The organism is Pseudomonas sp. MWU12-2319, from assembly GCF_023242525.1.
GTDB lineage: Bacteria > Pseudomonadota > Gammaproteobacteria > Pseudomonadales > Pseudomonadaceae > Aquipseudomonas > Aquipseudomonas gingeri_D.
Genome location: NZ_JALJES010000030.1, coordinates 1 through 57671, shown reverse-complemented (window position 1 = coordinate 57671; position 57671 = coordinate 1). Strand labels below are relative to the sequence as shown.

At 62.5% G+C, this 57671-nt stretch carries 53 protein-coding genes and 1 other RNA gene (1 of these 54 running past the window's edge); 20 read left to right on the top strand and 34 right to left on the bottom strand.

Features of this window, described 5'->3' with window-relative positions:
- The 5 genes from norR to M5C01_RS31375 form a co-directional block, all read left to right on the top strand.
- Nucleotides 1-406 carry the final stretch of a nitric oxide reductase transcriptional regulator NorR gene (gene norR, locus M5C01_RS31395; protein ID WP_152741156.1) on the top strand. 1145 nt of this gene lie to the left of the window's left edge, so only the last 406 of its 1551 coding nucleotides appear in the window; the start codon falls outside the window, past its left edge; its stop codon occupies nt 404-406.
- 120 nt (nt 407-526) lie between these two features.
- Nucleotides 527-1429 (top strand): chemotaxis protein, encoded by a 903-nt coding sequence (locus M5C01_RS31390; protein WP_103494552.1) that lies wholly within the window; start codon nt 527-529, stop codon nt 1427-1429.
- 1 nt (nt 1430) lies between these two features.
- The gene (locus tag M5C01_RS31385; RefSeq protein WP_152741157.1) at nt 1431-1922 is read left to right on the top strand and encodes a GNAT family N-acetyltransferase; all 492 of its coding nucleotides are present in this window, start codon (nt 1431-1433) and stop codon (nt 1920-1922) included.
- 37 nt (nt 1923-1959) lie between these two features.
- Nucleotides 1960-2283 carry a hypothetical protein gene (locus M5C01_RS31380; protein ID WP_152741158.1) on the top strand — a complete coding sequence of 108 codons (324 nt, stop codon included), beginning with the start codon at nt 1960-1962 and terminating at the stop codon, nt 2281-2283.
- A gap of 97 nt (nt 2284-2380) precedes the next feature.
- Nucleotides 2381-3133, top strand: coding sequence for a YkgJ family cysteine cluster protein (locus tag M5C01_RS31375; RefSeq protein ID WP_152741159.1), 753 nt, complete (start codon nt 2381-2383; stop codon nt 3131-3133).
- A 155-nt stretch (nt 3134-3288) separates the two neighbouring features.
- Here the strand turns inward: M5C01_RS31375 and M5C01_RS31370 are convergent, their stop codons facing one another.
- The 8 genes from M5C01_RS31370 to M5C01_RS31335 form a co-directional block, all read right to left on the bottom strand.
- Complete coding sequence (locus M5C01_RS31370) at nt 3289-4872, bottom strand: PAS domain-containing methyl-accepting chemotaxis protein (RefSeq protein WP_152741161.1); 1584 nt, start codon at nt 4870-4872, stop codon at nt 3289-3291.
- Nucleotides 4873-5059: 187 nt separating this feature from the next.
- Nucleotides 5060-5302: a hypothetical protein gene (locus M5C01_RS31365; protein ID WP_152741162.1), complete on the bottom strand. Its 243-nt coding sequence runs from the start codon at nt 5300-5302 to the stop codon at nt 5060-5062.
- Nucleotides 5303-5389: 87 nt separating this feature from the next.
- Nucleotides 5390-6370: a fimbrial protein gene (locus M5C01_RS31360; protein WP_152741163.1), complete on the bottom strand. Its 981-nt coding sequence runs from the start codon at nt 6368-6370 to the stop codon at nt 5390-5392.
- Complete coding sequence (locus tag M5C01_RS31355) at nt 6363-7145, bottom strand: molecular chaperone (RefSeq protein WP_177099491.1); 783 nt, start codon at nt 7143-7145, stop codon at nt 6363-6365. Before M5C01_RS31355 ends, M5C01_RS31360 begins: the two co-directional genes overlap by 8 nt.
- Complete coding sequence (locus M5C01_RS31350; protein ID WP_248764453.1) at nt 7142-9589, bottom strand: fimbria/pilus outer membrane usher protein; 2448 nt, start codon at nt 9587-9589, stop codon at nt 7142-7144. Before M5C01_RS31350 ends, M5C01_RS31355 begins: the two co-directional genes overlap by 4 nt.
- Nucleotides 9590-9843: 254 nt before the next feature.
- The gene (locus M5C01_RS31345) at nt 9844-10578 is read right to left on the bottom strand and encodes a molecular chaperone (RefSeq protein WP_152741165.1); all 735 of its coding nucleotides are present in this window, start codon (nt 10576-10578) and stop codon (nt 9844-9846) included.
- Nucleotides 10579-10642: 64 nt separating this feature from the next.
- Nucleotides 10643-11200: a fimbrial protein gene (locus M5C01_RS31340; RefSeq protein ID WP_152741166.1), complete on the bottom strand. Its 558-nt coding sequence runs from the start codon at nt 11198-11200 to the stop codon at nt 10643-10645.
- 415 nt (nt 11201-11615) lie between these two features.
- Entirely contained in the window at nt 11616-11942 is a 327-nt protein-coding gene (locus tag M5C01_RS31335; RefSeq protein WP_152741167.1) for a hypothetical protein, read from the bottom strand.
- A gap of 300 nt (nt 11943-12242) precedes the next feature.
- Here M5C01_RS31335 and M5C01_RS31330 point away from each other — a divergent pair, with 300 nt between their 5' ends.
- The 5 genes from M5C01_RS31330 to M5C01_RS31310 all read left to right on the top strand — a co-directional run bounded on the left by M5C01_RS31330 (nt 12243) and on the right by M5C01_RS31310 (nt 20139).
- Entirely contained in the window at nt 12243-13406 is a 1164-nt protein-coding gene (locus M5C01_RS31330; protein WP_152741168.1) for an efflux RND transporter periplasmic adaptor subunit, read from the top strand.
- Nucleotides 13403-16498 (top strand): multidrug efflux RND transporter permease subunit, encoded by a 3096-nt coding sequence (locus M5C01_RS31325; protein ID WP_152741169.1) that lies wholly within the window; start codon nt 13403-13405, stop codon nt 16496-16498. The genes M5C01_RS31330 and M5C01_RS31325 overlap by 4 nt, the downstream gene beginning before the upstream one ends.
- A 9-nt stretch (nt 16499-16507) precedes the next feature.
- The gene (locus tag M5C01_RS31320; RefSeq protein WP_103494538.1) at nt 16508-17188 is read left to right on the top strand and encodes a heavy metal response regulator transcription factor; all 681 of its coding nucleotides are present in this window, start codon (nt 16508-16510) and stop codon (nt 17186-17188) included.
- On the top strand, nt 17178-18542 hold the full coding sequence (locus M5C01_RS31315) for a heavy metal sensor histidine kinase (RefSeq protein ID WP_178129960.1): 1365 nt from the start codon (nt 17178-17180) through the stop codon (nt 18540-18542). The genes M5C01_RS31320 and M5C01_RS31315 overlap by 11 nt, the downstream gene beginning before the upstream one ends.
- A gap of 151 nt (nt 18543-18693) precedes the next feature.
- A complete protein-coding gene (locus M5C01_RS31310; RefSeq protein ID WP_152741170.1) occupies nt 18694-20139 on the top strand; it encodes a sensor domain-containing diguanylate cyclase in 1446 nt (481 codons plus the stop codon).
- Nucleotides 20140-20325: 186 nt separating this feature from the next.
- Here M5C01_RS31310 and lpxC read toward each other — a convergent pair whose 3' ends face one another.
- The 18 genes from lpxC to rsmI all read right to left on the bottom strand — a co-directional run bounded on the left by lpxC (nt 20326) and on the right by rsmI (nt 39772).
- Complete coding sequence (gene lpxC / locus M5C01_RS31305; protein ID WP_100941309.1) at nt 20326-21237, bottom strand: UDP-3-O-acyl-N-acetylglucosamine deacetylase; 912 nt, start codon at nt 21235-21237, stop codon at nt 20326-20328.
- A gap of 112 nt (nt 21238-21349) precedes the next feature.
- Entirely contained in the window at nt 21350-22543 is a 1194-nt protein-coding gene (ftsZ, locus tag M5C01_RS31300; protein ID WP_103494534.1) for a cell division protein FtsZ, read from the bottom strand.
- A 55-nt stretch (nt 22544-22598) separates the two neighbouring features.
- The gene (ftsA, locus tag M5C01_RS31295; protein WP_100941307.1) at nt 22599-23864 is read right to left on the bottom strand and encodes a cell division protein FtsA; all 1266 of its coding nucleotides are present in this window, start codon (nt 23862-23864) and stop codon (nt 22599-22601) included.
- A gap of 14 nt (nt 23865-23878) precedes the next feature.
- Nucleotides 23879-24748, bottom strand: a complete 870-nt coding sequence (locus M5C01_RS31290) for a cell division protein FtsQ/DivIB (RefSeq protein WP_152741171.1) — start codon at nt 24746-24748, stop codon at nt 23879-23881.
- 4 nt (nt 24749-24752) lie between these two features.
- The gene (locus M5C01_RS31285) at nt 24753-25709 is read right to left on the bottom strand and encodes a D-alanine--D-alanine ligase (RefSeq protein ID WP_103494532.1); all 957 of its coding nucleotides are present in this window, start codon (nt 25707-25709) and stop codon (nt 24753-24755) included.
- The gene (gene murC, locus M5C01_RS31280; RefSeq protein ID WP_103494531.1) at nt 25706-27160 is read right to left on the bottom strand and encodes a UDP-N-acetylmuramate--L-alanine ligase; all 1455 of its coding nucleotides are present in this window, start codon (nt 27158-27160) and stop codon (nt 25706-25708) included. Before murC ends, M5C01_RS31285 begins: the two co-directional genes overlap by 4 nt.
- Complete coding sequence (murG, locus tag M5C01_RS31275) at nt 27153-28223, bottom strand: undecaprenyldiphospho-muramoylpentapeptide beta-N-acetylglucosaminyltransferase (protein ID WP_100941303.1); 1071 nt, start codon at nt 28221-28223, stop codon at nt 27153-27155. Before murG ends, murC begins: the two co-directional genes overlap by 8 nt.
- Nucleotides 28213-29427 (bottom strand): putative lipid II flippase FtsW, encoded by a 1215-nt coding sequence (gene ftsW, locus M5C01_RS31270; protein WP_152741172.1) that lies wholly within the window; start codon nt 29425-29427, stop codon nt 28213-28215. Before ftsW ends, murG begins: the two co-directional genes overlap by 11 nt.
- Nucleotides 29424-30770 (bottom strand): UDP-N-acetylmuramoyl-L-alanine--D-glutamate ligase, encoded by a 1347-nt coding sequence (gene murD / locus M5C01_RS31265; protein WP_177099476.1) that lies wholly within the window; start codon nt 30768-30770, stop codon nt 29424-29426. Before murD ends, ftsW begins: the two co-directional genes overlap by 4 nt.
- Nucleotides 30771-30775: 5 nt before the next feature.
- Nucleotides 30776-31858: a phospho-N-acetylmuramoyl-pentapeptide-transferase gene (gene mraY, locus M5C01_RS31260; RefSeq protein ID WP_152741173.1), complete on the bottom strand. Its 1083-nt coding sequence runs from the start codon at nt 31856-31858 to the stop codon at nt 30776-30778.
- Nucleotides 31858-33240 carry a UDP-N-acetylmuramoyl-tripeptide--D-alanyl-D-alanine ligase gene (gene murF, locus M5C01_RS31255; RefSeq protein WP_152741174.1) on the bottom strand — a complete coding sequence of 461 codons (1383 nt, stop codon included), beginning with the start codon at nt 33238-33240 and terminating at the stop codon, nt 31858-31860. The genes mraY and murF overlap by 1 nt, the downstream gene beginning before the upstream one ends.
- A complete protein-coding gene (locus M5C01_RS31250; RefSeq protein ID WP_152741175.1) occupies nt 33233-34696 on the bottom strand; it encodes a UDP-N-acetylmuramoyl-L-alanyl-D-glutamate--2,6-diaminopimelate ligase in 1464 nt (487 codons plus the stop codon). Before M5C01_RS31250 ends, murF begins: the two co-directional genes overlap by 8 nt.
- Nucleotides 34696-36432, bottom strand: a complete 1737-nt coding sequence (locus M5C01_RS31245; protein WP_177099622.1) for a penicillin-binding protein 2 — start codon at nt 36430-36432, stop codon at nt 34696-34698. The genes M5C01_RS31250 and M5C01_RS31245 overlap by 1 nt, the downstream gene beginning before the upstream one ends.
- On the bottom strand, nt 36432-36725 hold the full coding sequence (gene ftsL / locus M5C01_RS31240; RefSeq protein ID WP_100941296.1) for a cell division protein FtsL: 294 nt from the start codon (nt 36723-36725) through the stop codon (nt 36432-36434). Before ftsL ends, M5C01_RS31245 begins: the two co-directional genes overlap by 1 nt.
- Nucleotides 36722-37663, bottom strand: a complete 942-nt coding sequence (rsmH, locus tag M5C01_RS31235) for a 16S rRNA (cytosine(1402)-N(4))-methyltransferase RsmH (RefSeq protein WP_103494606.1) — start codon at nt 37661-37663, stop codon at nt 36722-36724. Before rsmH ends, ftsL begins: the two co-directional genes overlap by 4 nt.
- Nucleotides 37664-37665: 2 nt before the next feature.
- Nucleotides 37666-38121 (bottom strand): division/cell wall cluster transcriptional repressor MraZ, encoded by a 456-nt coding sequence (gene mraZ / locus M5C01_RS31230; RefSeq protein ID WP_100941295.1) that lies wholly within the window; start codon nt 38119-38121, stop codon nt 37666-37668.
- Between the two features lie 310 nt (nt 38122-38431).
- Nucleotides 38432-38785, bottom strand: an RNA gene (gene rnpB, locus M5C01_RS31225) — RNase P RNA component class A.
- A 132-nt stretch (nt 38786-38917) separates the two neighbouring features.
- Nucleotides 38918-39772, bottom strand: a complete 855-nt coding sequence (rsmI, locus tag M5C01_RS31220; protein WP_177099470.1) for a 16S rRNA (cytidine(1402)-2'-O)-methyltransferase — start codon at nt 39770-39772, stop codon at nt 38918-38920.
- 236 nt (nt 39773-40008) lie between these two features.
- Here rsmI and M5C01_RS31215 point away from each other — a divergent pair, with 236 nt between their 5' ends.
- The 4 genes from M5C01_RS31215 (at nt 40009) to M5C01_RS31200 (ending at nt 43497) form a co-directional block, all read left to right on the top strand.
- Nucleotides 40009-41820: a penicillin-binding protein activator gene (locus M5C01_RS31215; RefSeq protein ID WP_152741177.1), complete on the top strand. Its 1812-nt coding sequence runs from the start codon at nt 40009-40011 to the stop codon at nt 41818-41820.
- A complete protein-coding gene (locus M5C01_RS31210; protein ID WP_152741178.1) occupies nt 41820-42191 on the top strand; it encodes a YraN family protein in 372 nt (123 codons plus the stop codon). Before M5C01_RS31215 ends, M5C01_RS31210 begins: the two co-directional genes overlap by 1 nt.
- 137 nt (nt 42192-42328) lie before the next feature.
- Nucleotides 42329-42922, top strand: a complete 594-nt coding sequence (locus M5C01_RS31205) for a phosphoheptose isomerase (RefSeq protein WP_103494521.1) — start codon at nt 42329-42331, stop codon at nt 42920-42922.
- Entirely contained in the window at nt 42919-43497 is a 579-nt protein-coding gene (locus M5C01_RS31200; protein WP_152741179.1) for a BON domain-containing protein, read from the top strand. Before M5C01_RS31205 ends, M5C01_RS31200 begins: the two co-directional genes overlap by 4 nt.
- A gap of 55 nt (nt 43498-43552) precedes the next feature.
- Here M5C01_RS31200 and M5C01_RS31195 read toward each other — a convergent pair whose 3' ends face one another.
- The 7 genes from M5C01_RS31195 to rplM all read right to left on the bottom strand — a co-directional run bounded on the left by M5C01_RS31195 (nt 43553) and on the right by rplM (nt 48478).
- Nucleotides 43553-43966, bottom strand: coding sequence for a ClpXP protease specificity-enhancing factor (locus M5C01_RS31195; RefSeq protein ID WP_103494519.1), 414 nt, complete (start codon nt 43964-43966; stop codon nt 43553-43555).
- Between the two features lie 11 nt (nt 43967-43977).
- The gene (locus M5C01_RS31190; RefSeq protein ID WP_103494518.1) at nt 43978-44595 is read right to left on the bottom strand and encodes a glutathione S-transferase N-terminal domain-containing protein; all 618 of its coding nucleotides are present in this window, start codon (nt 44593-44595) and stop codon (nt 43978-43980) included.
- 185 nt (nt 44596-44780) lie between these two features.
- Nucleotides 44781-45560, bottom strand: coding sequence for a cytochrome c1 (locus tag M5C01_RS31185; protein WP_152741180.1), 780 nt, complete (start codon nt 45558-45560; stop codon nt 44781-44783).
- A complete protein-coding gene (locus M5C01_RS31180) occupies nt 45560-46771 on the bottom strand; it encodes a cytochrome bc complex cytochrome b subunit (RefSeq protein ID WP_100941287.1) in 1212 nt (403 codons plus the stop codon). Before M5C01_RS31180 ends, M5C01_RS31185 begins: the two co-directional genes overlap by 1 nt.
- Nucleotides 46771-47367, bottom strand: coding sequence for a ubiquinol-cytochrome c reductase iron-sulfur subunit (petA, locus tag M5C01_RS31175; RefSeq protein ID WP_152741181.1), 597 nt, complete (start codon nt 47365-47367; stop codon nt 46771-46773). Before petA ends, M5C01_RS31180 begins: the two co-directional genes overlap by 1 nt.
- A 275-nt stretch (nt 47368-47642) precedes the next feature.
- Complete coding sequence (gene rpsI / locus M5C01_RS31170) at nt 47643-48035, bottom strand: 30S ribosomal protein S9 (protein WP_103494515.1); 393 nt, start codon at nt 48033-48035, stop codon at nt 47643-47645.
- Nucleotides 48036-48049: 14 nt separating this feature from the next.
- Nucleotides 48050-48478: a 50S ribosomal protein L13 gene (gene rplM, locus M5C01_RS31165; RefSeq protein WP_060783310.1), complete on the bottom strand. Its 429-nt coding sequence runs from the start codon at nt 48476-48478 to the stop codon at nt 48050-48052.
- A 245-nt stretch (nt 48479-48723) separates the two neighbouring features.
- Between rplM and M5C01_RS31160 the strand changes: the two genes are divergently transcribed.
- Complete coding sequence (locus tag M5C01_RS31160; protein ID WP_152741182.1) at nt 48724-49764, top strand: NADP(H)-dependent aldo-keto reductase; 1041 nt, start codon at nt 48724-48726, stop codon at nt 49762-49764.
- Between the two features lie 129 nt (nt 49765-49893).
- Here M5C01_RS31160 and M5C01_RS31155 read toward each other — a convergent pair whose 3' ends face one another.
- The gene (locus M5C01_RS31155) at nt 49894-51039 is read right to left on the bottom strand and encodes an acyl-CoA dehydrogenase family protein (RefSeq protein WP_177099620.1); all 1146 of its coding nucleotides are present in this window, start codon (nt 51037-51039) and stop codon (nt 49894-49896) included.
- Nucleotides 51040-51292: 253 nt separating this feature from the next.
- Here M5C01_RS31155 and M5C01_RS31150 point away from each other — a divergent pair, with 253 nt between their 5' ends.
- The 5 genes from M5C01_RS31150 to M5C01_RS31130 all read left to right on the top strand — a co-directional run bounded on the left by M5C01_RS31150 (nt 51293) and on the right by M5C01_RS31130 (nt 57541).
- Nucleotides 51293-52189 carry a GlxA family transcriptional regulator gene (locus M5C01_RS31150; RefSeq protein WP_177099618.1) on the top strand — a complete coding sequence of 299 codons (897 nt, stop codon included), beginning with the start codon at nt 51293-51295 and terminating at the stop codon, nt 52187-52189.
- Nucleotides 52190-52326: 137 nt separating this feature from the next.
- A complete protein-coding gene (locus M5C01_RS31145; RefSeq protein WP_103494511.1) occupies nt 52327-54306 on the top strand; it encodes an NAD(P)/FAD-dependent oxidoreductase in 1980 nt (659 codons plus the stop codon).
- 112 nt (nt 54307-54418) lie between these two features.
- Entirely contained in the window at nt 54419-55315 is an 897-nt protein-coding gene (locus M5C01_RS31140; protein ID WP_103494510.1) for a nitrilase family protein, read from the top strand.
- Nucleotides 55316-55326: 11 nt separating this feature from the next.
- A complete protein-coding gene (locus M5C01_RS31135; RefSeq protein ID WP_152741184.1) occupies nt 55327-56472 on the top strand; it encodes a hypothetical protein in 1146 nt (381 codons plus the stop codon).
- Nucleotides 56473-56557: 85 nt separating this feature from the next.
- Complete coding sequence (locus M5C01_RS31130) at nt 56558-57541, top strand: asparaginase (protein WP_152741185.1); 984 nt, start codon at nt 56558-56560, stop codon at nt 57539-57541.
- The last annotated feature ends 130 nt before the right edge of the window (nt 57542-57671 follow it).

The window sequence follows — 57671 nt, the reverse complement described above, 5'->3', positions numbered from 1 at the left end:
GAACCGCTCGCGCCTGGGGCTGGGCAGCTTGCGCCTGGGTGCGGATGCGCAGGCGGCGCTGCTGGCGTACAACTGGCCGGGCAACGTCCGCGAGCTGGAACACCTGATCGGACGCAGCGCCCTGAAAGCCTTGGGCAATTGCCGGGAGCGGCCAAGAATCCTAAGCCTGAGCGCCACCGATCTGGATTTGCCGACGACTGCCCCCCAGGCCCCACAGGAGCAAACCCTTGCCCCGCCGGAGCTCGAAAGCGGCGTTGATCTGCGCCAGGCCACGGAAAACTACCAGCGACAGCTGATCGGCGCCTGCCTGGAGCGACACCAGCACAATTGGGCCAGCGCCGCCCGCGAACTGGGACTGGACCGGGCCAACCTCGGGCGGATGGCCAAACGCCTCGGCTTGAAGTAAACACTTAACAGCGAGTTGTGTATTACACCTAAAGCCGGCCTCCATCGGGTCGATAACCCATCATCGATAGCCGTTCAGGGTTAATCTGTCCTGGACCACCTTTTTCCACAGAAGGTTTTTATGTCTTCCAACAAAGCCCGCGCAGACTCGCTATCCCTTCTGCTCTTTACTTTGCGCAGCGGCAAGCTGATGGCAATCAACCTGCTGAAAGTCAGTGAAATCATTCCCTGCCCGCCACTGACCAAGCTGCCGGAGTCCCATCCCCACGTCAAAGGCATCGCCACCCTGCGCGGCGCCTCGCTGTCGGTGATCGACCTGAGCCGCGCCATCGGCGAACGCCCCCTGGTGGACCCGGACGGCGGCTGCCTGATCGTCACCGATGTCAGCCGCTCCAAACAGGGCCTGCACGTCCAGGCCGTGAGCAAGATCGTTCATTGCCTGACCACCGATATCCGTCCGCCGCCCTACGGTTCCGGCGGGCCCAAGGCCTTTATCACCGGGGTGACCCAGGTCGACGGCACGCTGGTCCAGGTGCTGGATATCGAAAAGGTCATCCACGGTATCTCGCCGACGCAAATCGAAGTCACGCCCAGCGAACTGACCATGGAAGAAGCGGAAATCCTCGGCCATGCACGGATCCTGGTGGTCGACGACAGTCAGGTGGCCTTGCAGCAATCGGTGCTCACCTTGCGCACCCTCGGCCTGACCTGCCACACGGCCCGCAGTGCCAAGGACGCCATCGGTTGCCTGCTGGACCTGCAAGGCACCGCCGAACAGATCAACGTAGTGGTTTCGGACATCGAAATGTCAGAGATGGACGGCTACGCCTTCACCCGTACAGTGCGCGAAACCCCGGACTTCCAGGATCTCTACATCCTCCTGCACACCTCGCTGGACAGTGCCATGAACAGCGAGAAAGCACGACTGGCCGGGGCCAATGCGGTGCTGACCAAGTTTTCCTCGCCGGAACTGACCCGCTGCCTGATCCAGGCGGCCCGGACCGTCGCGGAACAAGGTATCTGAGATGTCCGACCGCCACTGCCAGTTGCTGCGCAAGGACCTCGACGACCTGCTGGACATTCCCCAATGGCCGGCCGGCATCCGTATCGGCGTATTGCGCGCACAGCTGATGGAGCCGGTGCATGCCTTGCTCAAGCACGGTTACCAGGATGGCGGCGGCCAGGTCGAAGACTTCGCCCAATGGAGCCAGCACTTCACCAGCGATGCCGAGTTCGATCCCGCGCTGTGCCTGGTCGCCCTCGACGAACAGGGCGTGGCCGGTGTCGCGCTGTGCTGGACCAGCGCCTATATCAAGGACCTGGTGGTGCACCCCCGTCGCCGCGCCGAAGGCCTGGGCCTGGCCTTGCTGCGCCAGGCGTTCAAGGTGTTCGCCGCCCGCGGCGAAGCCTTCGTCGACCTCAAGGTCATGGAAAACAACCTCGGCGCCCGGCGCCTGTACGAGCGGGTCGGCATGCGCTTTATCGAACGCTATGAAGTCAGCCCGGCTCAGGCATAATCCCCCTTTTGCCCGCCGCCCTTGAAGGAGACCTGTCATGAAAACCTTCACTCTGCTCTTCATCAGCCTCGTCACCCTGGCCAGCCAGGCCCAGGCCGCCAGCCCCGACGCCTGGGCGAATGTTCACAAAACCGTGGTTGCCAGTTGCACCAAGGCCAGCAAGCTGAAAAACGTCAAACCCGTGGGCAACCCCGCGCAATTCGACGACAGGGTCGGTTACACCGCTCTGTTGCTGCACGGCCGCTATCCGCAGGCGCACATGAAGAACCAGCCGGGTACCGAGTTGTGCCTGTACAACAAGAAGAGCAAGACCGCCGTCGTCACCGAATGGGACTCGGTCATGCCCGCCCGCAGCAACTGAGTGGCTGGCGCATAACTTGCTTTGACCGAAGCCCATACGGTGAAACAAAACGGAATTACGTCACCGTCCCAGTCCTTGCCCTTCGGTCGGTTCACTTATGAGCACCCACTTTTCCTGCGTCGGTTGCGGCAAATGCTGCACCGATCACCATGTCCCCCTGACACTGGTCGAGGCCCGGCAATGGGCGGCGGACGGCGGCCAGGTGATCGTCCTGGTCGAGGCCTTCCTGGCCGATGGCCTCGGCCAGCCGGAACAGCAACGCGATCACGTGCTGCGCCGCTCCTGGGGCGTACCCAGCGGTCACGCCGAAGCCCGCGTCGCCATCACCTTTGCCGCCTACAACGTGGGGCCCTGCCGGAATCTTGACGAAGACCTGCTCTGCCGGATCTATCAACGGCGGCCACTGGTGTGCCGGATCTACCCGATGGAAATCAACCCGCATATCCCGCTGCGTCCCGAGGCCAAGGACTGTCCACCGGAGGCCTGGCAGGACACGCAGCCGTTGCTGATCGTCGGCGGGCAGTTGCAGGACCCGGAACTGGTGCGGCTGATCGAAACCTCGCGTCAGGCCGATCGTGACGATATCCAGGCCAAGGAAGTGATTTGCGCACGGCTGGGGATTCGCACCACGGCACTCAAGGGCGACGGTTTCACCGCCTACCTGCCGCTGATGCCGGCGTTCGCGGAGGCGATTGACCAGGTGCAACAGCTGACGCATTGGCCGGCGGCGAGCGAGTGGAGCTTCCATGTCTCCGGACCGGCCATCGCCGAGCAGTTGCAGGCAGAAGGGGCCCGGGTAGTGAGCGAAGCGGCGACCACCTACGCCTTTATCCCCTTGCAGGCGGCCTGACCTCGGATAAAGATCCGCCTGGAGAAACACGGACCTGTAGGAGCCGGCTTGCCGGCGATGGCGGCCGATCGGGCGATGCAAGGCTCACGGGCCTCATCGCCAGCAAGCCGGCGCCCACAAGGGATCGCGTTGACCCTGTCTGCCAGCATGGAGGTTCAGCAGCGCTTGCGCCAGAACTCCTGGGCCAATGAACGCAGGTCATCCGCCAGCCCCGCCACATCCCCCGAGCTGAGATGACTCTGCTGGCCGACATTGACCAGTGCCTCGCAGGCATTGCGGATGCTGACGATATTGCGGCTGATGTCCTCGCTGACGGTGCTTTGCTCTTCCACCGCCGAAGCGATCTGCTGGCTCATGGCGGTAATCCGGCTGACCCGCTGGCTGATCCCGGCCAGGGCATCGGCCGCCTGCTGGACCTGTTGCACACTGTCCTCGGCCTGCTGGCTGCTGTGCTGCATCACTTGCACCGCGTTGCACGCGCCTTCCTGCAGATTGCTGATCATGCGCTGGATCTCGTTGGTCGATTGCTGCGTTCGCTGGGCCAACCCCCGTACCTCGTCGGCCACCACCGCGAACCCGCGACCCTGCTCTCCGGCACGGGCGGCTTCGATGGCGGCATTGAGCGCCAGCAAGTTGGTCTGGTCGGCAATCCCGCGGATCACTTCCAATACCGTGGAGATCTCGGTGCTGTGGCTTTCCAGATGCAGGATCACCTCGGTAGCCCGCGCCAGCTCGTTGGCCAGTCGCAGCACCGCGCTGCGACTGTCTCCCACCAGTTGATGACCTTCGTGGGTTTCCCTACCGACCTGGTCGGCCACCTCGGAGGCCTGCTGGGCATTGCTCGCGACCTGGGCCACGCTGGCGCTCATCTGCTGAATCGCCGCCGCGACCTGGTCGGTTTCAGCCTGTTGATCCAGGGTGCTGGCATGACTGCTTTGAATATGCCGGGCCAGCGCCTGAGCATGCCCGGACAGGCGCAGCGAGGCATCGCCGATACGTCCCACCACCGCGCCGACCTGGGCCTCGAGCATGTTCAGGGCAAAGCCGATCTGACCGAACTCGTCGCTACGACCGGTGTAGATCGCCTGGCTCAAGGGGTTGTCGGCGATCTCCCGGGCTCGCGCCGTCAGTTCGGCAAACGGGCGCAGCGCCCAGTGGGTCAGCGCGCCGACCAGCACGCTGCCCAGGGCCCAGAGCCCCAGATCAACCTCCAGCGGCTGCCCGGAAAACCCTTGCCCCAGTGCCAGGACAACGGCAAATACCGCGCTGGCCTGCGCCCAGAGCCGGGTCTGCACACGCAGGCTGGGCAAACGCTGACGCCAGGGCAAACGTCCGCTGCGCAACCAGGCGTACCAACGCTCGGCGGCCTCGACCTGGGCAGCCTCGGGCCGGGTCCGCACCGACTGGTACTCCACCGTCTGACCGTCGCGGGTCACCGGCGTGGCGTAGGCACTGACCCAGTAGTGATCGCCATTCTTGCAGCGATTCTTGACCAGCCCCATCCACGAGCGTCCGCCCTTGAGGGTTTGCCACATATGGGCGAAAGCCTCGGCGGGCATGTCCGGATGACGCAAGAGGTTATGCGGCGAACCCAGCAGCTCCTCACGGCTATAGCCGCTGATCCTGATGAAGTCAGGATTGGCGTAGGTAATCGTGCTGTCCAGATCGGTGGTCGAAAGGATGTTGGCATCAAAGGCGACATCTACATTTCGCCCGGTAATCGGGAGATTGATCTTCATGGAACGCGCGCTCAGAAAGTGAGAGGAGTCGGCAGGGCGTCGACTCTAAGCGCACGGAAAAGCAAAACACTGATCTAGCTCAGGGTCTTGGCATTTAGCCATCTTCATGACAATTCAAAGACGATCCCTGTTTTTGGCGCCAAGTCGCTGGCGATGGCGACCCTATGGGCGAAGCCGGACTCAAGGCTCAGCGCTTGCCCATCGACCGACGCGTGCCATTCGGCGCGCGGCCCGGTCTCTCGTGATGCCCGTCCTTGCCACCTTTCTGGTACCAGGTCTGGCCGGCCTTTTTCGCCGCGGCGAATTCAGCGGGGTTGAACGGAAAACTGAAGGCCGGGACGGCCGGCTTTTCGCTGACCGCGAGTTCAGCCTCGACCACAGGCTCTTCACCCGGGTTGGCGGAAACGGACGGTTGTTCAGGGGAAGTCATGGAAGCTCCGAAAAGGCGGGACGGATCAGGTCGAACCGAAAGACCGCAGTATACCTGCCAGCACCCTGCCCGCGCCGCCACCAACGGTCATTTATAGAACAAATCGACCACCACCCCGGCCGAGAACGGCCCGGCCTTGGGCCGATCACTGTTCCACACCAGCTCGGCATCGAAGCGCGCCATGGCCGCCCGGGTTTCGCCCAACAGGTCGGCCAGGTGAAAGGAGCGGTTATAAGGAATCCCCAGGCCGCCCTCCGCCCGGACGATCCGGATGCCCACGCCATCATTGCCCTGGGGAATCAGCAGATCCCCGGAGACACGGCCCGATACCGGCTTCAAGCGCGCGTCCAGGCTGAACGCGGTGTCGCAGGTCCGACTGGTGTGCAAGGCGAAAGGACGACGCGCGGCGACCTGGCCCATGACCACCCGCTCGATGGCGACCCGACCGAAATCGACGGTCTCGGGAATCACCTGCAACTGCGCATCACAGGCCACGAAGCGCAGGCCGGACAGGTTGTTGATCACGTAATTGAGCGAACGTCCGCCCGCGCTCGGCCCAGCGCTGCCGTCCAGCTGGAACAGACGATAGTCCTGCAGATTGCTCGCCACCCCCGAAGGCGGCGTCGGCCCGAATTTCTCGATAAACACCGAGAAGGCCAGATTGAAACTCAACGGCGGGCAGTTCCCCTCAAGGCAACCCGGCACCCGCCGCCCGGTCGCGATGCGTCCGCTGCTCTGGCGATGATCGACGCCGTCATGGGTCAAACCGGCGCGGATGCCCTGGCCGATCACCTGGCCGGCCGGATTGAGGTAGATAAACACGTCCTCGTCGCCGCCCTGGGGATTGTCCCTGGCGCAATCGATCGCCAGGTTGAGCGGTTCCGAGCGCCAGATCACGCTGCCATTGGGCGACGAGGCCGGGATCGCGACGGTGCTGCCGAGGTCGGCGTTGACCAGGGTGGCGCCACTGCCCTGCAAGGTGCAGGTCAAGGCAAATGCGCTGGCCGGGCTCAAGAGTCCAAGACACAACAACGGACGCAGCCAGGCACGACAATCAAACTTAGTCATGGGATGAAACCTTCTGTTCGGAATGGGCGGTGTCGCCACTCAGTGACGCGTTGAACGGCGTACCGAAGGCCAACCGGGCGCGATAGGCGCGTTGACCGCCGTAGTCGGTCAGCGCCTTGAACTGCAAGTGCTGCGCAGGGGAACGGGCGAGGATCAGTTCCCGCCGCTCGCCCGGCGGGACCAGCAAATCGTCCCCCTGACGCTGGGGGGCGCCCTGGCGTGGCTCCTCGATCTGAATATTCAGCAGGGCGGCATGGAACACCGTCGGGTTCTCCACCCGCAGTCGATGGACACCACTGTCGTCGCGCACCAGTGTCCAGTTCAGGCGTTGCGGGGTGGCCGCCGGATCCCCCGGCAGCCCGGGCGGACGAAAAAACACATTGATCCGCTGGCGGATCGCGATATTCAGCAGCCCGTCGCCCGGGCGGGTGCGGGGAATTTCCAGCACATACAGGTGCAGCAGCGACTCACGCCCCGCCGGCATGCCCAACCCTTCATACATCAGGCGCAAGACCTGACGCCCCTCCGGCGCCAGCCGCGACAGCGGCGGCGTCAGCACAAAGGGCAAATTCGCCGACGGCTCCGCCCCCTCGCTCACGTCGCTCAACCAGGCCTGCAACAGGACCTCCTCCGCCCCACGGTTGCGCGCTTCGATACTCACCTCGCGAAAGCGTCCGTCGAACACCAGCCGCGTGCCGCTGAGGGACACCGCGGCCTGCAACGGGCCGCCGGCGCACAAACCCAACAGCAAGGCCAGCACACGCAAGCGTTTCACTGGCACACCCCACGAATCCGTTCGTAGGTCCGCTGCGGGTCCTTGGGTGGCAGCGTGAAGGAAAACTGGCAGCGCCGATCCGACCAACTGACGCTCAGCACGCCTTGCTCCTGCTCGCTGAGCACCAGCGCGCGACTGCTCGGATCGACCACGGCCAAGGTCCGGCCGGTGGCATCCTGAACACTCGCGCCGAGGGGAATCGGGCTGCCATCGGCCTGGCTCAGCTCGAACTGCACGCGCCGCCCGGCACTGGCCTTGAAGGTGGCCAGGACCACCGCGCCACGCCGCGGAACCACCTGGGCGATGGCATTATCCACCTCGACATCGGCCCCCAGGTCGCGGGTATCGAGGCTGATCCAGTTGGCCCGGTAAGGTTGTGCATAAGGCACCACGGCATAACCGTTGGCACCGGTTTCGACACCACTGAAATTGTTGAAACGGGCCCCGCTGACACCCGGCACCTGCGCCAGCACAAAGGTGTCGCCCAGGGACTGGCCGAGGTTGATACCACCGCCGTGGGCCACCAGCGAGCCCCGGGCCCCGAGGTTCCAGCTGTTGAAATCGCGCCCATGGCTGTAGCCGGCCTCGAAACGCCCGACGGAGGTGGTGCTGTTCAAGCTGGCCGAACCCGCACCGGCACCGCTGCCATCGTTACCAGCGAGCACCGAATAGAAAGTGTCGCGACTCTCCGGCAGGCGCCCGGTCACGCCGGCCAGGGCACTGGAACCGCCCTCGCTGTCGCGTACCCCGGTAAACGAGGCGCGGGTCGCCCGCTCAGGACTGCCGAAGGGCATCGAGAGGGTCAGGGTCAACTGATGATCGGTACCGGCCTGGCCATTGATATCCGTGACTTCGGCGCGGTCCAGGGACAGGCTGTAATTGAGGTCGCGCCAGTAACCACCGTAGGTCACGTTGTACTGCCGGGACGTGCCGGGCAGGTCCCAGAAACGCTGCTCCAGGGCCGAAACGCTCAAGGTCCCGGTGCCCAGCGGTTGGCTGAGATTGAGATCCACCCGGTCCCTGGCCCGCCCCTGCAGGATCAGACCGGGCTGGCTGCGCTCCTGCACATGCTGGTCGAACGTGCGGTATTGCTCGCTGGAATAGCGATAGCCGGCGATGGCAAAGGTGGTGCTGGTGGCATTCAGGGTATTGGCATAGCGCAGGCGCACGCTCTGCCCCCCCAGGTCCGTTGCCAGCTGGCGACTGACCGAATGGGTCAGGTCCGCCGAAATCGCCCCCAACCCGGTATTGAGACCCGCCCCCAGGTTACTGGCCTGGTAGTCCTCGGCCAGTTGCAGGCCGCCATAGCCGGTCAGGTGCTCGGTCAGGCCGTAGATCAGGGTGGTGCTGGTAAAACCGGGGGTCTGGTAGCCGCTGCTGTTGCTGTCGTATTGCCCGGCTTCGACGCTGTAGCTGAACGTACCCTCGGGCACCATGATCGGCAGGGAGGCGAACGCCTGGGTAAAGGTGCGGCGCCGGCCATCGGCCTCGATCACCGTTACCAGCAGATCGCCATTTGAACCGCTGGGGTAGAAGTCGCGGATTTCGAACGGCCCGGGCGCCACATTGGAGCTGTAGAGCAGGTAGCCGTTCTGGCGGATTTCCACCGTCGCGTTGCTCTCGGCCACACCGCGAATGGTCGGCGCATAGACCCGCTCGCTGTCCGGCAACATGCCGTCGTCCGTGGCGACCTGGACACCGCGAAACCGCACGCTGTCGAAAACCCGTGAATCGGTATAGGTCTCGCCCAGGGTCAGTTGGCTCTTCCAGGCGGTCAGGTCGCGCTGGACGAAGGTGCTGTTGCTGCTCCAACGCGCCGATTGATCGGTGCCCTGCAACAACGATGACTGATTACGCAGGCGCCAGTCGCCGAGGTTCACACCGTTGTTCAGGCCCAGGTAGTAACTGTCGGTGCGAATCCCGGTGACCTCGCGACGGTTACCGATAAAGCTGTAGTCGATGAAAGCGCTGTTCACCCCACGGTCCCACAACTGCGGCGAAATGTAGCCTCGGGCGCTGCGGCGCAAGGCGATCTGCGGCACGCTGATATTCAGTTGCAGGCTGTTGGGTTGGTAGTCGACGCTGGCCTGGTCCAGGCGACGCCAATCGAAGCACTGCTCGGGCGCCGTGCCGTCGGTCAACACCCCGAGGCTGCGCAGGCGCTCCAGGTCCAGTCCGAGGTCGTCGAGCACCGGCAAGGTCAGGCACGGCTCGACCTGGCCGGTCGCGGCATTGCGGGAAAACACCAGGTCCCGGCGCGCGCTGAGGTTGCGATTGAGGTAGATATCCACCCGGTAGGTACCCGGCGCGACGCTGTTGCCTTCGAGGAAGGCCTTCAGGTCCGCCGACTGCTCGCCGCCGTGAATAAAGGCGGTATTGAAGCGGGGTCCCTGCCCGCTTTCATCCCCCGACGGCTCGGCAAAGGCAGCGCCCGGCGCAATCAGCGCCACCCCCAATGACCATTTGAAGCCCCACGGGCCTCGAGCCTTCTCAAACAGGGAACGTACGAAACCACCGTTGCTCCCATGACGTGATAACGCGAGAACTTCCTTTGTTCGCTGATAAAGCCAATCCATGTGCACCTTCACAATACAATAGCTTGAAGTGTGTTCCAGACGGGATCCTTCCGCCCGCACAATGCCCTGACCTGCGCGCGGGGTCCGGCATCGAAAAATCGGATAACGATCGAAGACGCTGACTAACTGCCCAGCGGTTGCGCCTGGCCCTGGGTCCAGTCGCCCGAGGACAACCGATAAGGCACCAGCGCCCCGTGGTCGTTGATGACACTGAAATTCAGCTGGGCATTCTGGGCCTGGGCATGCTCCTGCAGGTCGTAGTCGGCGGACTGCCCCGGAGCCAGCATCGAGTTCTTCCGGCGCAGGACCCGATGCCCCCCGGACAACAACTGAATGTCCACCAGCGTCACGTGATAGGGCCCGGTGTTGACCACATTCAGCACACCACCCCGAGGCAGGCTCCAACGCAGTTGCGCCGGCGCCTGCTCGATATCGTCGTTGAGCCGACCGGGGCGGTAGAACAGCTTGATGCGCTGGCGGATGCCGATCTGCAGGACATTCTCCCGCTCGCTGGCCTGGGGGATTTCCTGCACGTTCAACCAGAACAGCGACTCACGGTCCGCCGGCATCGCGGCCCCGGAGTGAATGATCCGCACCGTCTGCCGTCCCCCGGAAGGCAATTGCACCAAGGGCGGGACCACTACAAAGGGCAACTCCCGGGTGACCTCGTCCTCGGCTTCGAGCCAGGACTGCAGCAATATGCTCGAGGAGTTATTGTTCAGTACACTGAGTACCGCTTCCTTGTCTTGCGCCGGATACACCACCCGTGTCGTATTCAACACAATACCCGCCCGCGCATCGGCTCCTATCCACATTGCCAGGACAATGCCGATCATCGGAGCAAAAACGTTCCGCATGTGAACTACCCATTTCAATGAAAAAAAGAACGGAGCCGTGCAAAGCTCCGTTCAAGAAAGCCACTTAGTTATAAGTCAGGACAAAAGGCACGGTGCCTGTCGCGGCACCGGGGACCGTGGGTACACCGTTCTTGACGAACACCGCCCGCAAAGCCAGTTCACCGCGCGAGCCGGTACCGCTGGCCTCAAGGACGCCATCAATGGTGTCGGTGGGGTCCTGGATATTGAGGAAAGTGTCGCTGTCGCGACGTACCAGGCCGATGCCTACCCCCTTGGCCGCTCCGGCGGTGGTCAACAGGTAGGGATCGTTGGTGTCGGTTTGTGACGGCCGGAACGACATATGCACGGTGTTCTCCGCCGCCGGTTGCAGGCAGGTCACCACCAGGTCGATGTCTTTCGCGGTGCCCAGCCGCGAGTCGGTGCGATTACCGATATCGGCAAAGGATACACGGCCCAGGTCCACCGGGATGTTATCGGCCGACCCGCCTCCGGAAGACACTTCGCAACTGGTGTTGGTCAAGGCACCGGTAAAGTTCAGCGTGCCACTGTTGGCTGCGTGTGCGGTAGTCACTGCCCCCAGAGTTGCCGCCAATAAAGCCAGGGTCATAGAGATATTTTTCATGCGAACACAATCCTTCGAGTTAATTCGTTTGCACCCATTACTTGGGTGGCGAGCACTATAGACCCGAAGAATTTATTACGCTGTAAGCCCTTATCGATTGGAAAACTAAGAACCCGCTTACAATGAGGAACGCCAATACTGTCAGAGCTCGGCGTCATTCAAAACCCCAAGAAAAAAGAACAATAACCGTTTAACACTCACACTCTTTCAACGAAATAACTTATCACTGAAACACAACTCTCCAGCACACTGATATTATTCTGATACCCTGCTGAATAGCTGCAAACAGTACGATTTGCTCGATATGGCCAAGTACCGGACCCATACGCTCGTGCAGGCCGCCGGATTTTTACCTGTCCGGCAGCCCGTCTATACACGCAACCCGCAACCACGAGGGCTTGAGCCCACGTACAACTTAGTTGTACGTGAGGGTGACCACGCCTTGCGTTGCCACCTGCCGGGTCGTGACACTCGACGCCAGGGGCTGATAGCTTGCGCTAAAAGGCACCCGCCCATCGCGACAGGCATTGGCCGCTGTATCGACATTCAAACTGACTGCGGAAGAGACTTTGAGCAATCGGCTGTCGGCCCCGGGATGACCGGCTGCCGATGTCCCGACTTCGCAACCGGACTCCACGATCTCCCCGAAAAACCTGATCTGTCCGGCGCCATTCACGGCCTGTATGTCGAAACCGCCAGCGATCAGCAACAGCACACCGAGACTTACTATTTTTCCGTTCATTTCCAACACTCCCAAAGCAGGGTCGGTATTCACCAGTAAAGATCACTTCAGGCCCACGCACCAGAAAACAAAGAATCATCCGTAGGACATATCAATAGTGTTTGTCCGCCAACAACACTCTTTATCGTTATCGTCCAAAGCGATAGCGGCTTTAATGCCCGGGCGTGTTATAAGACGGACGGTTTTCTGACAGCCCTGTCAGGTAGCCGTCACCTTGCTGACCCGGTTGGGGGGTTATAAAGGAGCTACTGTTCTGCCAGCATTCACCTTCCCATCCCTTTGTCCCGGCGTCCTGACAGCATGCGTATCCCGAAGAAAACCGCGTTGATCCTTGGCCTGGTGGTCCTCGTGGCCGCTGCCGCGACCTGGACCCTGACCCGAGCTCCCCAGGCCAAACCCAGCGCCAATACCACTGTGCCGGTCACGGTGGTCAGCGTGATCCAGCAGGATGTGCCGCGTTATGTCAGCGGCATCGGTTCGGTACTGTCATTGCACAGCGTGGTGATCCGCCCGCAGATCGACGGCATCCTCACCAAGCTGCTGGTCAAGGAAGGGCAACTGGTCAAGGAAGGCGACCTGCTGGCGACCCTCGACGACCGTTCGATCCAGGCCAGCCTGGCGCAGGCCAAGGCCCAACTGGCGCAGAGCCAGGCGCAGTTGCAGGTGGCGGAAGTCGACCTCAAGCGCTACAAGTTGCTGACGGTCGATGACGGCATTTCCAAGCAGACCTATGACCAGCAACAAGCGCTGGTCAATCAATTGAAAGCCACCGCGCAAGGCAACCAGGCGGCGATTGCCTCGGCGCAGGTGCAACTGTCCTATACCCAGATCCACTCGCCGGTCACAGGCCGAGTCGGTATCCGTGCCGTGGACGAAGGCAACTTCCTGCGCATGAGCGATGCCCAGGGCCTGTTCTCGGTGACCCAGATCGACCCGATCGCCGTGGAGTTCTCCCTGCCCCAGCAAATGCTGCCGACCCTGCAAGGCCTGCTCGGCACCACTCCACCTGCGCCGGTCCGGGCTTTCCTCGGCGACGACGGGCATAGCGGCCTGCTGCTCGGCGAAGGGCACCTGACCCTGATCGACAACCAGGTCGCGGCGGGTACCGGGACCATCAAGGCCAAGGCCGAATTCAGCAACAAGGGCCAGAAGCTCTGGCCGGGCCAACTGGTGAACATCAAGATCCAGACCGCCCTCGAACGCAACGCCCTGGTGGTGCCGCCCGTGGTGGTCCAGCGCGGCCTGGACAACTACTTCGTCTACCGGGTCAAAGGCAGCGGCGTGGAAGTGGTGCCGGTGCAGATGGCCTATCAGGACAGCGACCTGAACATCATCACCGGTGTGCAGGCCGGCGATGTGCTGGTCAGCGACGGCCAGTCGCGGCTCAAGCCGACTTCGCGGATCGAAGTGCAGGGCCAGCCGAAAATGGCTGACCGCCAGGCCGCCCTGGAGTCCAAGCCATGATCAAGGAAAGTCGCGGCGTTTCGGCCTGGTGCATCGACCATCCGGTGGCGACCATCCTGCTGACCTTCGCCCTGGTGCTGCTCGGGTCGATCGCCTTTCCGCGCCTGCCCCTGGCACCGCTGCCGGAAGCCGAGTTCCCGACCATCCAGGTCTCCGCCCAGCTCCCCGGCGCCAGCCCGCAAACCATGGCGTCCTCGGTCGCGACACCGCTGGAGGTGCAATTCAGCGCCATCCCCGGCATGACCCAGATGACCTCCAGCAGCGCCCTGGGCACCACCACCCTGACGTTGCAGTTCACCCTCAGCAAAAGCATCGACACCGCCGCCCAGGAAGTCCAGGCGGCGATCAACACCGCCTCGGGCAAGCTGCCCAAAGACATGCCGACCCTGCCGACCTGGCGCAAGGTCAACCCGGCCGACAGCCCGGTGCTGATCCTCAGCGTCAGCTCCAGCCAGATGCCCGGCACCGAACTCAGCGACTACGCCGAAACCCTGCTGGCCCGCCAGCTCAGCCAGATCGACGGCGTCGGCCAGATCAACATCACCGGCCAGCAGCGCCCGGCCATCCGGGTCCAGGCCTCGGCGGACAAGCTGGCGGCCATCGGCCTGACCCTGGCCGACATCCGCCAGGCGATCCAGCAGACCAGCCTCAACCTGGCCAAGGGCGCGCTGTACGGCAAGTCGAGCATCTCCACCCTGTCGACCAACGACCAGTTGTTCCAGCCGGAGGAATACGACCAGTTGATCGTCTCCTACAAGAATGGCGCGCCGGTCCAGCTCAAGGATGTCGCCCGGGTCATCCGCGGTTCCGAGGACGCCTACGTGCAAGCCTGGTCCGGTGACGAACCGGGGGTCAACCTGGTGATTTCCCGCCAGCCGGGGGCCAACATCGTCGAAACCGTGGACCGCATCCAGGCCGCCCTGCCGGGCCTCGAAGCCATGCTCCCGGCCTCGGTGCAGGTCAAGGTGCTGATCGACCGGACCCAGACCATCCGCGCCTCGCTGCATGAAGTGGAAATGACCCTGCTGATCGCCATCCTGCTGGTGGTGGCGGTGATGGCGTTGTTCCTGCGCCAGTTGTCGGCGACCCTGATCGTTTCCTCGGTGCTCGGCGTGTCCCTGGTGGCCAGCTTTGCCTTGATGTACGTGATGGGTTTCAGCCTGAACAACCTGACCCTGGTGGCGATCGTCATCGCCGTGGGCTTTGTGGTCGACGATGCGATTGTCGTGGTGGAAAACATCCACCGCCACCTCGAGGCCGGCGACGGCATGCGCGAAGCGGCGATCAAGGGCGCCGGGGAGATCGGCTTTACCGTGGTCTCCATCAGCTTCTCGCTGATCGCCGCGTTTATTCCGCTGCTGTTCATGGGCGGCGTGGTCGGCCGGCTGTTCAAGGAATTCGCCCTGACCGCGACCTCGACCATCCTGATCTCGGTGGTGGTCTCGCTGACCCTGGCACCGACCCTGGCCGCGCTGTTCATGCGCGCGCCGGTGCATCACGAACACTCCAAGCCGGGCTTCGGCGAGCGCCTGCTGGCCGTCTATGAGCGCAACCTGCGGCGCGCCCTGGCGCACCAGAGAACCATGTTCGGGCTGTTCTGCGTGACCCTGTGCCTGGCCATCGCCGGCTACGTGTTCATTCCCAAGGGCTTCTTCCCGATCCAGGACACCGGCTTCGTCCTCGGCACCACCGAGGCCGCCGCCGATGTGTCCTTCACCGATATGGTGGCCAAGCACAAGGCCCTGGCCGAGATCGTTGCGGCCGACCCGGCGGTGCAGGCGTTCTCTCATTCGGTGGGTGTGTCCGGCAGCAACCAGACCATCGCCAACGGCCGCTTCTGGATCGCCCTCAAGCCCCAGGACCAGCGGGATGTCTCGGCCAGCGCATTTATCGACCGGATTCGCCCGCAGCTGATGAAGATTCCCGGCATAGTTCTCTACCTGCGGGCGGGCCAGGACATCAACCTCAGTTCCGGCCCGAGCCGGGCCCAGTATCAGTACGTGGTCAAGAGCAATGACGGCGATACGCTGAACACCTGGACCCAGCGCCTGACGGAAAAGCTGCGCACCAACCCGGCGTTTCGCGACCTGTCCAACGACCTGCAAACGGGCGGCAGCGTCACCCATATCAACATCGACCGCGGCGCCGCCGCGCGTTTCGGCCTGACCGCCAGCGATGTCGACGAAGCCCTCTACGACGCCTTCGGCCAGCGGCAGATCAACGAGTACCAGACCGAAACCAACCAGTACAACGTGATCCTCGAACTGGACGCCGCGCAGCGCGGCAAGGCCGAAAGCCTGAACTACTTCTACCTGCGCTCGCCCCTGACCGGTGAGATGGTCCCGCTCTCGGCCCTGGCGCGCTTCGACGTGCCCACCAGCGGTCCGTTGTCCATCGCCCACGACGGCATGTTCCCGGCCGCCAACCTGTCGTTCAACCTGGCCCCCGGCGTGGCCCTGGGTGACGCGGTGCTGCAACTCAACCAGGCGAAGAACGAAATCGGCATGCCGGCCTCGGTGAACGGTTACTTCCAGGGCGCGGCCCAGGCCTTCCAGAGTTCCCTGGCGAGCCAACCGTGGCTGATCCTCGCGGCGCTGGTGGCGGTCTACATCATCCTCGGGGTGCTCTACGAAAGTTTCGTGCACCCGCTGACAATCATTTCCACCCTGCCGTCCGCCGGCCTCGGCGCCCTGATCATGTTGTGGCTGCTGGGCCAGGACTTCTCGATCATGGCGCTGATCGGCCTGGTATTGCTGATCGGTATCGTGAAAAAGAACGGCATCCTGATGATCGACTTCGCCCTGGAAGCCCAGCGTGGCGGGCTGTCGCCGGAGGAAGCAATCTACAAGGCCTGTATCACGAGGTTCCGGCCGATCATCATGACCACCCTGGCCGCCCTGCTCGGCGCCCTGCCGCTGATGCTCGGCCACGGTACCGGCGCCGAATTGCGCCAGCCCCTGGGGATCGCCGTGGTCGGCGGCCTGCTGGTGAGCCAGGCGCTGACGCTCTTTACCACCCCCGTCATATACTTGTGGCTTGAGCGGCTTTTCCATCGGCCGACACCGGCGCCCGCGCCGGCGATCACACTCTGAGGCGGGTTCATGCGCGTTCTGATTATCGAAGATGAAGAAAAAACCGCCGATTACCTGCATCGCGGCCTGACCGAACAGGGCTACACCGTGGACCTCGCCCGCGATGGCGTCGGCGGCCTGCACCTGGCGCTGGAAAGCGACTACGCGGTGATCATCCTCGACGTGATGCTGCCGGAGCTGGATGGCTTCGGCGTGCTCAAGGCGCTGCGGGCGCGCAAGCAGACCCCGGTGATCATGCTCACCGCCCGCGAGCGCGTCGAAGACCGTGTTCGCGGCCTGCGCGAGGGCGCCGACGACTACCTGGGCAAACCCTTTTCCTTTCTCGAACTGGTGGCGCGCCTGCAGGCCCTGACCCGGCGCAGCGGCGGCGGCCACGAGCCGGTGCAGATCAGCGTCGCCGACCTCTGGGTCGATCTGATCAGTCGCAAGGCCAGCCGCGCCGGCATGCGCCTGGACCTGACCGCCAAGGAGTTCTCGCTGCTCAGCGTGCTGGCCCGGCGCCAGGGCGAAATCCTCTCCAAGACCGCCATTGCCGAGATGGTCTGGGACATCAATTTCGACAGCGACGCAAACGTCGTCGAAGTCGCGATCAAGCGCCTGCGAGCCAAGCTCGACGGGCCGTTCGAACAGAAACTGCTGCACACCATCCGCGGCATGGGCTACGTGCTGGAGAGCCGCAGTGCCAACTAACAGCATCGCCCTGCGCCTGAGCGGCTTGTTCAGCGGCGTGGCGCTGCTGGTGTTCCTGTTGATCGGCTGGGCCCTGTACCAGCAGGTCGGCGAGGGCCTCGGCCTGCTGCCGGAAGCCGAGTTGGAGGCACGCTCCAGCGTGCTGCTGTCCTCACTCAATCGCGACAGCACCCTGGACCACTGGGCCAAGGTCAGCGCCAAGCTCAAGCAGTTGGGCGAAGAGGACAAGCGCATTCGTTTCTGGGTGGTCAGCGGCGATAGCAACTACGAGTACGGCCCCCCCGACGGCCTGGTTCGTGCCTTCGCCGAAGGCCCCGCGGGCATGCGCGACCTGCGCTTGCCGGGACACGCCTACCCCTTCAAGGTGCTGGTCAACGCCCTGCCGGCCAAGGGGCCTCGCCCACCGTTGAAGTTCCTGATCGCCATCGACACCGAAACCTTCCGACAGACCCAACACCACCTGCTGATCGCCCTGATCGGCCTGGCCATCGCCGGCATCGCCCTGGCGTCCGTGCTGGGTTACTGGGTGACGCGGATCGGCCTGAAACCCTTGATCAAGCTGTCCGAGGAGGCGCAGAAGCTGGCACCGCCACGGCTGTCCGGGCGCCTGCAGTTGTCACCGCTGCCGCCGGAGCTCAGCCAGTTCGTCAACTCCTTCAACTCGACCCTGGAACGCGTCGAGCATGCCTATTCGCGCCTGGAGTCGTTCAACGCCGACGTCGCCCATGAGTTGCGCTCGCCGCTGACCAACCTGATCGGCCAGACCCAGGTGGCCCTGACCCGCGGACGTTCGGCCGAGCATTATTTCGAGGTCCTGCAATCGAACCTCGAAGAGCTGGAACGCCTGCGCTCGATCATCAACGACATGCTGTTCCTGGCCAGCGCCGACCAGGGCAGCAAGGCCACCAAGCTGATCAGCACCTCGCTGGCCGGCGAGGTGGCGACCACCCTGGACTACCTGGACTTCATTCTCGAAGACGCCCAGGTCCAGGTACGGGTCAGCGGCGATGCCCAGGTACAGATCGAAATCGCCCACCTGCGCCGGGCGCTGATCAACCTGCTGAGCAATGCGGTGCAGCACACAGTGCCGGGCCAGGTGATCGTGGTACGCATCGAACGCGAGGGCGAGCGGGTCGCCATTGGCGTATCCAACCCCGGCGAAGCGATTGCCGCCGAGCATCTTTCGCGGCTCTTCGAACGTTTCTACCGGGTCGACGCCTCCCGCAGCAACAGCGGCGCCAACCACGGACTGGGCCTGGCAATCGTCAAGGCCATCGCCCTGATGCATGGCGGTGATGTGTTCGTGCGCAGCCGCGACGGGATCAATACCTTCGGCCTCTACCTGCCAGCCTGAAGCACTCCAGGGACAGAACAGCAAAGGCCAGTCTCAAGAGACTGGCCTTTTTCTTGCGTGGGCCGTATACATGCGCCAATAAACCGATGCAATCGAGAGTGCGACCATTCCTCACGCCCCGGCAAATTCCGTCAAGCCGCAAACCCTGCTGATGCTGGTCAGCGGAATGACGGTGATCGCCATGCTTGCCATCGTGACCTTTCTGCTGATCCGCGAGCGCGGCAGCGCCACCGAGGCCGCCGCGCGCTCGGCGAACAATATCGTGCAACTGATCGACGCCGATGTATCGCGCAACATCGAGCTCTATGACCTCGCATTACAGGGGCTGATCCAGGCCTCGCAGCGCCAGGACCTGCGCACGGTCGCTCCCGAAGTCCGTCATCTCGCCCTGTTCGACCGCGCCTCGAGCACCTCGCACAAAAGCGATATCCTGCTGCTGGACCGACTGGGCAATGTGGTCGCCGACTCCCAGTCGGTCATCCCCAGGGCCGAGAACTTTTCCGATCGTGAGTATTTCCAGTCCCACGAGGGCGACCCGGACCCGAGCCTGATGATCAGCCACCCGTTCAAGTCCCGCCGGGCCCCGTATCCCTGGCTGATCAGTTTCAGCCGCAGGATGACCTCCGCGGACGGTGAGTTCCTGGGAGTGGCCGCCGCCGGCATGCGCCTGAGTTACGTCGATGAGCTGTTCATGAACCTGAGCGTCGGCAAAGGCGGTTCCATCAGCCTGGTCAGCACCGACGGCACCCTGCTGTCCCGACAAACGCCACTGCCCGACGAGCTGACCGGCCAGGACTTCAGCAACTACCCCAACTTCATCCGGATCCTGAAACAAGGTAACGGCAGCTTCAGCACCACCTCGGGGATCGATGGCAGCGAGCGGCTCTATACCTTTTCCCAGGTCGGCACGCTACCGCTGATCGTGGTGGTGTCCCAGTCCGCCGACGAAGTCTATGGCGCCTGGAAACGCACGACCCGCCTGGTCGGCCTGGCCACGGGCGTGCTCTGTATCGGCCTGCTCTGGCTCAGTTGGCTGCTGGCCCGGGAACTGCGCCGACGCCAGCGCGCCGAGCAGGAGCTGGCGCAGCTGGCCGCCACCGACTCGCTGACCGGCCTGGCCAATCGCCGGGCGCTGGACCAGGGCCTGGCGACAGAATGGGCGCGGGCACAGCGTTCCGGCAAACCGCTGTCGGTACTGATGATCGATGCCGATCACTTCAAGGCCTTCAACGACCGCCACGGTCACCCGGTCGGCGACGAGGCCTTGCGGCGGCTGGCCCAGGTGATCAGTGACAACATTCGGCGTCCTGGCGACATGGCGGCGCGTTATGGCGGCGAAGAGTTTGCCGTGGTGCTGCCGGAAACCGATGAGCAGGGGGCAATGAACCTGGCGCAAAAGATCCGCACGGCCATGGCCGCACTGGCGCCCTTCAAGGGCGACCATCGGGCGATCACCGTCAGCATCGGCGCCAGCACCGCCTCGCCGCCCAGCGACGGTAGCGTGGAGCAGTTGCTGCGCAAAGCCGACCAGGCGCTGTACCAGGCCAAGCACGAAGGCCGCGATCGTGCGGTGCATGCCAGCCTCGACCGGTTGTAAGCGCCCCCTGTAGGAGCGAGCTTGCTCGCGATGGACGTCAACGATAACACGCGGCATCTGATACCCCGCGGTGTCTGGACTACCCTCGCCGGAACGCCGCCCGGAGCAAGCTCGCTTCGACAAGGGAAGGGATATAAAAAAAGCCGCCCGAAGGCGGCTTTCAAATACAACAAAAGGAGAGAGTCGTTACACGGCCGCAACAGGACGCATGTAAGAGATCGGCGCGGTGCTGGCGTCTTCGAAGGTCACCACTTCCCAGGCATCTTTCTGCTCAATGAGCTTACGCAGAAGCTGGTTGTTCAGGGCGTGACCGGACTTGAAGCCTTTGAACTCACCAATCAGGCTATTGCCCAACAGGTAGAGGTCACCGATAGCGTCGAGGATCTTGTGTTTGACGAATTCGTCTTCGTAACGAAGGCCGTCTTCGTTCAGTACACCATCCGAATCGACCACGATGGCGTTTTCCACGCTACCGCCGAGTGCGAGGTTGTGCTTGCGCAGGTACTCGATATCACTCATGAAACCAAAGGTCCGGGCGCGGCTGACTTCTTTTACGAACGAAGTGCTGGAAAAATCCACGCTGGCACTCTGGATGCGGTCACGGAACACCGGGTGATCGAAATCGATCTCAAAGCTCACCTTGAAACCTTCGAAAGGCACGAAAGTGGCGCGCTTGTCGCCGTCTTCCACTGAGACTTCACGAAGGATGCGGATGAACTTCTTGGCTGCGTCCTGTTCTTCCAGGCCGGCAGATTGAATCAGGAATACGAAGGGTCCAGCGCTACCATCCATGATCGGGACTTCGGACGCGGAGAGCTCGACGTAGGCGTTATCGATGCCCAGGCCGGCCATGGCCGAGAGCAGGTGCTCAACCGTGTCCACCTTGACGTCACCGTTGACCAACGTGGTCGACATCGTGGTTTCACCAACGTTTTCCGCGCGAGCAGGAATCTGCACCACAGGGTCGAGGTCGGCACGACAAAACACGATACCGGTGTCCACAGGCGCGGGCTTGAGGGTCAGGTAGACCTTCTCGCCGGAGTGCAGGCCGACACCTGTAGCACGGATAATATTTTTCAGGGTGCGTTGTTTAATCATGGCATGGGCCGCTTCAGCGCAAATTGCGAACAGGTATCAACAAAGGCTGGCGATAATAGCAGACCAGGCCTTTGCTGAACACCAATCACCCTAATACTCCTGATACATTCCATCAATCGGCCTGGCGACGCAGGAAAGCCGGGATATCCAGATAGTCCAGGTCATCCTGCGGGTTCATCTTCGCGGCAGTCGCAGCACCGGCCTGGGCCTGGTTGCGCATGACGGTCGGACGATCCAGGTCACGGTAGTTCACCGACGGCAGTTCCTGACGCGAAGGTGCTTGCGTCTGGGCGGCAGCCGATTGGCTGGTCTGCAGCGTATTGTCGATGACCTTCACAGGCTTCTCGATACGCGCACCCAGGCCGGTGGCAACCACGGTCACGTGCAGCTCGTCGCGCATGTCCGGATCGATAACGGTACCGACCTTGACCATGGCGTGCTCGGAGGCGAAGGCTTCGATGATGCTACCCACGTCGGAGTACTCACCCAGGGACAGGTCAGGACCGGCGGTGATGTTCACCAGGATGCCGCGCGCGCCTTGCAGGTTGACGTCTTCCAGCAGCGGGTTGCGAATCGCCGCTTCGGTGGCTTCACGTGCACGGTTGGGACCGCTGGCGCAGCCAGTGCCCATCATCGCCATGCCCATTTCGCTCATCACGGTACGCACGTCGGCGAAGTCGACGTTGATCATGCCCGGACGCTTGATGATGTCGGAGATACCGCGAACGGCACCGGCGAGTACATCGTCAGCCTTGGCGAAAGCCGACAGCAGGCTGGCGTCCTTACCCAGGATGGTCAGCAGCTTCTCGTTGGGAATGGTGATCAACGAGTCGACGCTTTCGCTCAGCGCGCGGATGCCTTCATCGGCGATCTGCATGCGCTTTCGGCCTTCGAACGGGAACGGACGGGTCACCACCGCAACGGTGAGGATGCCCATTTCCTTCGCCACTTCGGCAATGATCGGGGCCGCACCGGTACCGGTACCGCCACCCATGCCGGTGGTGATGAACACCATGTTGGTGCCCTGCAGCACTTCGGCGATGCGCTCGCGATCTTCCAGAGCGGCCTGACGACCGACTTCCGGATTGGCGCCGGCACCCAGGCCCTTGGTCACGCCGGTACCCAGTTGCAGGATAGTCCGCGCGCCAATGTTTTTCAGGGCCTGGGCATCGGTGTTGGCGCAGATGAACTCGACGCCTTCAATGTTGCTCTTGACCATATGGTTAACGGCGTTGCCGCCGCCACCGCCTACGCCGATAACCTTGATTACCGGACTTTGTGGGACGTTGTCTACGAGTTCGAACATGTTCCCTCTCCTTTCATTCTCTAGTTTTTTCGCCTACTTCTACTGCTTTGAAACTTTAAAAGTTGCCCTGAACCCAGCGCTTCAAGCGCTCCAGCACAGGTGCTTTCTGTTCTTCATCGCGATAGTCGTTTCTGTTGCCGCCGTTGTAGCCGGACAGGGAAATGCCGTCCGACTGCTTTTGCAGCCCGTACAGCAACAGCCCTACCCCAGTTGAATAGATCGGGTTGCGGACCACGTCCGACAGCCCTTTGACGCTATGCGGCACGCCCAGGCGCACCGGCATGTGGAAAATCTCTTCGGCCAGTTCGACCGCGCCTTCCATTTTCGAGGTACCACCGGTCAGCACGATGCCGGCCGGAATCAGGTCCTCGTAGCCGCTGCGACGCAGTTCGGCCTGGATCAGGGTGAACAGTTCGTCGTAGCGCGGCTCGACCACTTCGGCCAGGGCCTGGCGCGACAGCTCGCGTGGCGGACGGTCGCCGACGCTCGGCACCTTGATGGTTTCACCGGCACCGGCCAGTTTCGCCAGGGCACAGGCGTAGCGGATCTTGATCTCTTCGGCGTACTGGGTCGGGGTGCGCAACGCCATGGCGATGTCGTTGGTCACCTGATCACCGGCAATCGGGATCACCGCGGTGTGGCGGATCGCGCCTTCGGTGAAGATCGCGATGTCGGTGGTGCCGCCGCCGATATCCACCAGGCACACGCCCAGTTCTTTCTCGTCGTCGGTCAGCACCGAGTAGGCCGAAGCCAGTTGCTCAAGAATGATGTCGTCGATTTCCAGACCGCAGCGACGCACGCACTTCTCGATGTTCTGTGCCGCGTTCACCGCGCAGGTGACCACGTGGACCTTGGCTTCCAGACGTACGCCGGACATGCCCAGGGGTTCGCGAACGCCTTCCTGGTTGTCGATCACGTAGTCCTGCGGCAGCGTGTGCAGGACCCGCTGGTCCGCCGGAATCGCCACGGCCTGGGCCGCATCGAGCACACGTTCGAGATCCGCCGCGCTGACTTCACGATCGCGGATCGCGACAATCCCATGGGAGTTCAGGCTGCGGATGTGATTGCCCGCCACGCCGACGAACGCCGAGTGGATCCGGCAACCGGCCATCAGTTGCGCCTCTTCCACCGCACGCTGGATCGACTGCACGGTGGACTCGATATTCACCACCACGCCCTTCTTCAGGCCGCGGGAAGGATGGGTGCCGATACCAACGATTTCCAGCGTGCCATCGGCCGCGACCTCGCCCACCAGTGCCACCACCTTGGAGGTACCGATATCCAGTCCGACGATCATTTTGCCGCTTTGCACGTTTGCCATGGTCCTGCCTCTTCTTAATTCTTCGCAACGGCGGGTTTGGCCGTCACGGGTGCCACAGGTTCCCGCCATCCGACGGCCAGGCCGTTGGAATAACGCAGATCGATGCTGGCAATGTTCGTAATCTGTTCTTTCAGCGTTTTTTCATAAATGGCAATAAAACGGCGCATCTTCTCGACCAGATGATCGCGACCCAACAACAACTCGATCCCCGGCCCCGCGCTGCCCGCGCCGGTGGTCAGGAACCAGCTGCCGCGTTCACGCAGTTCCAGCCGGACAATCGAGAAACCCAGCGGGCGCAGCATCTGACTCAACACCTGATACTGCTGCATCACCTGTTGCTGGGCCCGTTGGGGACCGAACAACTGCGGCAGATGCTCGTAGTTCGCCAGTTCCCGTGGCGCGAACGCCTGGCCCTGGTTGTTCAACAACGCCCCGTCGCCCCAGCGGGCCACCGGCAATTGCTCTTCCAGGCGGATCACCACCTGGTCCGGCCACACACGCCGGACCTCGGCATGGGCGATCCACGGCATGGTTTCCAGCTCGGTGCGCATGCTCGCCAAGTCGATGGTGAAGAAGCTCGACGCGACGTACGGCGCGATCCGCTGCTGCACCGCCTGCTGGCTGATGTAGCTCAGGTCGCCCTGCACGTTGATCTTGCTGATCGGCCGATCGGCATAGGGCAACAGGCGCTGGGCACCTTCGTAGGTACCGAAACCCAGGGCCACCAGCAGCACCGGCCACATCAGGCGCTTGAAAATGCTGAAGTTGGCTTTCGGCAGGCGCACCGACATCGGCTCTTTAGCCACCATCCGGCTGGCACCCCGCGGCACCGGCTTGTTACGGCCGGGGGCGGGTGACTGATGACGAATCGATGCGCCGTGCATGGTCTTAACCTCGTACCTCGATGCTTGCCGCCAGGATCGCCAGCACCAACTGCTGGAAATCCAGGCCGGCGGCCCGCGCGGCCATGGGGACCAGACTGTGGTCGGTCATGCCCGGCGCGGTGTTGACTTCCAGGAACCAGAACTGCCCGTCGGCGTCCTGCATCACGTCGGCCCGGCCCCAACCGGCGATACCGAGCGCCTCGCAGGCCTTGGCCGTGAGGTCCATCAGTTCCTTTTCCTTGGTGCTATCGAGGCCGCAGGGAATCCGATACTGGGTATCGGAAGCCAGGTACTTGGCGTCGTAGTCGTAGAACGAATGCGGGGTGCCGAGGGCAATCGGCGGCAGGATCTGGTCGCGCAGGGTGGCGATGGTGAACTCCGGACCTTGAATCCACTGTTCAACCAATACTTGCGAATCGTAGGCGGCGGCGGCTTTCCAGGCGGCGATCAGATCGTCGGCGCAGGTCACTTTGGCCATCCCAATACTGGAGCCTTCATGAGCAGGTTTGACGATCAAAGGGAACCCCAGTTCCGCGCCGGCTGAAATACAGTCGGCCGCGGAACTCAACACGGCGTGACGCGGTGTCGGAATCCCCAGGCTGTGCCAGACCTGCTTGGTCCGCAGCTTGTCCATGGCCAGCGCCGAGGCGAGGATGCCGCTGCCGGTGTAGGGAATCCCCAGGCATTCGAGCAGGCCTTGCATGCTGCCGTCTTCACCGCCGCGACCGTGCAGAATGATAAAGGCGCGGTCGATCTTTTCATTGAGCAGGCGTTGCAGGAAATCGTCGCCCACATCGATACCGAAGGCGTCGACACCGGCGCTTTGCAGCGCCTCAAGCACCGCGTTGCCGGACTTCAGCGAGACCTCGCGCTCGGCGCTCTTGCCGCCGAACAGCACCGCGACGCGGCCGAAGGCTTTAGGCTCGACGGTCGAGAACAGGTTGGCGTAGGCAGCGGTCATTTCGACTTCTCCTGGCTGGCTACGGCAGTGGCGAACAGCGGGCTCTTGAGCAATTGCGGGGCAAGGCCACCGATATCGCCGGCGCCCTGGCAGAGCAGGATGTCACCGGGCAGCAGCAGCGGCTTGACCAGCGGTGCCAGTTCGACGCCACGCTCGATATAGATCGGGTCGAGCTGGCCGCGCTGGCGAATGCTGCGGCACAGCTGGCGGCTGTCCGCGCCCGGAATCGCTTCCTCCCCGGCCGGATAGACTTCCATCAACAGCAGGACATTGGCGTCGGCCAGCACCTGGACGAAATCGTCGTACAGGTCGCGGGTGCGGGTGTAGCGGTGCGGCTGATAGACCATCACCAGGCGGCGCTCCGGCCAGCCACCGCGGACAGCCTTGATCACCGCCGCGACTTCGGTCGGGTGGTGACCGTAGTCGTCCACCAGCATCACGCTGCCGCCGTCCACCGGCAGTTCGCCGTAGACCTGGAAGCGTCGACCGACGCCCTGGAAGCCCGACAGCCCCTGGACGATGGCTTCATCGCTGATGCCCTCGTCGCTGGCGATGGCGATGGTGGCCAGGGAGTTGAGCACGTTGTGGTTGCCCGGCATGTTCACCGACACGTTCAGCGGCTCGCGGTCGCGACGCAGCACGGTGAAGTGGGTCTGCATGCCGGCCTGGCGAATATTGATCGCACGCACGTCGGCGTCTTCGTGGACACCGTAGGTCACGGTCGGACGGGCGATCTGCGGAAGGATCTCGCGCACCACCGGATCGTCCAGGCAGACCACGGCCAGACCGTAGAACGGCAGGTTGTGGAGGAACTCGACGAAGGTCTTCTTCAGCTTGTTGAAGTCGCCTTCATAGGTGTCCATATGATCGGCGTCGATATTGGTGACCACGGCGACCAGCGGCTGCAGGTGCAGGAAGCTGGCGTCGCTTTCATCGGCTTCGGCGATCAGGTAGCGGCTGGTGCCGAGCTGGGCATTGGTGCCCGCGGCATTCAGTCGGCCACCGATGACAAAGGTCGGATCGAGGCCACCGGCGGCGAACACCGAGGCGATCAGGCTGGTGGTGGTGGTCTTGCCGTGGGTACCGGCGACGGCGATGCCGTGGCGATAGCGCATCAGCTCGGCCAGCATCTCGGCGCGCGGCACCACCGGAATGCGCCGCTCCAGGGCGGTGGCCACTTCCGGGTTGGACTTGTTCACGGCACTCGAGACCACCAGCACATCGGCATCGGCGGCGTTCTCGGCGCGGTGGCCGATAAAGATGTGGGCGCCGAAGGACTCCAGGCGCTCGGTCACCGGCGAGGTCTTCAGGTCGGAACCGGACACTTCATAGCCCAGGTTCAACAACACTTCGGCAATCCCGCACATGCCCACGCCGCCGATACCGACGAAGTGGATACGACGGATACGGCGCATTTCCGGTTGCGGCATGGCTTTCTGATTCTCAACCATGGGCCACCTCCAGGCAGATCTCGACCACGGTGCGGGTGGCATCTGGCTTGGCCAGGCGGCGGGCAGTGCGCGCCATGCTGTTCAGTCGTTCCGGTTGCATCAAAACCTCTGTCAGGCGAGCCGCCAGGTCGGCGGCGCCAGTCGTTCTTTGCGGCAGCAGGAAGGCAGCGCCCTCCCCGGCCAGATATTCGGCATTGCGGGTCTGGTGATCGTCGATCGCATGGGGCAAGGGCACCAGCAACGAGGGCAGACCGGCGGCGGCCAGTTCACTGACGGTCAAGGCGCCGGCACGGCAGACCACCAGGTCGGCCCAGCCATAGGCTTGGGCCATGTCTTTGATAAACGGCGCCACTTGCGCCTCGACGCCGACCGCCTGGTAGCGTTCGGCGGTGATTTCGTCGTGATTGCGCCCGGCCTGGTGAAACACTTCCGGACGGTATTCGGCCGGCACTTGCGCCAGGGCTTCGGGCAACAGCTTGTTCAACGGCTCGGCACCCAGGCTGCCGCCCAGGATCAGCAGGCGCGCGCGGCGTCCGGCGAGGTCCTGGCGCGGGGTTTCCAGGAACAGTTCGGTGCGCACCGGGTTACCGGTGGTCCGACGTTTGCCCGAGGCGCCGAAGGTATTCGGGAAAGCTTCGCAGACCCGGGTCGCCAAGGGCACCAGCAGCCGATTGGCGGTACCCGCCACGGCGTTCTGTTCATGAACGATTACCGGAATACCGGCCATCCGCGCGGCAACACCGCCGGGGCCGGTCACATAACCGCCAAAGCCCAGCACACAGACCGGCTTCAGTTCCCGCATGACCTTGCGTGCCTGCCACACCGCCTTGAGCAGCACGAACGGAGCCTTGAGCAGCGACAGCTTGCCCTTGCCCCGCAGGCCGGTGACCTGGATCAGGTGCAGCGGCAACCCGGCGCCGGGCACCAGTTCGTTCTCGATACCCCGCGGCGTGCCCAACCAGTGCACCTCGTAGCCGCGCGCCTGGAACTCCCGCGCGCAGGCCAGCGCCGGGAACACGTGTCCGCCGGTGCCACCGGCCATGATCAGCACTTTATCGGCCATGGGGTGACTCCTCGGCGAAGTCACTTTCATCGAACTCCATCTCTTCACTGCCCAGATGGGTTCGACTCTCCCACTCGATACGCAGCAACAAGCCGAGCTGGGCACAGCAAATCACCAACGAACTACCGCCGTAACTGAGGAACGGCAGGGTCAGACCCTTGGTCGGCAGCAGGCCGACGTTCACGCCGATATTGATCAGGAATTGACCGATCCACAGAAAGGCCAGGCCATAGGCCATATAGGCGGCAAAGAACTGCTTGGCCTTTTCCGCCCACAGGCCGATGTACATGGCCCGCACACTGACGAAAACAAACAGCGCGACCGTGAGCAGCGAACCCACCGCACCCAGCTCTTCAGCCAGTACGGAGAACACGAAGTCGGTGTGCGCTTCAGGCAGGTAGAACTGTTTCTGCACGCTGTTGCCCAGGCCCACGCCCAGCCATTCGCCACGACCGAAGGCGATCAGTGCCTGGGTCAACTGGTAGCCGGAACCGAACTGGTCGGCCCAGGGGTCGGTAAAGGTGGTCAAACGCGCCATCCGGTAGGGTTGCGCCTTGATCAGCACCACCACCGCCACCACCGCGAGCATGACCATCAAGCCGAAGCGCAACAGCCCGACCCCGCCGAGGAACAGCATCGCCGCCGCCGCGCCCATCATCACCACGGTGGCACCGAAGTCCGGTTCCATCAGCAGCAGGCCGGCCATCGGCAGCAAGACGATGAAGGGCTTGAAGAAGCCCATCCAGCTTTCGCGGACTTCCTTCTGTCGCCGCACCAGGTAACCGGCGAGGTAGATCACCACGAAGACCTTGGCGATTTCCGAGGGCTGCACGTTAAAGAAGCTGAAGCCGATCCAGCGCATCGAACCGTTCACCTCGCGGCCGATGCCCGGTAGCAGCACCATGACCAGCAAGCCGAAAGCACCCACCAGCATCATGAAGCCCATGCGCTGCCAGGTGGCGATCGGCACCATCATGGTGGCAATGCAGGCACCCAGGCCGATGACCATGTAGATCAGATGGCGAATCATGTGGTACAGCGCGTTGCCCGACTGCACGGCGGCGACTTCCGAGGACGCCGAGGTGATCATGACCAGGCCCAGTCCCAGCAGCCCCAGGGCGCCGGCCAGCATCGGAAAGTCAATATCGACGCCACGCCCGCTGATGATCGGCGACGGATAGGGTTTGATAATGTTGAAATTCATACCAACCCCTCCACGGCCTGGGCGAACAGGCGCCCGCGTTCTTCGTAGTTCTTGAACATGTCGAAACTGGCGCAGGCCGGCGACAGCAACACCGCATCACCCGGCTCGGCCAGCTCGGCACAGCGCTGTACGGCCTCGTTCAAGCTCTGCACGCGAATCAGCGGTACGGCGTCGCCCAGGGCCTGGGCCAGGAGTTCAGCATCGCGGCCGAGCAGGACCACCGCACGGCAGTGGCTCGCAACCGGGCCGCGCAGGCCGCTGAAGTCCGCGCCCTTGCCGTCGCCACCGGCAATCAGTACCAGCTTGCCGGCAATATCGGCCCCCAGGCCTTCGATGGCGGCCAGGGCCGCACCGACGTTGGTGGCCTTGGAGTCGTTGTAGTAGTTCACGCCGTTCAACTCACGGACCCACTGGCAGCGATGCTCGAGGCCGGCGAAGGTCCGCAGGCTCGAGAGCATGGCGTCGAACGGCAGCCCGACCGCATGGCCCAGGGCCAGGGCCGCCAGGGCATTGGCCTGGTTGTGGGCGCCGCGAATCCGCAGTTCGCTTACTGGCATCAGGTTCTGGAATTCGAAGGCCAGGTACTTCTCGCCATTCTCTTCGCGCAGGCCGAAAGCCTTGAAGTCCGGTTTGCCGAGGCCAAAGGTCCAGCACGGCAGGCCTTCGCTCATCAGCGGCCGGGACAAGGCGTCCTGACGGTTGACCACCACCTGCCTGGCGCCACGGAAGATCCGGTGCTTGGCCAGGTGATAGGCCGGCAGGCCACTGTAGCGGTCCATATGGTCTTCGCTGACATTCAGCACGGTGGCCACTTCGGCACCGAGGTGGTCAGTGGTTTCCAGCTGGAAGCTCGATAGCTCCATCACGTACAGCTCGACGTCGTCGCTGAGCAGGTCCAGCGCCGGGGTGCCGAGGTTGCCGCCGACGGCGACGCGCTTGCCGGCCGCGGCCGCCATTTCACCGACCAGGGTGGTGACGGTGCTTTTCGCATTGGAACCGCTGATGGCGACGATCGGCGCCTTCGCGTGACGCGCGAACAGCTCGATATCGCCGGACAATTTCACGCCACGGGCGGCCGCCGCTTGCAGGGCCGGAGTCGCCAGGGCCAGGCCGGGGCTCACGTAGAGCTCGTCGGCACGGCAGAGGAATTCGACGTCCAGCTCGCCACAACGCACTTCCACCTGCGGATAGTCACGGCGCAGCGTGGCCAGCTCCGGTGGATTTTCCCGCGTATCGGCCACGGCAAAGGCAATGCCCCGGTTCGCCAGGAAGCGAACCAGGGACATGCCGCTCTTGCCGAGGCCGACAACGATGCGGAAGTGGTCAGAAGCGATCAGTGACACGTGTTCTACCTCAGCTTCAGGGTGGCAAGGCCGACCAGCACCAGGATCACGGTGATAATCCAGAAACGGACGATCACCCGTGGTTCGGGCCAACCCTTGAGTTCAAAGTGGTGGTGAATCGGCGCCATGCGGAACACACGGCGGCCAGTCAATTTGAAGGAAGCGACCTGGATCACCACCGACAGGGTTTCCATCACGAACACACCGCCCATGATGAACAGGACGATTTCCTGGCGGACGATCACCGCAATGGTGCCCAGGGCCGCGCCCAGCGCCAGTGCGCCAACGTCGCCCATGAAAACCTGGGCCGGGTAGGTGTTGAACCAGAGGAAACCCAGGCCGGCACCGATCAGCGCGCCGCAGAACACAATCAGCTCGCCCGCGCCCGGGACATAGGGAATCAGCAGGTATTCGGCGAACTTCACGTTACCCGACAGGTAGCAGAAGATCCCCAGCGCGCCACCGACCATCACCGTCGGCATGATCGCCAGGCCGTCGAGGCCGTCGGTCAGGTTGACCGCGTTGCTCGAACCGACGATGACCAGGTAGGTCAGCACCATGAAGCCTGCACCCAGGGGAATGCTGACATCCTTGAGCATCGGTATCAGCAAGGTGGTCTCGACCGGGCTTTGCGCGGTCATGAACAGGAAGATCGCTGCACCCAGGCCGAACACCGATTGCCAGAAATATTTCCAGCGACTCGGAAGACCACGGGAGTTCTTCTCGATCACCTTGCGGTAATCGTCGACCCAGCCGATAGCACCGAACAGCAGGGTCACCAGAAGGACTACCCAGACATAGCGGTTATGCAGGTCAGCCCACAGCAGGGTGCTGATACCAATGGAGGACAAGATCAACACCCCGCCCATGGTCGGCGTACCCGACTTGGAGAGTTGAGTTTTTGGACCGTCATCGCGAATCGGCTGACCGATCTGCCGATTTTGAAGGGTCCGAATCATCCATGGGCCGAGAAACAGCGACAGAGACAGCGCAGTCAGTACCCCGAGAATCCCGCGCAGGGTCAGGTACTGAAAGACCGCAAAGCCTTTGTAGAACTGTTGCAGGTACTCCGCTAGCAGCAGCAGCATTAATGCTTCTCTCCCTTGTGTTCGTCAGAAGCGGGCCCACACAAAGCCGCCACGATGTTTTCCATCGCAGCGCTGCGCGAACCCTTGATCAAAATGGTGGTGTCCGTGTCTTGCTCGGCGCCCAGCGCCGCGATCAGATCGGCCTGGGTGGCGAAATGACGGGCGTGCGGGCCAAAGGCGTTGACGGCATGAACCATCATCGGTCCCACCGCATACAGCGCTGAAACCTTGTCGGCGGCATAAGCGCCTACTTCACGATGTCCTTGCTCCGCCCACTCGCCCAACTCGCCGATATCTCCGAGCACCAGAACGGTGCGGCCGGAAAAGCCGGCGAGTATATCAACGGCGGCCGCGATTGAGGCAGGGTTGGCGTTGTAGGTGTCGTCAATGACGCGAATGCCATTGATTGCTAATTGCGCCACCGCGCGCCCCTTGACCGGTTGTACCGCTTCCAGCCCGGCAACGATGCCCGGCAGGGAAACGCCGAGGGCATGGGCGGCGGCGGCGGCGGCCAGGGCATTGGCCACGTTGTGGGTGCCCAGCAGGTTCAGTTGCACCCGGGCACTGCCCAGGGGACTGTGCAAATCGAAACCCGGGCAGCCCCGTGGATCACGGGAAATCTGTGCGCCATGGAAATCGGCGGCGGTGTTTTCCAGGGCAAAGCTCAGGACTTTTCGACCGGCGGCACGGGCTTGCCAGATAGCGAAAGCCTTGTCGTCCAGGTTGAGGACGGCCACGCCATCGGCTTGCAGCCCTTCAATGATCTCGCCCTTGGCCTCGACGATTTTCTCGGGACCACCGAACTCGCCGACATGGGCGGTTCCGGCATTGTTCAAGATGGCCACATGGGGCTTGGTCATGGCGACGGTATAGGCAATTTCGCCTAGGCGCGAAGCCCCCAGCTCGATGACCGCCGCACTGTGTTCCTGGGCTAGCTCGAGCAGGGTCAGTGGCACGCCCAGTTCGTTGTTCAGGTTGCCGCGAGTGGCCAGGACCAGGCCACGGGTGCGCAGGATGCTCGCGAGCAGCTCCTTGACCGTGGTCTTGCCGCTGGAGCCGGTAATGGCCGCCACCGGCTGGGTAAAGGCGGCGCGGTTCAGCGCGCCCAGCTGACCCAGGGCCAGACGGCAGTCGGCGACCAGCAACTGCGGCAGCTTGCTGCCGACCACTTCACGCTCGACCAGCGCCGCGACGGCGCCTTTGGCGGCGACATCGTCGAGATAATCATGACCGTCGAAACGCGGTCCGGTCAGCGCGACAAACAACTGGCCAGGCTGAATCGCCCGGCTGTCGATGCTCACGCCATTGAAACTGGCATCGGCCGTCAACAGGCGTGCCGACAAGGCCTTCGCCACTTCGCTGAGTTTCATCGCCTCAAGCATGGGCGACCTCCCAGGCATCCAGGGCCTTGGTGGCTTCGACCAGGTCGGAGAAGGCATGGCGCTGGCCGTTGATTTCCTGATAGTCCTCATGACCTTTACCGGCCAGGACAATCACATCGTCGGCCGAGGCGCCGGCAATCAGTTCGGCGATGGCCAGACCGCGACCGGCGACAAAACGGACCTTGTCCGTGGCCACGAAGCCGGCACGGATATCGTCGAAGATCCGCGAAGGGTCTTCAGTACGTGGGTTGTCATCGGTGACCAGCGCCACATCGGCCAGACGCTCGACCACTTCGGCCATCAGCGGGCGCTTGCCGCGATCACGGTCGCCACCGCAGCCGAACAGGCAGAGCAATTGACCCTTGGCGTGAGGACGCAGGGCCAGCAGGACTTTTTCCAGGGCATCCGGGGTGTGGGCGTAGTCGACCACCACCAGTGGCCGGGCACCACCGCCCAGGCGCTGCATACGACCGGCCGGACCTTCGAGCTGCGGCAGTACGCGCAGGATCTCGTCCAGCGGGTAATCCAGGCCCAGCAAGGCACCGACCGCCGCCAGCAGATTGCTCAGGTTGAAGCGTCCGAGCAGCGCACCGCGCAAGTGATGCTCGCCTTGCGGCGTCACCAACGTGGCGCGCACGCCTTCGTCGCTGAATTGCGCATCGCGACAATAGAGGTAGGCGCTCGGATCTTCCTGGCTATAGGTCAGCAAACGCGACTCATGCTTTTCCGCCGCCAACTGGCGACCGAACTCATCGTCGATATTGATGACCCGGCAGCTCAGGTCGGCCCAGCCGAACAACTTGGCCTTGGCCGCACCATAGGCTTGCATGGTGCCGTGATAATCCAGGTGATCGCGGGACAGGTTGGTCAGCACGGCCACATCGAATGCCAGCGCGGTCACCCGGCCCTGATGCAAGCCGTGGGAAGACACTTCCATGGCAACGGCCTTGGCCCCGGCTTTCTTCAAGTCGGCCAGGCTCGCCTGCACGGCAATCGGGTCCGGCGTCGTCAGCATGCCGCTCTGCAGCGCGCCGTAAAAGCCCGTACCCAGGGTGCCAAGAATGCCGCAATGCTGGCCCAGCAAATCGAGGGCCTGGGCAATCAACTGGCTGACACTGGTCTTGCCGTTGGTTCCGGTCACGCCCACCAGGTTCAGGTGGCGACTCGGATCACCGTAGAAACGCCCGGCGATATCGGACAGTTGCGCCGCCAGGCCCTTGACCGGGATCAGCGGCACATCGGTGATCGGCAGCACGGTGGCGCCTTCGACTTCATAGGCCACCGCCGCCGCGCCACGCTGCAAGGCGTCGGCAATATGGTTGCGACCGTCGACCTTGCCGCCCGGTATCGCCAGGAACAGGTCGCCGGCGCGGACTTTACGGCTGTCGAGGGCCAATTCGCGAATCAGCAGATCGCGACCGGCGTGGGCAAAAATCTTGTTCAAGCTCAGGGACATTAACCACGCCCTCCTTTTACCGGGGCAGGCGCGACAACGGCCTGCTGTTGGGGCGTTGTCGGCAAGTCGTCGGGGATGACGTTCATCAGGCGCAGGGTGCCGGACATGACTTTGCTGAAGACCGGTGCCGAGACCAGGCCACCGAAGTAACCGGCCTTGCTCGGTTCGTCGATCACCACCACGATGGCGTAGCGCGGATCGCTCATCGGGCCGAAACCGGCGAACAGCGAGCGGTAGGCGTTTTCTTCATAACCCTTGGTGCCGACCGAGGTCTTGCGCGCCGTACCGGACTTGCCGGCCACGTGATAGGCCGGCACTTTCGCGCGCCAGACACCCCGCGGCGCCTCGATCACTTGTTGCAACATACCTTGCATGGTCTTGGCGACATTTTCCGGGATAACCTGGGTACCCTCGGGAGCCTTGTCGGTCTTGATCAAGGTCAGCGGCACGATCTTGCCGTTGTTGGCCAGGGCCGAGAAGGCGTGCACCAGCTGGATCGCGGTCACCGACAGGCCGTAGCCGTAGGACAGGGTTGCGGTCTCGGCCTTGCGCCACTCGCGGTAGTTCGGCAGGTTGCCGACCCGCTCGCCGGGGAAGCCAAGGCCGGTGTCCTGGCCCAGGCCGACTTTCTGCATCACGCGGAAAATCGCTTCGCCGCCGATATCGAAGGCGACCTTGCTCATGCCGACGTTACTGGAGTTGATCAGGATGCCGGTCAGGTCGAGTACCGGGCCTTCGGTCTTGGACACGTCACGAATGGTGTACTTGCCCAACTGCAGGGTACCGGGGTAGACCTCGACCGTATCGCTGGGCTTCCAGCGGCCGGTTTCCAGGGCCGCGCTCATGGAGATCGGCTTCATGGTCGAACCCGGCTCGAACACGTCGATCATCGCGCGGTTGCGCATCATCGCCGGTTGCAGGTTGCGCCGGTTGTTGGGGTTGTAGGTCGGCTGGTTGACCATGGCGAGGATCTCGCCGGTCTTCACGTCCATGATCACCAGACTGCCGGCCTTGGCGCCGTTTTCCACCAGGGCGTTGCGCAGCTCGCGGTTGGCCAGGTATTGCAGGCGCAGGTCAATGGACAACGCCAAGGGCTTGCCGGCCTTGGCGTTTTTGGTCACCTGGACATCCTTGATCAGCCGGCCGCGCCGGTCCTTGATCACCTGTCGCTTGCCGGGCACCCCGGCCAGCCACTCGTCGTAGGCCAGCTCCACCCCTTCGCGACCGTGGTCGTCGATGTCGGTAAAGCCGACCATATGGGCCGCCACTTCACCGGCCGGGTAGAACCGCCGGAACTCCTCGATGCCGTAGACGCCGGGAACCTTGAGGTCGAGCACGGACTGGCCCTGCTCCGGGGTCAGGCCACGGACCAGGTAGATGAATTCTTTATTGGCCTGCTGTTCCAGGCGTTCGGTCAGCAGCTTCGGGTCCTGCCCGAGCGCCATCGCCAACGCCGGCCAGCGATCCTTGGCCAGTTGCATTTCCTTGGCGTTGGCCCACAGCGTGGTCACCGGGGTACTGACGGCCAGGGGCTCGCCATTGCGATCGGTGATCAGGCCACGGTGCGCCGGAATCGGGATATGCCGCATGCTGCGCGCATCGCCCTGGCCGATCAGGAACGCCCGGTCGATCACCTGCAGGTCGACGATCTTCCAACTGATATAGCCGACCATGATCGCCAGTGCGCCGAGGACCACGCGGAAGCGCCAGGGATAGAGCGCGCCTTCGAGTTTCATCATGGCGCCACCATCCTGACTTCGGATGGGCTGGGGATGCGCATCTTCAGTTGTTCGGTGGCCAGGGTTTCGATCCGGCTGTGGGCGGTCCAGGTGCTCTGCTCGAGAATCAGGCGACCCCATTCGGCCTGGGCCTTGTCACGCACGCTCAGCTCGTTGTACAGCGAGTTGAGCAGTTGACGGTTCCAGTGCGCGCTGTAGGCCACGCCGATGGCGGAAACCAACACGGCGACAAACAGCAGGAACATGAAAAAGCTTCCGCCGGGAAGTGGCTTGGCGTAGAGCTTGCTCACCGCAACTTCTCCGCGACACGCATGACGGCGCTGCGCGCACGCGGGTTGGCCTTGAGCTCGGCTTCGGAGGCGAACCGGGCCTTGCCATGCACTTTGATCCGCGGCTCGAAAGCCTGGTGGCGGACCGGCAGGTTACGCGGCAGGTTGTCGCTTTCGCCCTTGACCAGGCGGCGCATGAACAGTTTGACGATACGGTCTTCCAGCGAGTGGAAGCTGATGACCACCAGGCGGCCACCGACTTCCAGGGCGTCGAGCGCCGCTTCGAGGCCGGTTTCCAGGTCGCCCAGTTCGTTGTTGACGTGGATGCGCAGGCCCTGGAACGCGCGGGTCGCCGGATTCTTGCCCTTTTCCCAGGCCGGGTTGGCCACCTTCAGCACTTCGGCCAGGTCGGCGGTGCGCTCGAAGGGCTTGATCACACGACGCTCGACCACGGCCCGGGCCATACGGCCGGAGAAACGTTCTTCGCCGTACTCCTTGAACACCCGGGCAATTTCTTCAGCCGGTGCGGTGGCGATGAACTCAGCCGCACTGATGCCACGGGACGGGTCCATACGCATATCCAGCGGACCGTCGTTCATGAAACTGAAGCCACGCTCCGGGTCGTCGAGCTGCGGCGAAGACACACCCAGGTCCAGCAGGATGCCGTTGACCTTGCCGGCCATGTCGCGCTCGACGATTTCCGAACCGAGCTCGGCAAAGCTGCGCTGCACAACGACAAAGCGGCCGTCTTCGGCCGCTAGCGCTTGCCCGGTGGCAATCGCCTGAGGATCCTTGTCGAATCCGAGGAGTCGGCCACCCGGCCCGAGCTTGCTGAGGATCAGCCGACTATGCCCGCCACGGCCGAAGGTGCCATCCAGATAGCAGCCATCAGGGCGTACGGCGAGAGCCTCGACGGCTTCGTCAAGCAGTACGGTGATGTGGTTAAAGCCGCTATCAATAGTCACAGGATCAGATCACGCAGTTCATCAGGCATCGCGCCCGGTTGTTGAATGGCCGCCAGGTCCGCTGCCGATACAGCGTTCCAGGCGTCCTCGTCCCACAGTTGAAACTTGTTCAGTTGGCCTACCAGCATCGCGTGCTTGTCCAGCTTCGCATACTCACGCAGGCGCGGCGGCACCAGGAAACGGCCGCTGCCGTCGAGCTCGAGGTCGACGGCATTACCAATCAGCAAACGCTGCAGCCGGCGGTTCTCTTCCCGCAACGACGGCAACGCCCGCAGCTTGGTTTCAATCAGTTCCCACTCGTCGAGCGGGTACACACACAAACAGGGGTCCACGGCATCAATGGTCACGATCAGTTGGCCGGAACTACGCGAAACGAGCTCGTCACGGTACCGGCTCGGCATAGCGAGACGGCCCTTTGCATCGAGACTGATAGCGTTGGCTCCGCGAAACACAGCTGCGTTTCTCCAAATATTAGCGTTTTACGTCAAAAAAACCCACTTCATGCCACTTTCCTCCACTTGCGCACACTATAGGAATGCGCCCACCACACCGTCAAGGCGCGGTCTTAAGGAAAAGCCTTACAGATCGGAGATTTAGGAGCATAAAAGGAGGTAATTCGACAATCGGGAGAGTGTTTCCGGAGACGAACTTCAACGCGCTGAGAAATTTGAGCGCGGAAGTTAAAGTGATTTGTGAAGAGTAAGATTTTTTCGGTATTACAAATGCGCTTCTGCCAGCGATTGCGTGCAGGGAGGGAAAGAGGTGGAGAGTCGATCTGTAAGCCGGGTTCTGTCGAGGACAGTCATTCCTCTACGATGGCCATCACTGGACATCTTTAGCAACCTACCCGGTTCCAGCGCGGGCCACGCCTTGGAACCCTATTTGGTCTTGCTCCGAGTGGGGTTTACCTAGCCACGAACTGTTGCCAGCCGTGCGGTGCGCTCTTACCGCACCTTTTCACCCTTACCGGCGCCGAAGCGCTTAGGCGGTTATTTTCTGTGGCACTTTCCGTAGGCTCACGCCTCCCAGGCATTACCTGGCACTCCGCCCTATGGAGCCCGGACTTTCCTCCCCCCCCTAATTTTCATAGGGGGCAGCGACTGTCCAATCGACTCTCCGCCGCGAAGGTTACCGGCACATGCCCTGAAGGACAAGCATTAAAGGCGTTTCGCCACAGGGTGCTGTCCCGGCAAACACCGCCAGGCCGGATCCCACACCTGGATCGGATCCAACCCACAGCAAAATCAGTCAGGCATTTTTCTGCCGATCCAGCGCCACCTGATACAGCAGGTTCTTGCGCACCCCGGTGATTTCCGCCGCCAGGGCCGCGGCGCGCTTGAGCGGCATTTCCTCGAGCAACAGGTCGAGGACGCGCATCGCCTCGCTGCCGACTGCGTCGTCGTTTTCCGGTGCCGTCCAGCCGGCGACCAGCACCACGCACTCGCCACGCTGCTGATTGGCGTCCGCTTCGACAAAGCCGCGCAGTTCGCTCAGCGGCAAGCCCTTGAGGGTTTCGAAGGTCTTGGTCAGTTCACGGGCCAGCAGTGCCGGGCGCTCGGCGCCGAAAACCGTCTCCATGTCCTGCAGGCATTCAAGGATCCGATGCGGTGCCTCATAGAAGATCAGCGTGCGCGGCTCTTCCTTGAGCAGCTCCAGGCGAGCCCGACGCCCCACCGCCTTGGCCGGCAGGAAACCTTCGAAAATGAACCGATCGGACGGCAGCCCCGCCGCCGAGAGCGCGGCGATCAATGCGCAAGCGCCGGGAACCGGCACTACACTGATACCTGCCGCCCGCGCCTGACGCACCAGGTGATAACCGGGATCGGAGATCAACGGCGTGCCCGCATCGGAGATCAGCGCCACGTCCTCGCCCGCCAGCAACTTGGCGATGAAACGGCTGCCTTCGTCACGTTCGTTGTGCTCGTGACAGGCCGCAAGCGGTGTCGTAATTCCGAAGTGCTGCAACAATCTGAGGGAGTGGCGGGTGTCTTCCGCGGCAATCAGCGACACGTCGCGCAACACCTTCATGGCCCGCGCACTGATGTCATCCAGGTTGCCAATGGGCGTCGCCACCACATAAAGCGAGCCGACAGCGGAATTCAAAGCACCTGGAGCAGTCAAAGCGCATACCTCGAGAAGAACGAAAACGCCATTGTAGCGCGTAGCCGCCCTGCCGATATGCTTCACAACGGCGAGCGCGGGCCCAAAAGGCGAGCGATTCGAGCGCCGTGACACGCTTTGTACGACCTAATTTGACCGTTTCACGCCAGTAACATCGCGCCCCGGCCAGTGCTTGGGTACAATTCCACGCTCATATGATCGAGTATCAGGAACACTACATGATCGCTTGCCTGCGGCTGTTCTCTGCCCTCTGCCTCGCTGCCTTGCTGGCGGCTTGCGCCAGCTCGCCCTCTTCCAGCCTTGGCGAACTCCCACGGACCCCGAATGCCAGCATCGAGCAACTGCTCGAGCAGGCGGCTTCCAGCAAGACGCCGGAACAAGCCGCCCTGCTGCGCCTGACCGCTGCCGACCTGGCCTATCGCCAGAAAGACAGCGGCCGCGCCTCGCAGATTCTCGCGCAGGTACCGCTGGATACCCTCAAGCCGGCACAGCAGGTGTACGCCAGTACCCTGGCGGCCGAACTGGCGATGACCCGCAACCAGCCCAAGGCGGCGCTGACCGCCTTGAGCCATCCGAGCCTGGAGCGCCTCAGCGAGCTGCCGGTGGACCAGCAGATTCGCACCCAGACCGTGCGCGCCCGTGCCCTTGAAGCCGACGGCCAGACCCTGGCCGCCGCTCGCGAGCGCATCTTCATCGCCCCGCTGCTCAGCGGCGATGCGGCGAAAAGCAATCACGAAGCCATCTGGGCACTGATCGCGGCCCTGCCGACCGACCAGCTGCAACCCACCGGCAACGACGATCTCAGCGGCTGGTTGAGCCTGGCGCTGGCGGTGAAATCGTCCGGCACCCTGGAACAGCAACAGGCGGCCATCGATACCTGGCGCGCGCAGAACCCCAAGCACCCGGCCGCCGTGCAATTGCCGCTGCCCCTGGTGAAACTCAAGGAACTGGCCAGCCAGCCGCTGAGCAAGATCGCCCTGCTGCTGCCGCAGGACGGCCCGCTGGCCTCGGTCGGCAAGGCCCTGCGTGAAGGCTTCATGGCCGCTCACTACCAGGCCCAGCAGGCCGGCCAGAAGCCGCCGGTCATCGAGTTCTACGACAGCTCGCGCCTCACCTCCCTCGACGACTTCTATCGCAAGGCCCAGGCCTCCGGCGTGCAGTTGGTGATCGGTCCGCTGGAGAAGCCGCTGGTCAAGCAGCTCAGCGCCCGTGCGCAATTGCCGATCACCACCCTGGCGCTGAACTACAGCGAAAGCGCGCAGAACCCGGCGCAGTTGTTCCAGTTCGGCCTCGCCGCCGAAGACGAAGCCCGCGAAGTGTCCCGTCGCGCCCGTGCCGACGGCCTGCACCGTGCCGCCGCCATGGTGCCGAAAGGCGAATGGGGTGATCGCGTGCTCAAGGCCTTCCGCCAGGATTGGGAAGCCAACGGCGGCACCGTGGTCGGTATCGAACGTGTCGATCAACCGGTCGCCCTGGCCCAGCAGATCGCCGACCTGTTCCAGCTGCGCCAGAGCGAAGGCCGCGCCAAGAGCCTGCAAAACACGGTAGGCGGCCAGGTCGCCGCCCAACCGTCGCGTCGCCAGGACATCGAGTTCATCTTCCTCGCCGCGACACCGCAACAGGCGCAGCAGATCAAACCGACCCTGAACTTCCAGTACGCCGGTGATGTACCGGTGTATGCGACCTCCCACGTGTTCAGCGCCACCGGCGACCAGAACCAGTACAACGACATGAACGGCGTTCGTTTCTGTGAAACCCCTTGGCTGCTGGACGCCAATGACCCGCTGCGCAAACAGGTCACCGCGCAATGGCCACAAGCCAACGGCGCCCTCGGTCGCTTGTATGCCATGGGTGTCGACGCTTATCGCCTGGCGCCACGCCTGGGTCAACTCAAGGCCCTGCCCGACAGCCGTATCGAAGGTCTCTCCGGCAGCCTGAGCATGGATCCGGGACAACGGGTCGAACGCCAGCTGCCCTGGGCCCAGTTCGTCAGCGGTCAGGTCCAGCGCCTGCCGGATACGCCGCACTGATGGCACCCGCCGCCCACCTGGAACACGGCAAGGATGCCGAGCTCCTGGCGCTGCGGCACCTTGAACAACAGGGGCTGCGCCTGCTGGCGCGGAACTGGACATGCAAACGGGGCGAGCTTGATCTGGTCATGCTCGACGGCGATACAGTAGTATTCGTCGAAGTTCGTTACAGGAAAAACACCCAATGGGGTGGCGCACTGGGCAGCATCGATGCCCGCAAGCGCAAGAAGGTAATATTCGCCGCGCAGTATTTCCTGCAACGCGAGTCACGCTGGGCCCATTGCCCTTGCCGCTTCGACGTGGTGGCCATAGACGGCCCGGTCGAGGCGACACCCCAGTTGAACTGGCTACGGAATGCCTTCGACAGCTGATCCAGGCTGTCGACCCGGTTACTCTTTTCACCCACCGATTTTGCTCTTTGCTTTGCGGGCTGCACATTCTTGTGCCGGGCAGCTACCGGGAAAACCCGGTCCGCGCTCGACCAGCCGCCCTACTTAAGGTTACGTAGATGGACATGCAATCCCGAATTCGCCAGCTTTTCCAGGCCAGTATCGACACCAAGCAACAGGCGATGGACGTTCTTGCACCTCACATCGAGCAAGCCAGCCAGGTCATGGTCAATGCCCTGCTCAACGAAGGCAAAATGCTCTCCTGCGGCAATGGCGGCTCCGCTGGCGATGCCCAGCACTTTTCCTCGGAACTGCTCAACCGCTTCGAGCGCGAGCGACCGAGCCTGCCGGCCATTGCCCTGACCACCGACAGCTCGACCCTCACCTCGATCGCCAATGACTACAGCTACAACGAAATCTTCTCCAAGCAGATCCGCGCACTGGGCCAACCGGGCGACGTGCTGCTGGCGATTTCCACCAGCGGCAACTCCGCCAACATTATTCAGGCCATCCAGGCCGCACATGATCGCGAAATGGTTGTCGTAGCCTTGACGGGACGCGACGGCGGCGGCATGGCTTCCCTGCTGCTGCCCGAGGATGTCGAGATTCGCGTCCCGGCCAACGTCACCGCACGTATTCAGGAAGTCCACCTGCTGGCGATCCATTGCCTCTGCGATCTGATCGACAGCCAATTGTTCGGGAGTGAAGAATGACCATCAATCGCCTTAGCCTGCTGGCCTTGACCCTGTGCCTGGGCATCAGCGGCTGCAGTTCGGTACTGACCGCCACCCGCGACGAGCCGATCAACGACGATCGCGGAACCCGCACCCTGGGCAGCAAGATCGATGATTCGCTGATCGAGACCAAGGTCGCGGTCAACGTCGCCAAGGCCGATCCCGCCCTGGATAACGGCTCGCACATTGTCGTCACCAGCTATAACGGCATTGTCCTGCTGGCCGGCCAGACCCCACGCGAAGACCTCAAGGCCAAGGCCGAACAGGCCGCCGCCGCGGTTCAACGAGTGAAGAAGGTCAACAACGAGCTGCAGGTCATCGAACCGTCCTCGCTGCTGGCCCGCAGCAGCGACAACTGGCTGACCACCAAGATCAAGACCCAGATGCTGACCGATAACAGCATTCCCGGTTCGCGCATCAAGGTCGTCACCGAGAACGGCATCGTCTACCTGCTGGGCCTGGTGACCCAGGACGAAGGCGCCCGCGCCACCAACCTGGTGCAGAGCGTCGGCGGCGTGCAGAAGATCGTCAAGCTGTTCGAGTACATCGACTGATCCGCTGCCAGAATGCAGATGTAAAAAAGGCGCCTCATTCGAGGCGCCTTTTTTATTACTTCACCACCTTCAAGCTTGGCCGACCGCTAGGACGCGGCGGCTCGGAACCTGGCGGCGGACCGTCATCATCCGGCTCGACCCCATCGTCGCCCTCCAGGGGCGCTTCCAGCTCGAACACCATGCCCTGGCCGTTCTCCCGGGCGTAGATCCCGAGAATGGCGCTGATCGGCACGAAAAGCGTGTGCGGTACACCACCGAAACGCCCCTCGAAGCTGACCGCCTCGTTGTCCATGTGCAAGTGACGCACCGCGCTGGGCGAAACGTTCAAGACGATTTGCCCGTCGCTGGCAAAACCTTGCGGCACCTGGACCGAGGGATACTCGGAATTGACCAGTATGTGCGGCGTACAATCGTTATCCACTATCCATTCGTACAGAGCACGAACCAAATAAGGGCGACTGGAGTTCATAAAACGGCTCCTTAGCGCATATCGCGTTCAACACCAGACAAGCTTGCCTGGAAAGCCTCACGCGCAAACTGGCGCTCCATATAATCGAGCAACGGCTTTGCGGGCCGCGGCAATTCAATACCCATAATCGGCAGACGCCAGAGTATCGGTAATAGACAGCAGTCCACCAGACTTTGCTCATTACTCAGGAAAAATGGCTTGTCGGCAAACAACGGCGACGCCCCTGTCAGGCTCTCGCGCAATTCCTTACGCGCCTGCACCCGCGCCGGCTCCTTGCTGCGCGAATCCAGAATCACATCCACCAACGCACACCAGTCGCGCTGAATGCGATGGATCAGCAAACGGCTGTTGGCCCGTGCCACGGGATAAACCGGCAGCAGCGGTGGATGCGGATAACGCTCATCCAGGTATTCCATCACCACGGTCGACTCCCACAACGCCAGGTCACGATCGACCAGGGTGGGCAGGCTGCCGTAAGGGTTCACCTCGATCAGCTTCGGCGGTTGACGCCCCGCTTCCACGGTAATGATCTCGGCGCTGACACCCTTCTCCGCGAGCACGATGCGCACCCGGTGGGAATAGTGGTCGGCGGGGTCGGAGTAACAGGCCAACCGGTTGGTCACGCCCATGGCGGTCCTCCTCGCTTGTTGAAATTATTGAAAACGGAAAAACGAGCGCGCCCAAGACAAGCCTCCCGCAGCCCCAAAACAGAGCGAGGGTGAAACCGTTGCCGGCTCACCCCGCCCGTCCTTGCTGGCTACATCTTCAGAGGCACCCTTGGGCGCGCACGATTGACAGCTATGTTACAACGTTATCAATGCACATCCTTCCAGTATTCGCGCTTGAGCAGATAAGCGAACACGAAGAAGAAGGCCAGGTACAGCAAAACGTAGGTACCGATGCGCTGATGCTCCAGCTTCACCGGGTTGGCCGAGTAGGCCAGGAAGGTCACCAGATTCTTGACCTTCTCGTCGAATTGCTCTTCGTTCAAGGCACCGGTTTTCGGCACGATGGTCAACTGGTCGCACGCTTCATGGGTCAAAGGCGTACCGGTCAGCGGATCATACTGCTTCTTGCCCTCCTCGACGATTTGAACCTGCTTGCAACCGACGACCTGACGCCCCTGCAGGCCCACCAGCACGTTGGGCATGCCGACGTTCGGGAAGACCTTGTTGTTCACGCCCCAGGGACGCGCGGGGTCTTCGTAGAAGGATCGCAGGTAGCCATAGAGCCAGTCGGTGCCGCGTACGCGGGCCACCAGGGTCAGGTCAGGCGGTGCCGCGCCGAACCAGGCCTTGGCGTCGGCCGGCTGCATGCCGATGGTCATGTGGTCGCCGATCTTGGCACCAGTGAACACCAGGTTCTTGAGCATCAGGTCATGGGGAATCCCCAGGTCATCGGCGACACGTTCATAGCGCTGGAACTTGGCACTGTGGCAACCCATGCAATAGTTGGCAAAGGTCCGTGCACCATCCTGCATGGCCGCCTTGTCGGAAACATCGATGTTGACCTTTTCAAGATCAGGACCATGCTCGTCAGCGAAAGACAGGAGTGGCAGGGCCACAAGCATCAAGACTGCAAATAATTTTTTCATCAGCCAGTCACCCTTTCCGGTACCGGTTTGGTCTTCTCGAGCCGGGTATAGAACGGCATCAGAATGAAGTAGGCGAAGTACAGGACCGTGCAGATCCGCGACAGCAGCGTGCGCTCCGGCGTCGGCGGCATCACACCCAGCCAGCCGAGGGTAACGAAGGCGATGCAGAACACCCACAACCAGATCTTGCTCAGCCAACCCTTGTAGCGCATCGACTTCACGGGACTGCGGTCCAGCCACGGCAGGACGAACAGCACGGCGATCGACGCGCCCATGGCCATGACACCCATGAGCTTGTCCGGAACCGCCCGCAGGATCGCGTAGAACGGCGTGAAGTACCAGACCGGGGCAATGTGCTCGGGGGTCTTGAAGGCGTTGGCCACTTCGAAGTTGGGTTTTTCGAGGAAATAGCCGCCCATTTCCGGGAAGAAGAACACGATGGAGCAGAAGATGAACAGGAACACCACCACGCCGACGATATCCTTCACGGTGTAGTACGGGTGGAAGGCAATGCCATCCAGCGGTACGCCGTTCTCGTCCTTGTGCTTCTTGATGTCGACGCCATCCGGGTTGTTCGAACCGACCTCGTGCAGCGCCAGTACGTGCAGCACCACCAGGCCGAGGATGACGATCGGCAGGGCCACCACGTGCAGGGCGAAGAAGCGGTTCAGGGTAATCCCGGAAATCAGGTAGTCACCACGAATCCACTGGGTCAGGTCGTTGCCGATGACCGGGATCGCACCAAACAGCGAGATGATCACCTGGGCCCCCCAGTAGGACATCTGCCCCCACGGCAGCAGGTAGCCCATGAACGCCTCGGCCATCAGCGCCAGGTAGATCAGCATGCCGAACAGCCACACCAGCTCACGGGGTTTCTGGTACGAACCGTAGAGCAGGCCACGGAACATGTGCAGGTAGACCACGATAAAGAACGCCGAAGCGCCGGTGGAGTGCAGCAGGCGCAGGATCGAGCCGTACTCGACGTCACGCATGATGTATTCGACGGAGGCGAAGGCTTCTTCCGCCGAAGGGGTGTAGCTCATGGTCAGCCAGACACCGGTGACGATCTGATTGACCAGTACCAGCAGGGCCAGGGAGCCAAAAAAGTAGAAAAAGTTGAAGTTCTTCGGAGCGTAATACTTGCTGAGATGGTCTTCCCACATCTTGGTGGCGGGAAAGCGCGCATCGACCCAATCCATGAACTTGCTCATCACGCTTTCTCCATATCGACGCCAATCACAACAATCGTGTCGGACTCATAGGAATGCGGCGGAACTGGCAGGTTCAAAGGCGCGGGTTGCGACTTGTAGACTCGGCCAGCCAGATCGTAGTGAGAACCGTGGCAAGGGCAGAAATAGCCACCGACCCAGTCGGCGCCCAGATCGGCGGGCGCCACTTCCGGACGGAAGGTGGGTGAGCACCCCAGATGCGTGCAGATACCGATCAACAGCAGCAGCTCTGGCTTGATCGCGCGATTCTTGGGGTCGACATAGGTGGGTTGTACAGAAGCCTTGGACTCGGGGTCGGACAAGCGATCCTCGATCTTGGCCAGATTACCCAGAATCTCGGGGGTCCGATGGACGATAAAGACCGGTTGACCTCGCCACTCGGCAATCATCTGCTGTCCGGGTTCAATCTTGCTGATATTCACCTTCACGGGTGCCCCCGCGGCTTTCGCCTTGGCACTGGGAAACCATGACCCCACGAACGGGACCGCAGCCCCCACCGCTCCTGCAGCTCCTACCACGGATGTGGCTGCTACGAGGAAGCGACGCCGGCCTGCATTCACGCCGTCATTGCTACTCATTCAGTCCTCTCCCATCAGCTTTGTGGCCTGTTAAATCAGGCGTCTACTAAGTGAATTTTTGTACTTATAAATTTTGCCGAATGGTAATGAAAAGCCACACGTATGACAAGGTAATTACCAGCCCCACCCTGCCCCAAGCCTTGTAGTATAGGGGCTCTACGGATGTGGCAAGTTGTCACAGGAAAATATTTCGCCCATAAAAAAACCCGGTTTCGCGAGGAAACCGGGCTTTTTGTAGAACGTATGCTGAAACGTAGAGCCGGTACGGGACCGAATTAACGCTTCGAGTACTGCGGACGCTTACGCGCTTTACGCAGACCGACTTTCTTACGTTCAACTTCACGAGCATCGCGGGTTACGAAGCCGGCTTTGCGCAGAGCACCGCGCAGAGTCTCGTCGTAATCCATCAGAGCACGAGTGATACCGTGGCGGATTGCGCCAGCTTGACCACTTACACCACCACCGATGACAGTGACGTAGATATCGAATTTCTCGGTAGTCTCAGTCAGTTCCAACGGCTGGCGAACTACCATGCGGGCAGTTTCGCGACCGAAGAACGTGTCCAGGGTGCGGTTGTTGATGGAGATGTTACCAGTACCCGGACGCAGGAAAACGCGTGCGGTTGCGGTCTTGCGACGGCCAGTGCCGTAATTTTGAGTCGCCGACATAATGAACTATTCCGTTAAATCTTCAGTTCTTGGGGCTGCTGAGCAGTATGAGGGTGAACAGCGCCCGCATAGACTTTCAGCTTACGGTACATGTCGCGACCCAGCGGGTTCTTAGGCAGCATGCCTTTGACCGCGGTCTCGATCACGCGCTCAGGGGCTTTAGCGATCAGCTTTTCGAAGTTGATCGACTTGATGCCGCCCGGGAAACCGGAGTGGGAGTAGTACATTTTGTCGGTGGTTTTAGCACCGGTTACACGAATCTGCTCGGCATTGATCACAACGATGTAGTCACCGGTGTCGACGTGCGGAGTGTATTCGGCTTTGTGCTTGCCACGCAGGCGGCTCGCGATTTCGGTGGCCAGACGACCCAGGGTCTGACCAGCAGCGTCGACGATAAACCAGTCGCGCTTAACTGTTTCCGGTTTAGCAGTAAAAGTTTTCATTCTTTATAGCCTCAGGGGCCGCCTGTAAATAAGACGGCGGATCTTACTGAATAGTGCGTACTTTGACAAGGTCAAAGGCAGCCGGATACAGACGCTTTCGGGGGCTCGGGTCGGCGCGTCCGTTCAACGGCAAGATTCTTTGGCGGCGGCGCATCACTTCCACTGCATAAAGAGGTGCGTAATTATGCAGATTGCGAAAAAAATTTCAACCTGCTTTTATGATCGTTTCCCCACAGGAGCAGCCAATGGAATACCGTCAGCTAGGCCGGACCGATCTGAACGTGAGCGCAATTTGCCTGGGGACCATGACCTGGGGCGAGCAGAACACCCAGGATCAAGCCTTTGCCCAGATCGAACGGGCGAAAGGTGCCGGGATCAATTTCATCGACACCGCCGAGATGTACCCGGTACCGCCCAAGGCCGAAACCTACGCCAGCACCGAGCGCATGATCGGCAACTGGTTCAAGCAGCGCGGCGACCGTGCCGACTGGATCCTGGCGAGCAAGATCGCCGGCCCCGGCAACGGCATCGGCTATATCCGCGACGGCCAGCTCAAGCACAACCGCCAGCATATCGTCCAAGCCCTGGACGCCAGCCTCAAGCGCCTGCAGACCGACTGGATCGATCTCTACCAGTTGCACTGGCCGGAACGCAGCACCAATTTCTTCGGCCAACTGGGCTACAAGCACAAGGCCGACGAAGACTTCACGCCGATCGAGGAGATCCTCGAAGCGCTGGACGAACAGGTCAAGGCCGGCAAGATCCGCCATATCGGCCTGTCCAACGAAACCCCGTGGGGCACCATGAAATTCCTGCTCGAGGCCGAGCGCCGCGGCTGGCCGCGGGCGGTGTCGATCCAGAACCCCTACAACCTGCTCAACCGCAGCTTCGAAGTAGGCCTGGCGGAAGTCGCCCTGCGCGAACAGTGCGGCCTGCTGGCGTACTCGCCGATGGCCTTCGGTTTCCTCTCGGGCAAGTATGAAGGCGGCGCCCGGCCGGACAAGGCACGCCTGAGCCTGTACAGCCGCTTCAGCCGTTATTTCAACCCGCAATCGGAAGCGGCGTGCAGCCGTTATGTCGCCCTGGCCCGTGAACACGGCCTGGACCCGGCGCAGATGGCCCTGGCATTTGTCACCCAGCAACCGTTCGTCACCAGCAACATCATTGGCGCGACGACGCTGGAGCAGTTGGACAGCAACATTGCCAGCGCCGACCTGAAGCTGTCGGAGGAAGTGCTGGCGGGGATCGAGGCGATCCACAAGGATCATCCGAACCCGGCGCCGTAAGCCTACCGGTGTAGGAGCGAGCTTGCTCGCGATGGTAGTCGGAACACCGCGGGGTATCAGGTTTCCCGCGTCATCGTTGACGGCCATCGCGAGCAAGCTCGCTCCTACAGTGAGATTGAGGCGTGCCTGTCAAAGCGACCGGGCAATGATCTCCTTCATGATCTCGTTGGTCCCGGCATAGATGCGCTGCACCCGTGCATCCGCCCAGGCCCGGGCCACCGGGTATTCCCACATGAACCCGTAGCCGCCATGCAACTGCACGCACTCGTCGAGCACCTTGCATTGCAGGTCGGTGCCCCAGTACTTGGCCATCGCCGCCGTCGGCACATCGAGCTGGCCTTGCAGATGCAACTCCAGGCAGCGGTCGACAAACACCCGGCCGATCTGGATCTCGGTGGCCATTTCCGCCAGCTTGAAGCGCGTGTTCTGGAAGTCGGCAATGGATTTGCCGAAGGCCTTGCGCTCGCGGGTGTACTCCAGCGTCCATTGCAACGCCGCCTCGGCCGAGGCCAAACCGCCGATCGCCACCGTCAGGCGCTCCTGGGGCAGCTCCTGCATCAAATAGGCAAAACCCGCTCCGGCCTGCCCCAGCAGATTTTCCCGGGGCACCCGCACATCCTGGAAAAACAGCTCGGAAGTGTCCTGGGCCTTCATGCCGACCTTTTCCAGGCGCTTGCCCTTGGCGAACCCCGGCGTATCGGCCTCGACCAGGAACAGGCTGATCCCCTTGGCCCCGGCCTGGGGATCGGTCTTGGCGACGACAATCACCAGGTCGGCGAGAAAGCCGTTGGTAATAAAGGTCTTCGAGCCATTGAGCACATACTCGTCACCGTCCAGCACTGCCGTGGTCTTCACCCCTTGCAGGTCGGAGCCGGCCCCCGGCTCGGTCATCGCAATGGCCGTGACCATTTCGCCGGACACCAGCTTGGGCAGGTACTTGAGCTTCAGCGCCTCGCTGCCGTAATGCAGGATATAAGGCGCGACAATATCCGAATGCAATGAGAAACCGATGCCGCTCAGGCCCTGCCGGCTGATTTCCTCGATCACCACCGCGCTGTAGAGAAAATCCGCCGCCATGCCGCCGTAGGCCTCCGGCAGATGGGAACAGAGCATCCCCTGCGCCCCCGCCTTGTTCCACAACTCGCGGTCGATATAGCCGCGTTTCTCCCACTGCCCATGGAAGGGCGCCGCCTCCTGCTCGAGAAACTTGCGCACACTGCTGCGAAATAGCTCGTGCTCGGAACTGAACAGGGTTCTGGGAATCATCGGGGGCACCTGCAAGGACACTGAGGCCAGGATTGGCCCATAGAGCCTATGCCAGTGTTTTGCCGGGTAACACTGGACACATGCGACAAAAAATAAGACGATCCAGCCGTCTGTTGACCACTTTCCCCTATAAGAACTTTCCGCTAATAAGAACAATGGAATTATGGCTAATCCACTCTCCACGCCCTTGCGGCGCGTCAGCATCCTGGCTATCGACCGGGTATTCGCTTCCACCCTTATGCAAGCCAAGGACTTCTTCCACCTGGCCAGCCTGCGCTACGGCAAACAGCTCGGCCATGGACTCACCAAGGCCTTCGAGACCCGCCTGGTCAGCCCCGACGGCAAGCCGGTGTGCAGCTTCAGCGATGTGATCCTGCCGGTGGACGGCGGCCTGGAAAATGCCGATGTGATCATCCTGCCGGCGTTCTGGGACGACTTCGAAACCCTCTGCCGGCGCTACCCCCAGGTCATGCCCTGGCTGCGCGAGCAGCATGCCCGCGGCGCCGTGCTCTGCGGCGAGGCCACCGGGGTGTTCTGGCTGGCAGAAGCCGGCCTGCTCGATGGCAAGGAAGCGACCACCTACTGGCGCTTCTTCAACGCCTTCAGCGAACGCTACCCCAATGTCCAGCTGAACCAGGACAAGCACCTGACCGACGCCGACAACCTCTACTGCGCCGGCGGCACCACCTCGGCCTGCGACCTCTATATCTACCTGATCGAACGCTTCTGCGGGGCCAACGTCGCCCAGGCCGTAGCCCGCGATATCCTCTATGAAGTCCAGCGCAGCTACGCCCCGGGGCGTATCGGCTTCGGCGGCCAGAAGCTGCACCAGGACGTGATCATCCTGCAGATCCAGCAATGGCTCGAAGAGCATTTCGCCGACAAGTTCCGCTTCGAGGATGTCGCCCGGGAACACGGCATGAGCATTCGCAACTTCATGCGCCGCTTCCAGACCGCCACCGGCGACAAGCCGTTGCACTACCTGCAACGCTTGCGCATCGAGACCGCCAAGGGCCTGCTCTCGGGCACCCGTAAAAGCATCAAGACCATCAGCTATGAAGTCGGCTATGACGATGCCAGCTTCTTTGCCCGACTGTTCCGCCAACACACCGAACTGTCGCCCAACCAGTATCGCCAGCAGTTCCAGCAAGCGGCGTGAAGCCCGTGCGCCGTTTTCGACACTAAACGAAAGCGGCGCGCAACCTTGCATAATTAATTACCACAGCGCCCTGCCCTCGCCTTCGTAGACTCGCTCCGGCAATCACTACCGATTGCCACTGACAAGGAGCGTCGTACATGCCTATTGGATTGGCTCAACAGCAGCCCTCATTCCCTACACCGACGGTGGAACCCCAGCGCGCCTGGCGCGCCCGTTTCCCCAACCCGCCGGACCTGTGCTTCGACTACCGCCGGTTGGTCGAGCAACCCGGCGGCGTCGCCCGCGCCACGGACCGCGCCCACCGGATCTGCATCATCGGCGCCGGCGTCACCGGCCTCAGCGCGGCTCACGAGCTGCTGCGCTGCGGCTTCACGGACATCACCCTGCTCGAACAGTCCCGGCGCATCGGCGGCCGGCACCTGACCGTGATCGACAAAAGCCAGCCCGCCACCACCGGTTCCACCCCCTTCGAAATGGGCGCGATGCGCCTGCCGTACTTCAACCGCGAGGGCGAGGCACCGCTGCAAGGGCGCTCCGTGCTCGCGCACTACACCGAGCAGTTCAACCTGCGCCTTTCGGATTTCGCCAACCCCGGCAGCGCCCAGGTCAGGAGCACCGGAATTTTCCTCCGCGAGGGCCTGCTGGAGGGGCAGGAAACCCCGCGGATGCTGATCTGGGACAACCGCGACGGGCAGACCCCGCCACCGGGAAAACTGCTGAAACAGGTCCACGAAAAATGGCGCCTGTTCGCCGAGCGCATGACCCGCCAGGTCGAGGCCCACTACGCCAGCGACGGCTGGGAAGACCTCTGGGCGGCGATTGTCCGGCGTTATGAGAGCCTGTCGTTTCGCAACCTGGTCACGCTGCCGGCCATCAGCCACTGGCATGCGGACGACCCGGGCAATTTCGGCGGCGTCGGCATGAGCGCCGAAGAGTCGGCGATCTTCTATGCCATCGGCATCGGCGACGGCAGTTGGGGCGCGTTCTATGACGCCTGCAGCCTGTACCCGATCCGCACCGCGATCTTTGGTTTCAGCCATCGCCTGCAATTGATGCACGGCCGCGTCGATGAGCACGGCAATCCGCTGCCGTCGCCGCATCTGCAGGCCGGCACGCTGCTCGACTGCAACGGCCTGGCCTTCGATGCCCCGCGCTACCTGGGTGTCGCCGCCCTGGACGAATGCCTGTTGTTCATGCCGGTCGAAGGGCGTGGCCTGTCCTTCTACGAACATTGCCGACAGCGCGGTGCCGGGTTCGCCACCCAGGCCCAGGTCAACGGCCTGAGCAAACTGCCCAACCAGCAGATTCGCGTCGACTACGCCTGGCAATGGGACGATCCGCAACGCCGCGAGCTGCGCAGCGAGGTCTTCGACTCGGTGATTCTCACCCTGCCGTCCTGGTTGATCGAAACCACCGTCGAGCTCAAGGGTTTCGACGAGCGGATGCTGCCGTTCCACATCCGCAGCGCCTACAAGACCGCCCACTGGGAAACCAGCTGCAAGGTGTTTGCGCCGCTGAAAAAAAGCTTTTTCACCGAGCCCCACGGCATCCCCCAGGCGCTGGTCACCGACAGCCTGATCCACGACATGTACACCTATAGCTACAACGACACCTATCCGTATGACTGCATCCTGCTGAGTTACACCTGGGAGGACGATGCGACCAAACTTGCGCTGTTTTCGGACCAGGAGCTGGTGGAAAAATGCGTCGGCGAACTGGATCGGATCCTGCTGCACGCGAGCAATATCAATCAGCGGATCTCGCCCTATATCGATACGCAAAAGGCCGCGGTGCATCGCTGGATGAGTGATCGTAATGCCCTGGGAGCCGCCAAGCTCTATCGCCCCGGCACCTATTACGAAGCCATCGACCTGATGAACTACAACCGCCACTACTCCGCCCGCTCCGGGCTCTACCTGTGCGGCGAATCCTTTTCGGTCGACGCCGGCTGGACCGAGCCCTGCCTGCGGGGCGCCCTCGATGCCACGATCCATCTGTGCCAACGCACCGGTGCAATATTCAATGGAGGTTTCAGCTTGAAGCACTACCCCGAATACAGCGGGCGACCACCCGCCAACAACCCACCAACTGCGTTCAGTATTCCCAGGGCGGTCTAGGAAATACCCGACTGACTTACCGGAGGGCCACCGACATACACCACTCATTGAATAGCTTCTCATAGGTTCATCAACCCATTCGGGTTGAATAACAAGAATGAGAGCACCTCAAATGAATGAATCTCGCCCCGCTGTCAGTCCCGTACGCGTTGCCGTCGTGCAGTTCGATCCCCAGGCTGGTGTTGCCCACACCCCGTATAACCTGGACCGCAGCCTTGCGCTGGCGGGCCAGGCGGTGCGCGGCGGCGCCAACCTGATCGTGCTGCCGGAACTGGCCAACACTGGCTACAGCTTCCAGAACCGCCAGGAAGCCTTCCTCCACGCCGAAGCTGTACCGCAAGGTCCCAGCGTGCAGGCCTGGGTAAATTTCGCACAAGAGCATCGGATTTACCTGGCGGCCGGCGTCGCCGAATGTGACGGGGTGCAGTTGTTCGACACCGCGGTGCTGGTGGGCCCGGACGGGTTTATCGGCAAGTACCGCAAGGCGCATTTATGGAACGAGGAGAAGCTCTGGTTCACCCCGGGGGACCTGGGCTTTCCGGTTTTCGACACACCCATCGGGCGGATCGGCCTGCTGATCTGCTGGGATATCTGGTTTCCCGAAGTACCACGCCTGTTGAGCCAGCAGGGCGCGGATATCATCTGCAGCCTGAACAACTGGGTCTGGACCCCGCCGCCGCTGTTCGACGAGACCGGCAAATGCATGGCCTCGTACCTGACCATCACCGCGGCCCACGTCAATAACGTGTTTATCGCCGCGGCCAATCGCGTCGGCAGCGATCGCGGCGAGCGCTTCCTCGGCTGCTCGCTGATCGCCGGGACCAACGGCTGGCCCCTCAGCGAGGTAGCCTCGCCCATCGATGAGGCCGTGCTGTTTGCCGATATCGATCTGGTCAGCGCCCGCAGCGCGCCGATCTGGAACAGCCTGAACGACCTGCCCAGGGACCGCCGGACCGACCTCTACGACGGTATGCTCGGCTACCTCCGCCATCCTTCCCTGCCGCGCTGAAGGAGGTCGGGATGAACACTGTCTCCAACCCGAGCCGGCTCGTCGGCCTGCTCGGCCTGGGCCTGATCCTGCTGGTCTGGATGAGCCTGCCCTTCGGCGGGTCCGGCTACCTGCATATGATGGACAACCTGCCCGCCCCCGGTGCCTGGCTGCGCTGGGTGCTCGGCGATATCAGCGAAATGGCTTTCTACAAACATGAGCTGGCTTCGTTGGGCCTGCTGGCCGGTGCCGGCCTGGCCCATTGGGCCCATCGCCGGGGCAAGGCCTGGCAGGGCTTTGCCATCTGCTATGGCAGCGGCCTGTGGCCCTGGCTGATCGGCAGTTCGCTGCTGGGCCTGCTGCTGAGCAACCTGCTGTGGGGCTGGAGCGTGCCGCGTTATGGCTGGCAACCGACCTTCGCCGCCTTTGTCTCCGTTCCCGCAGCCACCGTGCTGCTGTTTGGCCCGGGGATGCGGATCGCTGCCAGCGGTGCAGTCATGGGGGCGCTACTGGTCACGCCGTTATGCTTGCTGCTGGTCAACTTTGTCTGCAATCCGTTGAACCTGCCGGCGGTGATCGGCAATGTGCTGGGGATGGCTCTCGGCAGCGTGATGGCCTTTACCCTGTGTCGGCGTTGGCCGGCACTGGTGAAACCGGAACCGGCGATGGTCACCGCACCAGCGCCTGTGCCGAAAGCCAGTAATCACGGGCTGGTCTGGGGCATGCGCCGGGTACTCGCCGACTTTTCCGAAGCGCCGTTCTTCGGTAACGAATGGGCGAGCCTGGGATTGCTGTTGGGGGTATTGCTGGCCTACGGGCTCAACCCCGCCGGGCCAGCCTACGGCTCGGACCTGCTGCTGCCGATACTCGCGGCCCAGGCCCTGGCGTCGGCCATCGGTGTGATGGTCTGGCGACAGCAATGGATTGCGCGGGGTTGGTACCCGACCTATATCCCGATTGTCTCCGTCGCCCCGGCCGCCGTGCTGATCCATGGCGGCGGAACACTGGTGGTGATCGCCAGCGCCCTGCTCGGCGCCTTGATCGCACCGCCGCTGGCCGTCGTCCTGTCGCGGCGGGTCCCGGGGCATATGCACCCGTATATCGGCAATGTGCTGTCGATGGCGCTCAGCACGGCACTGATCGTGCCGCTGCTCGGCGGGTTGCTCAGGCTGGTCTGAATCGAACAGCGCTTTTCCCTCCACCCGGCGGTACTCTGGTGCCGCCGGCATCGCCTCTTCCCGACCTTTTATCAGCGAGAGCTCCATGTCCTTGCCTCAACTTTCCATCGCCGCCCTGGGCGGCACTGCCAGCATGCAAGCCGCCCGCCCGGACCAGGGCGTGGTGCCCAGCGTCAACGGCCAGGCCCTGCTGGAGCGGGTGCCGCTGCTGGCGACTCTGGCCCGGATCCACGTCGAGACCCTGTGCCTGCAACCCAGCGCCTCGCTGGACTTCGACTTTCTGCTCGATGTCCTCAACTGGGCCAGGCATCAAGTCGAACAAGGCGCCAGCGGCGTGGTGGTCACCCAGGGCACCGACACCCTGGAGGAGACCGCGTTCTTTTTCGAACTGCTCTGGGATCGCGAGGAGCCGCTGGTGCTGACCGGGGCGATGCGCTCAGCCGCCGAGATCAGCGCCGATGGTCCGGCGAACCTGCTGCATGCGGGCTTGGTTGCCCTGTCGAGCACCAGTCGCGGGCGTGGCGTGCAGGTGGTGCTCAATGGCCAGGTCCACGCCGCGAGCCGTGTGCGCAAGAGCGATGCCCTGGCATTGGAAGCCTTCAGCTCACCGGTGTTCGGCCCCAATGGTCTGATCATCGAAAATGCCGTGCGTTATCTGCACGCTCCTGCGCCGAGAAAAATTTTGCCGTTGCCGGTTCGCAGTGGGCAGCGGATCGCTCTGCTCGAAGCGACACTGTCAGCCGATACGCTGATGTTGGAGAAGCTGCCGGAGTTGGGCTACGACGGTCTGGTGATCGCCGGTTTCGGTGCCGGTCATGTCAGTGAAGCTTGGGCCAAGGCGATCACGTCATTGGCGTTGAAGATCCCGGTGGTGATCGGTACACGTACCGGGGCCGGTTCAACGGCGAGTCACTCCTATGGCTTTGTCGGCAGCGAAATTGACCTGATCCAGCGTGGAGCGCAGATGGCGGGGTTTCTGTGTCCACGCAAGGCGCGGATTCTGTTGTGGCTGCTGATCGGCTGCCAGCGAAGCAGCGAGCTGCCGGAGTACCTGCGGCATTTCGGATAAGCCCTGTAGAAGTCAAGACCGCCAAAAGCTTCGCGGGCAAGCCCTGCTCCTACAGGTCCATGCCGTACAAAAGATCCGTGTCCGACGCCGTACTGTAGGAGCTTGGCTTGCCAGCGAAGGGGCCATCAAG

What these genes read in the sequence shown, in the direction of transcription:
- M5C01_RS31390 (WP_103494552.1), top strand. Translation starts at nt 527, where the DNA reads ATGTCTTCCAACAAAGCCCGCGCAGACTCGCTATCCCTTCTGCTCTTT.
- M5C01_RS31385 (WP_152741157.1), top strand. Translation starts at nt 1,431, where the DNA reads ATGTCCGACCGCCACTGCCAGTTGCTGCGCAAGGACCTCGACGACCTG.
- M5C01_RS31380 (WP_152741158.1), top strand. Translation starts at nt 1,960, where the DNA reads ATGAAAACCTTCACTCTGCTCTTCATCAGCCTCGTCACCCTGGCCAGC.
- M5C01_RS31375 (WP_152741159.1), top strand. Translation starts at nt 2,381, where the DNA reads ATGAGCACCCACTTTTCCTGCGTCGGTTGCGGCAAATGCTGCACCGAT.
- M5C01_RS31370 (WP_152741161.1), bottom strand. Translation starts at nt 4,872, where the DNA reads ATGAAGATCAATCTCCCGATTACCGGGCGAAATGTAGATGTCGCCTTT.
- M5C01_RS31365 (WP_152741162.1), bottom strand. Translation starts at nt 5,302, where the DNA reads ATGACTTCCCCTGAACAACCGTCCGTTTCCGCCAACCCGGGTGAAGAG.
- M5C01_RS31360 (WP_152741163.1), bottom strand. Translation starts at nt 6,370, where the DNA reads ATGACTAAGTTTGATTGTCGTGCCTGGCTGCGTCCGTTGTTGTGTCTT.
- M5C01_RS31345 (WP_152741165.1), bottom strand. Translation starts at nt 10,578, where the DNA reads ATGCGGAACGTTTTTGCTCCGATGATCGGCATTGTCCTGGCAATGTGG.
- M5C01_RS31340 (WP_152741166.1), bottom strand. Translation starts at nt 11,200, where the DNA reads ATGAAAAATATCTCTATGACCCTGGCTTTATTGGCGGCAACTCTGGGG.
- M5C01_RS31335 (WP_152741167.1), bottom strand. Translation starts at nt 11,942, where the DNA reads ATGAACGGAAAAATAGTAAGTCTCGGTGTGCTGTTGCTGATCGCTGGC.
- M5C01_RS31330 (WP_152741168.1), top strand. Translation starts at nt 12,243, where the DNA reads ATGCGTATCCCGAAGAAAACCGCGTTGATCCTTGGCCTGGTGGTCCTC.
- M5C01_RS31325 (WP_152741169.1), top strand. Translation starts at nt 13,403, where the DNA reads ATGATCAAGGAAAGTCGCGGCGTTTCGGCCTGGTGCATCGACCATCCG.
- M5C01_RS31320 (WP_103494538.1), top strand. Translation starts at nt 16,508, where the DNA reads ATGCGCGTTCTGATTATCGAAGATGAAGAAAAAACCGCCGATTACCTG.
- M5C01_RS31310 (WP_152741170.1), top strand. Translation starts at nt 18,694, where the DNA reads ATGCTGGTCAGCGGAATGACGGTGATCGCCATGCTTGCCATCGTGACC.
- lpxC (WP_100941309.1), bottom strand. Translation starts at nt 21,237, where the DNA reads ATGATTAAACAACGCACCCTGAAAAATATTATCCGTGCTACAGGTGTC.
- ftsZ (WP_103494534.1), bottom strand. Translation starts at nt 22,543, where the DNA reads ATGTTCGAACTCGTAGACAACGTCCCACAAAGTCCGGTAATCAAGGTT.
- ftsA (WP_100941307.1), bottom strand. Translation starts at nt 23,864, where the DNA reads ATGGCAAACGTGCAAAGCGGCAAAATGATCGTCGGACTGGATATCGGT.
- M5C01_RS31290 (WP_152741171.1), bottom strand. Translation starts at nt 24,748, where the DNA reads ATGCACGGCGCATCGATTCGTCATCAGTCACCCGCCCCCGGCCGTAAC.
- M5C01_RS31285 (WP_103494532.1), bottom strand. Translation starts at nt 25,709, where the DNA reads ATGACCGCTGCCTACGCCAACCTGTTCTCGACCGTCGAGCCTAAAGCC.
- murC (WP_103494531.1), bottom strand. Translation starts at nt 27,160, where the DNA reads ATGGTTGAGAATCAGAAAGCCATGCCGCAACCGGAAATGCGCCGTATC.
- murG (WP_100941303.1), bottom strand. Translation starts at nt 28,223, where the DNA reads ATGGCCGATAAAGTGCTGATCATGGCCGGTGGCACCGGCGGACACGTG.
- ftsW (WP_152741172.1), bottom strand. Translation starts at nt 29,427, where the DNA reads ATGAATTTCAACATTATCAAACCCTATCCGTCGCCGATCATCAGCGGG.
- mraY (WP_152741173.1), bottom strand. Translation starts at nt 31,858, where the DNA reads ATGCTGCTGCTGCTAGCGGAGTACCTGCAACAGTTCTACAAAGGCTTT.
- murF (WP_152741174.1), bottom strand. Translation starts at nt 33,240, where the DNA reads ATGCTTGAGGCGATGAAACTCAGCGAAGTGGCGAAGGCCTTGTCGGCA.
- M5C01_RS31250 (WP_152741175.1), bottom strand. Translation starts at nt 34,696, where the DNA reads ATGTCCCTGAGCTTGAACAAGATTTTTGCCCACGCCGGTCGCGATCTG.
- M5C01_RS31245 (WP_177099622.1), bottom strand. Translation starts at nt 36,432, where the DNA reads ATGAAACTCGAAGGCGCGCTCTATCCCTGGCGCTTCCGCGTGGTCCTC.
- M5C01_RS31215 (WP_152741177.1), top strand. Translation starts at nt 40,009, where the DNA reads ATGATCGCTTGCCTGCGGCTGTTCTCTGCCCTCTGCCTCGCTGCCTTG.
- M5C01_RS31210 (WP_152741178.1), top strand. Translation starts at nt 41,820, where the DNA reads ATGGCACCCGCCGCCCACCTGGAACACGGCAAGGATGCCGAGCTCCTG.
- M5C01_RS31205 (WP_103494521.1), top strand. Translation starts at nt 42,329, where the DNA reads ATGGACATGCAATCCCGAATTCGCCAGCTTTTCCAGGCCAGTATCGAC.
- M5C01_RS31200 (WP_152741179.1), top strand. Translation starts at nt 42,919, where the DNA reads ATGACCATCAATCGCCTTAGCCTGCTGGCCTTGACCCTGTGCCTGGGC.
- M5C01_RS31195 (WP_103494519.1), bottom strand. Translation starts at nt 43,966, where the DNA reads ATGAACTCCAGTCGCCCTTATTTGGTTCGTGCTCTGTACGAATGGATA.
- M5C01_RS31190 (WP_103494518.1), bottom strand. Translation starts at nt 44,595, where the DNA reads ATGGGCGTGACCAACCGGTTGGCCTGTTACTCCGACCCCGCCGACCAC.
- M5C01_RS31185 (WP_152741180.1), bottom strand. Translation starts at nt 45,560, where the DNA reads ATGAAAAAATTATTTGCAGTCTTGATGCTTGTGGCCCTGCCACTCCTG.
- M5C01_RS31180 (WP_100941287.1), bottom strand. Translation starts at nt 46,771, where the DNA reads ATGAGCAAGTTCATGGATTGGGTCGATGCGCGCTTTCCCGCCACCAAG.
- petA (WP_152741181.1), bottom strand. Translation starts at nt 47,367, where the DNA reads ATGAGTAGCAATGACGGCGTGAATGCAGGCCGGCGTCGCTTCCTCGTA.
- rpsI (WP_103494515.1), bottom strand. Translation starts at nt 48,035, where the DNA reads ATGTCGGCGACTCAAAATTACGGCACTGGCCGTCGCAAGACCGCAACC.
- rplM (WP_060783310.1), bottom strand. Translation starts at nt 48,478, where the DNA reads ATGAAAACTTTTACTGCTAAACCGGAAACAGTTAAGCGCGACTGGTTT.
- M5C01_RS31160 (WP_152741182.1), top strand. Translation starts at nt 48,724, where the DNA reads ATGGAATACCGTCAGCTAGGCCGGACCGATCTGAACGTGAGCGCAATT.
- M5C01_RS31145 (WP_103494511.1), top strand. Translation starts at nt 52,327, where the DNA reads ATGCCTATTGGATTGGCTCAACAGCAGCCCTCATTCCCTACACCGACG.
- M5C01_RS31140 (WP_103494510.1), top strand. Translation starts at nt 54,419, where the DNA reads ATGAATGAATCTCGCCCCGCTGTCAGTCCCGTACGCGTTGCCGTCGTG.
- M5C01_RS31135 (WP_152741184.1), top strand. Translation starts at nt 55,327, where the DNA reads ATGAACACTGTCTCCAACCCGAGCCGGCTCGTCGGCCTGCTCGGCCTG.
- M5C01_RS31130 (WP_152741185.1), top strand. Translation starts at nt 56,558, where the DNA reads ATGTCCTTGCCTCAACTTTCCATCGCCGCCCTGGGCGGCACTGCCAGC.